At 62.8% G+C, this 45,602-nt stretch carries 35 protein-coding genes and 3 tRNA genes; 18 read left to right on the top strand and 20 right to left on the bottom strand.

Annotated features, from left to right (window positions below):
- Positions 1 to 581 (bottom strand): U32 family peptidase (locus tag J0L98_RS10055; RefSeq protein WP_296411624.1); only part of this gene is annotated, 581 nt, incomplete at its 3' end.
- A 57-nt stretch (positions 582 to 638) separates the two neighbouring features.
- Positions 639 to 1,631 (bottom strand): DnaJ C-terminal domain-containing protein, encoded by a 993-nt coding sequence (locus J0L98_RS10050; protein WP_296411622.1) that lies wholly within the window; start codon positions 1,629 to 1,631, stop codon positions 639 to 641.
- Positions 1,632 to 1,723: 92 nt separating this feature from the next.
- Between J0L98_RS10050 and J0L98_RS10045 the strand changes: the two genes are divergently transcribed.
- Positions 1,724 to 2,893, top strand: coding sequence for a hypothetical protein (locus tag J0L98_RS10045; protein ID WP_296411620.1), 1,170 nt, complete (start codon positions 1,724 to 1,726; stop codon positions 2,891 to 2,893).
- Here J0L98_RS10045 and J0L98_RS10040 read toward each other — a convergent pair whose 3' ends face one another.
- The 3 genes from J0L98_RS10040 to J0L98_RS10030 form a co-directional block, all read right to left on the bottom strand.
- Complete coding sequence (locus tag J0L98_RS10040) at positions 2,894 to 4,429, bottom strand: SpoVR family protein (protein WP_296411619.1); 1,536 nt, start codon at positions 4,427 to 4,429, stop codon at positions 2,894 to 2,896.
- The gene (locus J0L98_RS10035) at positions 4,426 to 5,694 is read right to left on the bottom strand and encodes a YeaH/YhbH family protein (RefSeq protein ID WP_296411617.1); all 1,269 of its coding nucleotides are present in this window, start codon (positions 5,692 to 5,694) and stop codon (positions 4,426 to 4,428) included. Before J0L98_RS10035 ends, J0L98_RS10040 begins: the two co-directional genes overlap by 4 nt.
- 61 nt (positions 5,695 to 5,755) lie before the next feature.
- A complete protein-coding gene (locus J0L98_RS10030) occupies positions 5,756 to 7,678 on the bottom strand; it encodes a PrkA family serine protein kinase (protein WP_296411614.1) in 1,923 nt (640 codons plus the stop codon).
- A gap of 380 nt (positions 7,679 to 8,058) precedes the next feature.
- On the opposite strand from J0L98_RS10030, the gene tig reads away from it, so the two are divergent.
- The 9 genes from tig to J0L98_RS09985 all read left to right on the top strand — a co-directional run bounded on the left by tig (position 8,059) and on the right by J0L98_RS09985 (position 16,993).
- Positions 8,059 to 9,360 (top strand): trigger factor, encoded by a 1,302-nt coding sequence (gene tig / locus J0L98_RS10025; protein WP_296411612.1) that lies wholly within the window; start codon positions 8,059 to 8,061, stop codon positions 9,358 to 9,360.
- A 21-nt stretch (positions 9,361 to 9,381) separates the two neighbouring features.
- Positions 9,382 to 10,026 carry an ATP-dependent Clp endopeptidase proteolytic subunit ClpP gene (gene clpP, locus J0L98_RS10020; protein ID WP_296411611.1) on the top strand — a complete coding sequence of 215 codons (645 nt, stop codon included), beginning with the start codon at positions 9,382 to 9,384 and terminating at the stop codon, positions 10,024 to 10,026.
- A 38-nt stretch (positions 10,027 to 10,064) separates the two neighbouring features.
- Positions 10,065 to 11,336 carry an ATP-dependent Clp protease ATP-binding subunit ClpX gene (clpX, locus tag J0L98_RS10015; protein WP_296402964.1) on the top strand — a complete coding sequence of 424 codons (1,272 nt, stop codon included), beginning with the start codon at positions 10,065 to 10,067 and terminating at the stop codon, positions 11,334 to 11,336.
- An 86-nt stretch (positions 11,337 to 11,422) separates the two neighbouring features.
- On the top strand, positions 11,423 to 13,840 hold the full coding sequence (gene lon, locus J0L98_RS10010) for an endopeptidase La (RefSeq protein ID WP_296411608.1): 2,418 nt from the start codon (positions 11,423 to 11,425) through the stop codon (positions 13,838 to 13,840).
- Positions 13,841 to 13,946: 106 nt separating this feature from the next.
- Positions 13,947 to 14,021: transfer RNA gene (locus J0L98_RS10005), tRNA-Arg, on the top strand.
- 246 nt (positions 14,022 to 14,267) lie between these two features.
- Positions 14,268 to 14,540, top strand: coding sequence for an HU family DNA-binding protein (locus tag J0L98_RS10000; protein ID WP_296402966.1), 273 nt, complete (start codon positions 14,268 to 14,270; stop codon positions 14,538 to 14,540).
- Between the two features lie 40 nt (positions 14,541 to 14,580).
- Positions 14,581 to 14,656: transfer RNA gene (locus J0L98_RS09995), tRNA-Val, on the top strand.
- Between the two features lie 26 nt (positions 14,657 to 14,682).
- A tRNA-Asp gene (locus tag J0L98_RS09990) sits at positions 14,683 to 14,759 on the top strand.
- Positions 14,760 to 15,085: 326 nt separating this feature from the next.
- Positions 15,086 to 16,993: a SurA N-terminal domain-containing protein gene (locus tag J0L98_RS09985; RefSeq protein WP_296411606.1), complete on the top strand. Its 1,908-nt coding sequence runs from the start codon at positions 15,086 to 15,088 to the stop codon at positions 16,991 to 16,993.
- A gap of 97 nt (positions 16,994 to 17,090) precedes the next feature.
- On the opposite strand, the gene fabI is transcribed toward J0L98_RS09985, so the two are convergent.
- Positions 17,091 to 17,885, bottom strand: a complete 795-nt coding sequence (gene fabI, locus J0L98_RS09980) for an enoyl-ACP reductase FabI (RefSeq protein ID WP_296411603.1) — start codon at positions 17,883 to 17,885, stop codon at positions 17,091 to 17,093.
- Between the two features lie 104 nt (positions 17,886 to 17,989).
- On the opposite strand from fabI, the gene J0L98_RS09975 reads away from it, so the two are divergent.
- Positions 17,990 to 20,143 (top strand): ABC transporter substrate-binding protein, encoded by a 2,154-nt coding sequence (locus J0L98_RS09975; RefSeq protein WP_296411601.1) that lies wholly within the window; start codon positions 17,990 to 17,992, stop codon positions 20,141 to 20,143.
- Positions 20,144 to 20,186: 43 nt separating this feature from the next.
- Here the strand turns inward: J0L98_RS09975 and J0L98_RS09970 are convergent, their stop codons facing one another.
- The 5 genes from J0L98_RS09970 to J0L98_RS09950 all read right to left on the bottom strand — a co-directional run bounded on the left by J0L98_RS09970 (position 20,187) and on the right by J0L98_RS09950 (position 26,623).
- Positions 20,187 to 20,813, bottom strand: coding sequence for a hypothetical protein (locus J0L98_RS09970; RefSeq protein WP_296411599.1), 627 nt, complete (start codon positions 20,811 to 20,813; stop codon positions 20,187 to 20,189).
- Between the two features lie 60 nt (positions 20,814 to 20,873).
- Positions 20,874 to 24,017 carry an error-prone DNA polymerase gene (locus J0L98_RS09965; protein WP_296411598.1) on the bottom strand — a complete coding sequence of 1,048 codons (3,144 nt, stop codon included), beginning with the start codon at positions 24,015 to 24,017 and terminating at the stop codon, positions 20,874 to 20,876.
- Positions 24,018 to 24,101: 84 nt separating this feature from the next.
- The gene (locus J0L98_RS09960; protein WP_296411596.1) at positions 24,102 to 25,946 is read right to left on the bottom strand and encodes a S8 family peptidase; all 1,845 of its coding nucleotides are present in this window, start codon (positions 25,944 to 25,946) and stop codon (positions 24,102 to 24,104) included.
- On the bottom strand, positions 25,943 to 26,245 hold the full coding sequence (locus J0L98_RS09955; RefSeq protein WP_296411594.1) for a hypothetical protein: 303 nt from the start codon (positions 26,243 to 26,245) through the stop codon (positions 25,943 to 25,945). Before J0L98_RS09955 ends, J0L98_RS09960 begins: the two co-directional genes overlap by 4 nt.
- A 126-nt stretch (positions 26,246 to 26,371) precedes the next feature.
- Positions 26,372 to 26,623, bottom strand: a complete 252-nt coding sequence (locus tag J0L98_RS09950; protein ID WP_365954568.1) for a hypothetical protein — start codon at positions 26,621 to 26,623, stop codon at positions 26,372 to 26,374.
- Between the two features lie 116 nt (positions 26,624 to 26,739).
- Here J0L98_RS09950 and J0L98_RS09945 point away from each other — a divergent pair, with 116 nt between their 5' ends.
- Positions 26,740 to 27,540 carry an MOSC domain-containing protein gene (locus tag J0L98_RS09945; protein WP_296411592.1) on the top strand — a complete coding sequence of 267 codons (801 nt, stop codon included), beginning with the start codon at positions 26,740 to 26,742 and terminating at the stop codon, positions 27,538 to 27,540.
- 233 nt (positions 27,541 to 27,773) lie between these two features.
- Here J0L98_RS09945 and J0L98_RS09940 read toward each other — a convergent pair whose 3' ends face one another.
- Positions 27,774 to 28,475 carry a VIT family protein gene (locus J0L98_RS09940; protein ID WP_296411591.1) on the bottom strand — a complete coding sequence of 234 codons (702 nt, stop codon included), beginning with the start codon at positions 28,473 to 28,475 and terminating at the stop codon, positions 27,774 to 27,776.
- Between the two features lie 403 nt (positions 28,476 to 28,878).
- On the opposite strand from J0L98_RS09940, the gene J0L98_RS09935 reads away from it, so the two are divergent.
- On the top strand, positions 28,879 to 29,316 hold the full coding sequence (locus J0L98_RS09935; RefSeq protein WP_296411590.1) for a CBS domain-containing protein: 438 nt from the start codon (positions 28,879 to 28,881) through the stop codon (positions 29,314 to 29,316).
- Positions 29,317 to 29,550: 234 nt separating this feature from the next.
- Here the strand turns inward: J0L98_RS09935 and J0L98_RS09930 are convergent, their stop codons facing one another.
- The 4 genes from J0L98_RS09930 to J0L98_RS09915 all read right to left on the bottom strand — a co-directional run bounded on the left by J0L98_RS09930 (position 29,551) and on the right by J0L98_RS09915 (position 35,635).
- Positions 29,551 to 32,433 carry an adenosylcobalamin-dependent ribonucleoside-diphosphate reductase gene (locus J0L98_RS09930; RefSeq protein ID WP_296411588.1) on the bottom strand — a complete coding sequence of 961 codons (2,883 nt, stop codon included), beginning with the start codon at positions 32,431 to 32,433 and terminating at the stop codon, positions 29,551 to 29,553.
- 341 nt (positions 32,434 to 32,774) lie between these two features.
- Positions 32,775 to 33,671 carry an AlkA N-terminal domain-containing protein gene (locus J0L98_RS09925; RefSeq protein ID WP_296411587.1) on the bottom strand — a complete coding sequence of 299 codons (897 nt, stop codon included), beginning with the start codon at positions 33,669 to 33,671 and terminating at the stop codon, positions 32,775 to 32,777.
- Positions 33,668 to 34,759, bottom strand: coding sequence for a bifunctional DNA-binding transcriptional regulator/O6-methylguanine-DNA methyltransferase Ada (ada, locus tag J0L98_RS09920; RefSeq protein WP_296411586.1), 1,092 nt, complete (start codon positions 34,757 to 34,759; stop codon positions 33,668 to 33,670). The genes J0L98_RS09925 and ada overlap by 4 nt, the downstream gene beginning before the upstream one ends.
- Before the next feature lie 102 nt (positions 34,760 to 34,861).
- A complete protein-coding gene (locus J0L98_RS09915) occupies positions 34,862 to 35,635 on the bottom strand; it encodes a hypothetical protein (RefSeq protein WP_296411585.1) in 774 nt (257 codons plus the stop codon).
- Between the two features lie 445 nt (positions 35,636 to 36,080).
- On the opposite strand from J0L98_RS09915, the gene J0L98_RS09910 reads away from it, so the two are divergent.
- Positions 36,081 to 38,069, top strand: a complete 1,989-nt coding sequence (locus tag J0L98_RS09910; protein WP_296411584.1) for an alginate lyase family protein — start codon at positions 36,081 to 36,083, stop codon at positions 38,067 to 38,069.
- 20 nt (positions 38,070 to 38,089) lie between these two features.
- Here J0L98_RS09910 and J0L98_RS09905 read toward each other — a convergent pair whose 3' ends face one another.
- Positions 38,090 to 38,947 (bottom strand): HDOD domain-containing protein, encoded by an 858-nt coding sequence (locus J0L98_RS09905; RefSeq protein WP_296411583.1) that lies wholly within the window; start codon positions 38,945 to 38,947, stop codon positions 38,090 to 38,092.
- Positions 38,948 to 39,207: 260 nt separating this feature from the next.
- Between J0L98_RS09905 and J0L98_RS09900 the strand changes: the two genes are divergently transcribed.
- Entirely contained in the window at positions 39,208 to 40,068 is an 861-nt protein-coding gene (locus J0L98_RS09900) for an endonuclease/exonuclease/phosphatase family protein (protein ID WP_296411582.1), read from the top strand.
- Between the two features lie 64 nt (positions 40,069 to 40,132).
- On the opposite strand, the gene J0L98_RS09895 is transcribed toward J0L98_RS09900, so the two are convergent.
- Positions 40,133 to 40,654 (bottom strand): gamma carbonic anhydrase family protein, encoded by a 522-nt coding sequence (locus tag J0L98_RS09895; RefSeq protein WP_296411581.1) that lies wholly within the window; start codon positions 40,652 to 40,654, stop codon positions 40,133 to 40,135.
- 202 nt (positions 40,655 to 40,856) lie between these two features.
- On the opposite strand from J0L98_RS09895, the gene J0L98_RS09890 reads away from it, so the two are divergent.
- The 3 genes from J0L98_RS09890 to rlmJ all read left to right on the top strand — a co-directional run bounded on the left by J0L98_RS09890 (position 40,857) and on the right by rlmJ (position 42,937).
- Positions 40,857 to 41,648 (top strand): crotonase/enoyl-CoA hydratase family protein, encoded by a 792-nt coding sequence (locus J0L98_RS09890; protein ID WP_296411580.1) that lies wholly within the window; start codon positions 40,857 to 40,859, stop codon positions 41,646 to 41,648.
- Positions 41,649 to 41,651: 3 nt separating this feature from the next.
- Complete coding sequence (locus J0L98_RS09885; protein WP_296403020.1) at positions 41,652 to 42,011, top strand: nucleotide pyrophosphohydrolase; 360 nt, start codon at positions 41,652 to 41,654, stop codon at positions 42,009 to 42,011.
- Positions 42,012 to 42,091: 80 nt separating this feature from the next.
- Entirely contained in the window at positions 42,092 to 42,937 is an 846-nt protein-coding gene (rlmJ, locus tag J0L98_RS09880; RefSeq protein WP_296411578.1) for a 23S rRNA (adenine(2030)-N(6))-methyltransferase RlmJ, read from the top strand.
- A 101-nt stretch (positions 42,938 to 43,038) separates the two neighbouring features.
- Here the strand turns inward: rlmJ and J0L98_RS09875 are convergent, their stop codons facing one another.
- A complete protein-coding gene (locus tag J0L98_RS09875; RefSeq protein WP_296411577.1) occupies positions 43,039 to 44,334 on the bottom strand; it encodes an acetyl-CoA hydrolase/transferase C-terminal domain-containing protein in 1,296 nt (431 codons plus the stop codon).
- Positions 44,335 to 44,469: 135 nt separating this feature from the next.
- Positions 44,470 to 45,602: DUF1615 domain-containing protein (locus tag J0L98_RS09870; protein ID WP_296411576.1), on the bottom strand; the 1,133-nt coding region annotated here is incomplete at its 5' end.

Below are 45,602 nucleotides of genomic sequence, written 5' to 3'. Positions count from 1 at the left end.
CCCTGGTTGGGGTCCCGGTGGTTGAAGTAGCCGGAAAGCAGGCAGCGGCCCGAGTAGGCAATGCACAGGGCTCCGTGGATGAAGACTTCCAGTTCGGTATCGGGGCAGTCCTGGCGGATGCTGGCAATTTCATCGAGGGATAGCTCCCGGGACAGGATCACTCGGGAGATGCCGGCGGACTTCCAGAAACGCACCGCTGCAGCATTCACCGTGTTGGCCTGTACCGAGAGGTGGATGGGCATCTCCGGGAAGTTCTCGCGGACCATCAGGATGAGCCCTGGATCGGACATGATCAGGGCGTCGGGCTTGAGGGCGATGACCGGGGCGATATCCTTGATGAAGGTTTTGATCTTGGCGCCGTGGGGATAGATGTTGGCAACCACGTAGAAGTGTTTGCCCAGCGCCCGGGCCCGGTTGATGCCGTCGGCGAGGACCGGCAGGTCGCCGAAGTCGTTGTTGCGGACGCGCAGGGAATAGCGCGGCTGACCGGCATAGATGGCCGTTGCGCCGAAAGCGAAAGCGGTGTCGAGCATGGCCAGGGATCCGGCCGGTGCGAGGAGTTCTGGGGTCTTGAGGGGCATGAATCGGATGCTGATGGGGGTGAAGGGGCTGGCAAAACTTGTCGGCTGATCGCAATGTCAGCGATTCTGTTTGAGCGTGTCGCGCCAGCGGGCCAGGGCGGGGCTTTGGTCATCCAGTTGTTGATGGAGAACCTGGTCGGCCATGTCGAGCAGGGCTTTTTGTTCCTTGCTCAGGAAACGGGGGTAGTGCACCTGGAGGTGAGCAACAAGATCTCCGGCGTGGCGGCGGCCGCGGGCAGGGAAGCCCGCACCGGGCAGCCGGATCTCACCGGCGGTGGAGGATTCCGGCAGCAGGGCTTCCTGGACACCGCTCAGGGTGGGAACATCCACCACGCCACCGGCAAGCACCCGGAAGATGCTGACCGGCAAGTCCACGTGGATGTCCCGACCTTCGAGGCGAAAGAGAGGATGGGGCCGGGTGTGCAGGACGAGGTAGAGGTCGCCCGGCTCCCCGTCTTCGGGCGCGGGGCCACCCTGACCGGCAACACGGAGTTCCTCGCCAGGCATCATCGCGGGAGGAATGCTGACCGCGAGTTGCCGGTCCTGTGGATTCCAGCCACGGCCTTCACAGTCGGGGCAACGGTTGTCGGTGAAGTACCCCTTGCCCATGCAGGACGGACAGGATACGAGGCCACCTTCGCTGCGGACGCGTCCGCTGCCGTGGCAGGCACCGCACATGGTCGTCCGGCCGTAGCTGCGTCGTCCACTACCCTCGCAGGTCGTACAAGTCGCGCGCCCCTCCAGGGTAACCGTTACGATGCCACCAAACGCGGCTTCCTTGAGATCCAGTTCCACATCAAGGCGGTGGTCATCGCCCTTCGGACGCCGAGCCGGGGGCTTATCCTCAGCGTCCGCCGGGGGATCGGTTTCCCGCAGCCCGGTGAGATGCTCGAAGGCCTCCCGTGCAAGGCGGAATTGCTCGTGGGCCTGGGGATCGGCGTTGCGGTCAGGGTGCCAGCGCATGGCCAGCCGCTTGAAGGCGCGCTTGATCTCGGCCGCGCTGGCACTGGGGGGGATCCCCAGAATCTGGTGGAAATCGGGTTGGGACATTTCAGTATTCTAATCGGCACGGGCCGATTGATGGCCGAAACGGGGGATGCATGGGTGAACGTTGGCGTTTTCCGGGATGTTTGGGGCTGGTCTTGATCGGGCTCCTTCCCCTCGGGGTGGCGGCCGACACCTGGCGGGTCGGGCCAGACGAAGCGCTGCGGTCGGTTGCCGAGGCGGCTGCGCTGGCCCGGGATGGTGACAGCGTGGAGATCGTCGCAGCGACCTACGTGGACGACGTGGCTGTGTGGCCTCAGAAGCGCTTGACCATCCGTGGTGTGGGCGGTCGGCCGCGCCTTGTGGCGGCAGGACGTGTCGCGGAGGGGAAGGGAATCTGGGTGATGCGCGGCGATGAAGTGGTGGTGGAAAACATCGCTTTCGAGGGCGCGCGGGGGCCCAATCGCAATGGTTCGGGGATTCGCCATGAGGAGGGCGCACTGACGGTGCGCAACTGCGTGTTTCGCGACAATGAGATGGGCATCCTGAGTGCGAACAAGCTCTCGCTGAGCCTGGTGGTGGAAGACTCCGAGTTTTCCCACGGCGTCCTGGTGACGCCACGGATCAGCCATCTGCTCTACGCGGGACGGATGAGCCGGTTGGAGGTGCGAGGCAGCTACTTCCACCATGGCCGGGTCGGACATCTGCTGAAGAGCCGGGCCCGGGTGAATCTGATCGAATACAACCGCCTCACCGACGAGGCTGAAGGGCAGGCCAGCTACGAGATGGACTTTCCCGATGGCGGACAGGTCTTCCTGATCGGCAACCTGGTCAGACAGTCAGTGGGTACCGAAAACCGGCGCATGATCTCCTTCGGCGCGGAGGGTTTGCAGCATGACGACAATGTGCTGGTCCTCGCCAGCAATACGCTGGTGGATGACGTGCCGGACGGCGGTGAGTTTGTGGCCGTGTGGTCGCCCGAGCGGGTGAAGGTGGTGGCGGTGAACAACCTGCTGGTGGGGGGCTGTTTCGGCAGCTTCTGCCCGGATGCGGTGTTCCGGCGTAGCCTGCCTGATACCTCGGGCGAGACGGCCGCGGTGGAGGGCGAGGGAAATCTGCAGGTGGTTGGAGTGGGCACGCGGGCGGAGCTTGAGGCACGAGGTTTTCGCCCGGTGGCGGGGAAGCCCTGGAGGGTGAAGCCTGCAGGGCCTGAAGGGTTTCGTGGGTGGACGCTTGTTCCATCTCGGGAATACACCCCGCGCGTCGGAACCCGGACGCTGCCCGGCACTGGGAGGCGGATCACGGTGCCGGGCGCTTTTCAGCCTTAGTCAGTTCTTGTCTGTCTTGCGCCTGTCCTGGTGGCGTTCATACAGGACTTCGATACGTCCATCCTCGTGGGCGACTTCCATCTTTACGGCAAAACCCCACAGGCGTGCGACGTGCTTGATGACCTCGTCGGCGGCGTCGCTCAGGGGGCGGCGCAGGTAGGCCTGGTGACGCAGGGTGAGGGAGCGGTCGCCACGCAGGTCCACGTTCCAGACCTGCAGGTTGGGTTCGCGGCTGCCAAGGTTGTAGTTGTCGGAGAGGATCTCGCGCACCTTGCGGTAGCCCGCTTCGTCGTGGATGGCCGAGACCTTGAGTTTGCCTTCATGGTCGTCATCCAGAATTGCGAACAGGCGGAAATCACGCATGACCTTCGGTGACAGGAACTGGGCGATGAAGCTCTCATCCTTGAAGTTGCGCATGGCGAAATCGAAGGTTTCTCGCCAGTTGCTGCCGGCGATGTCCGGGAACCAGTAGCGGTCTTCGTCGGTGGGGTGCTCGCAGATGCGCTGGATGTCCTGCCACATGGCAAAACCGAGGGCGTAGGGGTTGAGGCCCCGATACCAGGGCTCGTTGTAGGCCGGCTGATAGACGACATTGGTATGGGAGTGGAGAAACTCCATCATGAAGCTGTCGGTGAGCAGGCCTTCGTCAAAAAGGGTGTTGATGAGCGTGTAGTGCCAGTAGGTGGCCCAGCCTTCGTTCATCACCTGGGTCTGCCGCTGCGGAAAGAAGTACTGGCCGATCTTGCGCACGATGCGCACGACTTCCCGTTGCCAGGGCTCGAGGAGCGGCGCGTTCTTCTCGATGAAGTAGAGCAGGTTCTCCTGGGGCTCGGGTGGAAAGCGCCGGGTTTCGACGGCCTGGGTCTTGATCTGCTGGGTGGGCAGGGTGCGCCACAAGTCGTTGACCTGGCTCTGAAGGTATTCGGCCCTTTCGCGCTGCCGGGTGAGCTCCTTGGTCAGGGACAGCTTGGCAGGGCGCTTGTAGCGATCGACCCCCACATTCATCAGGGCATGACAGGAGTCGAGGAGGAGTTCCACTTCTTCCTCGCCGTAGCGCTCCTCACACTCGCTGAGGTAATTGCGGGCGAAGAGCAGGTAGTCAACGATGGCGTCGGCGTTGGTCCATTGCCGGAAAAGGTAGTTGCCCTTGAAGAAGCTGTTGTGACCGTAGGCGGCATGGGCAATCACCAGGGCCTGCATCGTCATGGTGTTTTCTTCCATGAGGTAGGCGATGCAGGGGTTGGAGTTGATGACGATCTCGTAGGCCAGGCCCATCTGCCCGCGCCGGTAGCCTTTTTCGGTCTGCAGGAAGCTCTTGCCGAAGGACCAGTGGTGGTAATTCACCGGCATGCCCACGGACGAGTACGCGTCCATCATCTGCTCGGACGTGATCAGCTCGATCTGGTTGGGATAGGTGTCCAGCCCGTAGTCGCGCGCCACCCGGTCGATCTCGGCGTGGTAGGCCTCGATGAGTTCGAAGGTCCATTCGCCCGGAGCCGGAAGGGGCTGCTTGCGCTTCTGTCTTTTGGCGCTCATGCGAGTTTCTTTTTGAAGAGTTCGCGGAATACCGGGTAGATGTCCGGCAGGCCTTCAATGTGCTGCATGGCGAAGTTGGCGTGGGCGCCCACCAGCTTTTCGTATTCGCGCCAAAGGTTCTGGGGCTCGCCCGGGGTGATCTCGATATAGGCGAAATACTGGAGGAAGGGCAGGATTGCGGTGGAAAGCAGTTCGCGGCAGTGGGGTGAATCGTTCTCCCAGTTGTCGCCGTCGGAGGCCTGGGCGCCGTAGACGTTCCAGGCGCCATTGAGGTAACGCTGGTGCAGGATCTCCTTCATCAGCTCAATGGCGCTGGAAACGACGGTGCCGCCGGACTCCCGGGAGTGGAAGAAATCTTCCTCGTTCACTTCCTTGGCGACGGTGTGATGGCGGATGAAGACCACCTCGATGTGTTCGTAGGTACGGGTGAGGAAAAGATACAGAAGCATGAAGAAGCGTTTGGCGGTGGCCTTCTTGCCCTCATCCATGGAGCCAGACACGTCCATGATGCAGAACATCACTGCCTGGGTCGTCGGCTTGGGGATCTTGATCCGGTTGTTGTAGCGCAGGTCGAAGCTGTCAATGAAGGGGATGGCTTCGATCTTGGCCCGCAGGATGCCGATCTCATCCTTGAGACGGATGATCTCCGGGTCGTCTTCCGGGTGGGTTTCGAGCAGTTCGGCGATCTGCTTTTGCAGCTCCCGCAGGCGCCCCTGATAGGGGGAGGCAAGGGCCAGACGACGCCCCAGCGCGCCGCGCAGGGAGCGCACCACGTTGATGTTTGCTGGCGTGCCGTCGTTGGTGAAGCCGGCACGCTGGTTCTTGTATTCCTGAATGCGGGCAAGCTGGGTCTTGACCAGATTGGGGAGCGCCAGATCGTCGAAGAATACGTCCAGGAACTCCTCGCGGGAGAGGTTGAAGACAAAATCGTCTTCCCCCTCGCCGTCCTTGCTGGCCTTGCCCTTGCCGGATCCGCCACCCCCGCCGCCTTGCGGGCGGTTGATCTGGTCGCCGGAGGAAAACTGGTCATTGCCGGTGAACACGGTTTCCCAGATGCCGCCCCGGCCGTGATGGAACTGGGGTTCGGACAAGTCCTTCGAGGGAATGGAGACACTTTCGCCATTGTCCAGATCCTTGATGGAGCGACCGGCAATGGCGTCTGCCACGGCCTCGCGGATCTGGCCCTTGAAGCGGCGCATGAATCGCTGCCGGTTCACAGCACTCTTGTTCTTGCTGTCGAACCGGCGGTCGATGATACGTACCATTCGAGCCTCCCGAATCAGCTACGTAGGCAGCCCGCCAACGGGCGGGCGAGCCGGTGGGGCTTCACGATGACTTGCGGACGCGCAAGTACCATTCGCACAGCAGGCGGACCTGCTTCTCGGTGTAGCCCTTCTCGATCATGCGGTTGACGAAGTTCTGGTGCTTCTTCTGGTCGTCGCCGCTGGCCTTGGCATTGAAGCTGATGACCGGCAGCAGATCTTCGGTGTTGGAGAACATCTTTTTCTCGATCACCGCACGCAGCTTTTCGTAACTCGTCCAGCTCGGGTTCTTGCCCGCATTCTTGGCGCGGGCGCGCAGCACGAAGTTGACCACCTCGTTGCGGAAATCCTTGGGATTGCTGATTCCGGCCGGCTTCTCGATCTTTTCGAGTTCGTCGTTGAGGGCATTGCGGTCGAGGATCTCGCCGGTGTTCTGATCCCGGTATTCCTGGTCCTGGATCCAGAAGTCCGCATAGGTGACGTAGCGGTCGAAGATGTTCTGCCCGTACTCGCTGTAACTCTCCAGGTAGGCCGTCTGGATCTCCTTGCCGATGAACTCGGCGTAGCGGGGGGCGAGGAACTCCTTGATGAAGGCGAGGTACTTGGCTTCGTGCTCGGGCGGGTACTGCTCCTGGGCGATCTGTTGTTCCAGCACATACATCAGGTGCACGGGGTTGGCGGCCACTTCTCGGTGGTCGAAGTTGAAGACCTTGGATAGCACCTTGAAGGCAAAGCGGGTGGACAGACCGGTCATGCCTTCATCGACGCCGGCGTAATCGCGGTACTCCTGATAGCTCTTGGCCTTGGGGTCGGTGTCCTTCAGGTTCTCGCCGTCATAGACACGCATCTTGGAGAAGAGACTCGAGTTCTCAGGCTCCTTGACCCGGGACAGCACGGCAAACTGGGCCGTCATGCGCAGGGTGTCGGGGGCGCAGGGTGCCTGGGACAGGGAGCTGTGGGCGAGGAGCTTGTCGTAGATGCGGATCTCGTCGGAAACGCGCAGGCAGTAGGGCACCTTGACGGTGTAGATCCGGTCGAGGAAGGCCTCGTTGTTGCGGTTGTTGCGGAAGGCCACCCATTCGGACTCATTGGAGTGGGCCATCACGATGCCATCAAACGGAATTGCACCGAAACCTTCCGTGCCCTTGTAGTTGCCTTCCTGGGTGGCGGTAAGGAGGGGGTGCAAGACCTTGATGGGCGCCTTGAACATCTCGACGAATTCGAGCAGCCCCCGGTTGGCCAGGCACAGGCCGCCGGAGTAGGAGTAGGCGTCCGGGTCATCCTGGGAGAATTGCTCGAGCATCCGGATGTCGATCTTGCCGACCAGGGAAGAGATGTCCTGATTGTTTTCGTCGCCCGGTTCGGTCTTGGCCACGGCGATCTGGCGCAGTACCGAGGGGCGCAGCTTGACCACCCGGAAACGGGTCACATCGCCGTTGAATTCATGCAGGCGTTTGACCGCCCACGGGCTCATGATGGTGTTGAGGTAACGCCGGGGGATTCCGTAGTCGTCCTCGAGAATGGCGCCATCCTCTTCAGGGCTGAACAAGCCGAGAGGTGACTCGTGCACCGGGGATCCCTTGATTGCGTAGAAGGGGATCTTTTCGACCAGCGTCTTGAGCTTTTCTGCAAGAGAGCTCTTGCCGCCGCCGACCGGACCCAGGAGGTAGAGGATTTGTTTCTTTTCCTCCAGACCCTGCGCTGCATGTCGGAAATACGACACGATGTGCTCGATTGACTCCTCCATTCCGTAGAAGTCACGGAAGGCGGGATAGATCTTGATCATCTTGTTGGAGAAGATGCGCGACAGACGCGGATCCAGTCGGGTGTCGACCAGTTCCGGTTCGCCGATGGCCTGCAGCATGCGCTCTGCTGACGTTGCGTAGGCCATGGGATCGGTCTTGCAGAGTTCCAGGTATTCCTGGACCGACATTTCCTCTTCCCGGGCAGACTCGAAACGGGCCTGGAAGCTGGTGAAGATACTCATCTCATGTCTCCTGGGGCACATGCCCGGGCCAGGCGCCGGGCTCGCCATCGCTCTTCCGTGTAGAAAACGGCTCAATCCCTGAATGCTTTAGAACTCCCTTTTCAGGTGCAGCTATCAGATGAAACGGGAGCACCCTCATTTCAACCCATCTGATATCCAAAACGCGAGGGGAGTTCCACCTCCGCACAAGCAGTTTTTCACACCTCGGGGCTGGAAGCCAAGCGCCGGCGCGGGGGCTGCGAGCGGATTCAGGGGCTGTGTTAGACTAAAGGTTTTTCCGACGACCTCACGAAGGGATTTTTCCGGGAGGCACACGTTTTGCTACGTGTCTCCTGTCCTGTTCGTAAGGCGTTTTTGTTAAGACCGATCAGGGAATTTTCATGAGCAATCAGGTTACCGTGAGCGCGCTGGAGCGCCGTATCGACATGTCCGTGCCGTTGGCCGAAATCGACAAGGATGTGGAAGCCCGTCTGAAGAAGATGGCCCGCACCGTCAAGATGCCGGGGTTCCGCCCGGGCAAGGTCCCCTATCGCATGGTCGCCCAGTCCTACGGCCCGCAAGCCCGTTCCGAAGCCATTGGTGCCGCGGTTGAGAAGGCGCTGGGCGAGCAGATCCGTGCGCAAAGTCTGCGTGTGGCGGGGTACCCCAATATCGAGCCGAAGGATGCTTCCGGTACCGATGCCCTCGAATTCACCGCCGTGTTCGAGGTCTACCCGGAAATCGTGATTGCCGATGTGAGCGCCCAGGAAGTGGAGCGTCCCCAGTTGTCCGTGACTGACGCCGAGGTGGACAAGACGCTTGATGTCCTGCGCAAGCAACGCACCACTTTTGTGCCTGTCGAGCGTGCCGCCCAGGACGCTGACCGTGTCGTGGTGGATTTCACCGGCCGCAAGGACGGTGAAGAGTTCGAAGGTGGCAAGGCCGTGGATTTCGCCTTTGTCATCGGCGGTGGACAGATGCTCAAGGATTTCGAAACCGCGGTGCTGGGCCTCGTCGCGGGCGAAAGCAAGACCTTCGACATGACCTTCCCGGCGGATTACCACGCTACTCATCTGGCCGGCCAGACCGTTCAGTTTGAAGTGGTCCTGAAGAAGGTCGAAGAGCCCAAGCTCCCCGAAGTCGATGCCGAGTTCGCCAAGTCCCTGGGCATCGTCGATGGTGACGTGGCCAAGATGCGTGAAGAAGTGAAGGCCAATCTGGAGCGTGAAGTGAAGCGTCGCATCCAGGCCAAGGTCAAGGAGCGCGTTATGAACGTGCTGATCGAGACCCACCCGATTGAAGTGCCGAAGGCGCTGGTCGAGCAGGAGTCCGCCCAGCTCGCCGAGAACGCCAAGAAGGATTTCGAAGCGCGTGGCATGAAGACCAAGGATCTGCCGATCGAGCCCGCCTGGTTTGCCGAACAGGCCGTGCGTCGCGTCAAGCTGGGCCTGATCATGTCCGAGCTGGTCAAGTCGAAGGAACTGCACGCCAAGCCCGAACAGATCCGCGCGATCATCGAAGATTTTGCGGCCAGTTACGAAGACCCGAGCGAGGTCGTGAGCTGGTATTACTCTCAACCCCAGCGCCTGGCCCAGGCCGAAGCGCTGGTGATTGAGGACAATGTGGTGCAGTGGGTCGTCAGCAACACCAAGACGACCGATGTCACTGCATCTTTTGACGACTTGATGGGTAATGCGGCTTAATCCCGCAGAAAGCGACGGCAAATGAATCCCCTGACACCCCCGAATTCTCGTAGTGACTGGGATCCGGTCGGCCTCGGCCTGATTCCGATGGTTGTCGAACAGAGCGGTCGCGGTGAACGCTCCTACGACATCTATTCGCGCCTGCTCAAGGAGCGGGTGGTGTTCCTGGTGGGGCCGGTCAATGACGTGACGGCCAACCTGATCGTCGCCCAGTTGCTGTTCCTTGAATCGGAAAATCCGGACAAGGACATCTACTTCTACATCAACTCTCCGGGTGGTTCCGTTACGGCGGGCATGGCGATCTACGACACCATGCAGTTCATCAAGCCGAACGTCAGCACCCTGTGCATCGGGCAGGCGGCCAGCATGGGCGCCTTCCTGCTCGCGGCTGGTGAGAAGGGCAAGCGCTTCTCCCTGCCCAACTCCCGCATCATGATCCATCAGCCCCTTGGCGGGTTCCAGGGCCAGGCTTCGGATATCGAAATCCACGCCCGTGAAATCCTGTCTCTGCGTGCCAAGCTCAATGCCATGCTGGCAAAACACACAGGCCAGCCCGTGGAGAGCATCGAAAGGGATACCGACCGTGACAATTTCATGTCCGCGGAAGAGGCTGTGCGCTATGGTCTGGTGGACAAGGTTCTGACCAGCCGCAGTGAAGTGGCTTGATCATCCCCTAGCTTCAGATACAGAGAGAAAGGTCAGTAATGGCGGACAAGAAAACGAGCGGAGAGAAGCTGTTGTATTGCTCGTTCTGCGGCAAGAGCCAACACGAGGTCCGCAAGCTGATCGCGGGTCCGTCCGTGTTCATCTGTGATGAGTGCATCGAGCTGTGCAACGACATCATCCGCGATGAAATCAGTGCAGATACCGGCGGCGCCAAGGGCGTGAAGGGCGAGCTTCCGTCACCCAAGGAAATCAGCGCGATACTCGACCAGTACGTAATCGGTCAGGCGTCGGCCAAGCGGATTCTTTCGGTGGCGGTGTACAACCATTACAAGCGGCTGCGTCATCTCTCCAAGACGCATGACGAGGTCGAGCTGTCCAAGAGCAACATCCTGCTGGTCGGTCCCACCGGATCGGGCAAGACGCTGCTTGCCCAGACGCTTGCCCGCCTGCTCAATGTGCCCTTCGTGATGGCAGATGCAACGACGCTCACTGAGGCCGGCTACGTGGGTGAAGATGTCGAAAACATCATCCAGAAGCTGCTGCAGAAATGCGACTACGAGGTGGATAAGGCGCAGCAGGGCATCGTCTATATCGACGAGATCGACAAGATCTCCCGCAAGTCGGACAACCCGTCCATCACCCGTGATGTCTCGGGTGAAGGTGTGCAGCAGGCTCTCCTCAAACTCATTGAAGGCACCATCGCCTCGGTGCCGCCGCAAGGGGGGCGCAAGCATCCGAACCAGGATTTCGTGCAGGTGGATACCACCAACATCCTGTTCGTATGTGGTGGTGCGTTCGACGGTCTCGACAAGGTGATCCGCAATCGGACCGAGAAGTTCGGTATCGGCTTCGGCGCAGAAGTGAAGAGTCGCGAGAACAAGAATGTGTCCGAGGCGCTGCTTGAAGTCGAGCCCGGCGATCTGATCAAGTTCGGTCTGATCCCCGAGCTGATTGGTCGTCTTCCCGTGGTGGCGACCCTGCAGGAGCTGGATGAAGAAGCCCTCATCCAGATTCTTGTCGAGCCCAAGAACGCGCTGATCAAGCAGTATCAGAAACTGTTTTCAATGGAAGGCGTCGAACTCGAAGTGCGCCCGGCGGCCCTGCAGGCGATTGCCCGCAAGGCACTGAAGCGCAAGACGGGTGCCCGTGGCCTGCGTTCGATTCTCGAAGGCACGCTGCTGGATACGATGTACGAACTGCCCTCCATGGAAAACGTTTCCAAGGTAGTGATCGACGAAGGCATGATCGATGGTGGCACCAAGCCGATCCTGATCTACGCTGATCAACCCAAGGTCTCCGGCTCCAACTGACATCGAGCAGAAGTTTTTGGCTGGACTGCTTGAATTGATGTCACTAGGGCCCCATATGGGGCCTTAGTGCCTTTAAAGGAAAAATCATGTCGAGCACGCTTGACCTCCCCGAAGAACTGATCGAACTCCCGCTACTGCCGCTGCGCGACGTGGTGGTGTTCCCGCACATGGTGATCCCGCTGTTCGTGGGTCGCCCCAAGTCCATCAAGGCGCTCGAGAATGCGATGGAAGCCGGCAAGAGCATTCTGCTGGTGGCCCAGAAGTCCGCAGCCAAGGATGAGCCGTCCGCCGAAGATCTGTACGATCTTGGCTGCATCGCCAATATCCTCCAGATGCTCAAGCTGCCGGACGGCACTGTGAAGGTGCTTGTCGAAGGTGTGCAGCGTGCCCGCGTGGTGTCTGTTGAAGATTTGCGCACGTTGTTTGTTGCCAAGGCCAGCCCCATGCCGGCCGCTGAGGCACCGAACAACGAAGTTGAGGCCATGCGCCGGGCGATCATCAGCCAGTTCGATCAGTACGTTAAGCTCAACAAGAAGATTCCTCCCGAGATCCTCAGCTCATTGTCGGGCATTGAGGAGCCGGGCCGGCTGGCGGACACCATCGCAGCCCACCTGCCTTTGAAGCTCGAGCAGAAGCAGGAAATCCTCGAGATGCTGGATGCGGGCGAGCGCCTCGAGCGCCTGCTCAACCAGCTCGAGACGGAGCTGGACATCCTCCAGGTCGAAAAGCGCATCCGTGGCCGCGTCAAGCGCCAGATGGAAAAGAGTCAGCGCGAGTACTACCTGAACGAACAGGTCAAGGCCATCCAGAAGGAACTCGGCGAAGGCGAAGACGGCGCCGATCTGGAGGAGATGGACAAGAAGATCAAGTCTGCCGGCATGACCAAGGAGGCCATGGCCAAGGCCCAGGCCGAGCTTAAGAAGCTGCGTCTGATGTCGCCCATGTCGGCCGAAGCCACCGTGGTGCGGAACTACATCGAGACCCTGGTCGGCCTGCCGTGGAAGAAGAAATCCCGCATCAGCAAGGATCTGGCCGAGGCTGAAAAAGTGCTGGATACCGAGCACTACGGCCTCGAGAAGGTCAAGGAGCGCATCCTTGAGTATCTCGCTGTGCAACAGCGTGTGGACAAGCTCAAGGCCCCGATCCTGTGCTTGGTCGGCCCCCCGGGTGTCGGCAAGACCTCCCTCGGTCAGTCGGTGGCCCGCGCCACCAACCGCAAGTTTGTGCGCATGAGCCTGGGCGGTGTGCGTGACGAAGCCGAGATCCGTGGCCACCGTCGCACCTACATCGGCTCGATGCCCGGCAAGATCCTGCAGAACATGTCCAAGGTTGCCGTGCGCAATCCGCTTTTCCTGCTGGATGAGGTGGACAAAATGGGGCAGGACTTCCGCGGCGATCCGTCCTCGGCTCTGCTTGAGGTGCTGGACCCCGAGCAGAACTCGACCTTTGTCGATCATTACATCGAGGTCGAGTACGACCTGTCCGACGTGATGTTCGTGGCAACGGCCAACACCCTCAACATCCCTGCGCCGCTGCTGGATCGTATGGAGCTGATTCGTTTGTCCGGCTACACGGAAGACGAAAAGGTCAACATCGCCCAACGCTATCTTGTTCCGAAGCAAATGAAGAACAACGGGATCAAGCGTGAGGAGCTGTCGGTCACCGAAGACGCGATCCGCGACATTGTCCGTTTCTACACCCGTGAGGCGGGGGTTCGGGGGCTCGAGCGCGAGATCTCGAAGGTCTGCCGCAAGGTCGTGAAGGCCTTGGTGCTGGGCAAACGCAAAGCCAAGGTGGTGGTCAATTCCAAGAACATCGACAAGTACCTGGGTGTGCACAAGTACAGCTTTGGCGTGGCCGAGAAGGAGAACCAGATCGGTCAGGTGACCGGGCTGGCGTGGACCGAAGTGGGTGGTGAACTGCTGACTGTCGAAGCCGTGGCCCTGCCGGGCAAGGGCAAGATCATGACGACCGGCAAGCTGGGCGAGGTGATGCAGGAGTCCATCCAGGCCGCACTTTCCGTGGTGCGTCGTCGCTCAAAGTCGCTGGGGATCCAGGAGGATTTCTACCAGAAGTCGGATATTCACATCCATCTGCCCGAGGGTGCCATTCCCAAGGACGGTCCGTCCGCAGGTATCGCCATCTGTACGGGTCTGGTTTCGGTTCTGACCGGTATCCCTGTCCGTTGCGATGTTGCAATGACGGGTGAAATCACCTTGCGTGGTGAAGTGCTGCCCATCGGCGGTCTCAAGGAGAAGCTGCTTGCTGCCGTACGCGGCGGCATCCGCATCGCGCTGATTCCGCAGGAGAACGTCAAGGATCTCACCGAGATTCCTGACAACGTCAAGAACGGTCTTGAGATCATCCCCGTGAAGTGGATTGATCAGGTGCTGGAGCACGCACTGGCGCGCATGCCGGAAGCGTTGCCCGATGTGCCTGTGGGTGACGCGGCAGTGGCATCGCCGACGGAGCCGCTGGTGAATGGTGAGTTCGTCAAGCACTGAAACCCGTTGTTGATCCGAAAAGCCGGCAGATCTGCCGGCTTTTCGCTGTGCATGGGTACGTGATCATGGCATTCTGTTTGTTGCGCAGTTAGAATGCCGCGCTTCGCTCTCCGTAGTTCAATGGATAGAACGAGCGCCTCCTAAGCGCTAGATACAGGTTCGATTCCTGTCGGGGGGACCAGTCGGTTTCCTGTTTCCCTGCTGCGATGACTGAAAGCCCGCGTATGCGGGCTTTTTTCAGGGCTTTCTCATCGCGGGAGTGCTTCTTTTCGCCCATTCGGTGCGACTCGGTTCCTTGACATCCCGTTTTTTAGCGCGTTATATAAAGACCATCAGTGGCCTTTGCGTGTCTTGAAAGACGTTCGGTTTTTTTGGCGGTTGATGTCGGAGTGTCCTGTTTGTCAATTTCCATAACGAGGGGGCGAGTATGAATAAATCCGAGTTGATTGATCAGATTGCGGCAGAAGCCGAGATTTCCAAGGCAGCAGCAGGGCGAGCACTTGATGCGGCGGTGGCGGCGGTGAAGCAGACCCTGAAGAAGGGGGGAACCGTGACCTTGGTAGGGTTCGGAACGTTTCATGTGGGCAAGCGCGCTGCGCGTGCGGGGCGCAATCCGCGTACCGGCGCAACAATCAAGATCAAGTCAGCAAAAATTCCTAAATTCAGACCTGGCAAAGCGCTTAAAGATGCGCTAAACTAATTGGCTGTTGATTTCGCTGGTTCTCTCCAGCGAAATGATCGGGTGCTTAGCTCAGTTGGTAGAGCGTCGCCCTTACAAGGCGAATGTCGGCGGTTCGACCCCGTCAGCACCCACCACCTTGATTCAGGTGGCTGGTCAGTTTGGAGTGGTAGTTCAGTTGGTTAGAATACCGGCCTGTCACGCCGGGGGTCGCGGGTTCGAGTCCCGTCCACTCCGCCAATTCAAGTGTTTGATGTCAAAAAAAGAGGCCGCAGATGTGGCCTTTTTTTGTTGTCGCCCATGGCGTTGAATGTCGTGGTTTATCTTGATGTGTTCCGGACTTGGCTGCAGGACTTGTTCGTCAATCCGGCAGCAGGTAGACTTCCGTCGCTTTGATCGTGCGGCTTTGGATCGGGAAGCCGGCTGCGATCAGGGTGCGTGAATTGACCTGGCAGCAGAGCGGCGCTTGAATAGCTGTCGCACTTCATTAGGCGAACGCAAGTTCGCCTTTTTTGCATTTGTCGTTCAATAGTTCATCCGCCGTATGCAGCAACCGAGGATCCAGCATGTTTGACGCCGTACGCAACAACAAGAGGATTGTTCAGATCTTCCTGCTTCTCATCACGCTTCCTTTCGCTTTCTGGGGTGTTGATTCCTACGTCAAGAATGCGGGCAGTGGTGGCGAGTTGGCTTCGGTTGGTGGCACTCCCGTTTCCCAGCTGGACTTCCAGCAGGCCATGCGCGAGCAGCAGGAGCGACTGCGCACCGCGATGGGCGAGAACTTCAATCCGGCGATACTGGAGACGGTCGAGGCGCGCAAGGCTGTTCTGGACAATCTGATCAACCAGCGTCTGCTCGCTCTGGATGCCGCTCAACGGCGTCTGAGCGTTTCTGATCAGCAGATGCGGGAGACGATTGCGGGCATTCCTGCATTTCAGGAGAACGGTCAGTTCTCCCTGCCGCGTTATGAGGCAGTTCTCAAGGCTCAGGGCATGGGCCAGCCGACGTTTGAGACCCGTCTTCGCAACGATCTTGCGCTGAAGCAGGTTGTTGCTGCGGTTGCCGAGGGGACGATTGTTTCAGGGGCCTCCGCTGAACGCGTTTTCGCTGTTCAGTTCGAGGAGCGTCAGGTCAGCGAAGTCCGCCTTGGTGCCCAGCAATATGCTGCTTCCGTCAAACTGGCCGATGGGGCGGCTCAGAAGTTCTACGACACCAACCGTAGTCGGTTCGAGATTCCCGCCCAGGTTCGTGTTGAGTATCTGGTGCTCAGCCAGGAGGCACTTGCCGGGCAATTGAGTTTGAGCGACGCGGATTTGCGCAAGGAGTACGACGCCCATCCGGAGCGCTTCCGGCAAGGCGAGGAGCGGCGTGTCAGCCATATTCTGATTCAGGCCCGCAAGGATGCTGGTGAGGCCGAACTCAAGGCCGCCCGGGAGAAGATTGAAGGTCTGCTCGTGAAGGTGAAGGCCAGCCCGGCTGATTTTGCCAAGCTTGCCAAGGAGAACTCGCAGGATCCGGGTTCTGCCGAGAGAGGCGGTGACCTGGGCTTCTTCGGACGTGGCGCAATGGTCAAGCCATTCGAGGAGGCGGCTTTCGGTCTGGCCAAAGAGGGAGACGTGTCGGGGGTGGTGCAGTCGGATTTTGGATTCCACATCATCAAGCTTGCTGGGGTAAAGGCGGAGCAGGTCCGGCCTTTCGAGGATGTCCGCAACGAGCTCGCGGCCGAGCTCAAAAAGGTCGAGGCCGGCCGCAAGTTTGCGGAGTTGGCGGAAGGCTTCACCAACATGGTGTATGAGCAGGCGGACAGCCTCAAGCCCGCTGCGGAGAAGTACAAGCTTGCGGTTCAGACCAGTGGTTGGTTTGCGCGAAATGGCAAGGCGCCTGCGCCCTTCGACAACGAAAAGCTTGTCGCGGCTGTGTTTTCCGATGACTCACTGAAGAACAAACGTAATACCGATGCTGTTGATGTGGGCAAGGGCGTTCTCGTTGCGGCCAGAGTCCTTGAGTCCAAGCCTGCCGCCTTGCGCCCGTTTGACGAGGTCCGTGCCGATATCGAGAAGATGCTTGTCCAGGAAGAGGCCGCCGTGCTTGCCGAAAAGGATGGCGAGAAGAAGCTGGCTCAGCTCGCCAAGGGGGACGCAGTGCCTCTCGAGTGGGGGGCTTCCCGTCCGGTCAAGCGGATGGAGCAGGGTTTCCCGCCCGAGATCCTGCGGACGATCTTCCGGGCTCCTGCTGACAAGTTGCCAAGCTACGCGGGCGCAAAGCTTCCCGGCATGGGTTACGTGGTCTTTCGTGTCGAGAAGATTACCCGCCCGACCGCGGCGGGGGCCGACGATCCCCGTCTTCAGGCCATCAAGCAGCAATATGCACGCCTGCAGGCCGAGCAGGACTTTGCGGCCTATCTGTCGGTACTGCGCAAGCGCCATGGCGTGACGGTCAACGCGGCCATGCTGGAGAGCACCAAGGACAAGTGATTGGCATGGCATCAAAAAAAGGCCCCGGTTGATCCGGGGCCATTTTTTTGACTTGTGCGCCTAGCGCAGGCGCATTTCGGAAGTCACGGAATCCCGCTCAGCTACCTTGGTCGGGGTTGCCGAGTGCCGTGATGTTGAAGCCGCCATCCACGTACATGATTTCGCCGGTAATGCCACTGGCGAGGCTGGAGCACAGGAAAGCCGCGGCATTACCGACTTCCTCGATGGTGACATTGCGGCGCAGTGGTGCATTGCGCTCGTTGAAGGCCAGCAATTTGCCAAAGCTGCCAATGCCGGAGGCTGCGAGGGTCTTGATCGGGCCGGCAGATACGGCATTGACGCGCGTGCCTTCGGGGCCGAGGCTGACGGCCATGTAGCGCACAGCTGCTTCGAGGCTGGCTTTTGCAAGGCCCATGATGTTGTAGTTGGGCATGGTGCGTTCAGCACCGAGGTAGGACATGGTCAGCATGCAGCCATTGCGACCCTTCATCATCGGGCGGGCTGCCTTGGCAAGGGCGGGAAAACTGTAGGCGCTGACCTCATGGGCAATGCGAAAGGCTTCGCGGCTTGCGCTGTCGAGGAAGTCGCCTTCCAGCGCCTCACTCGGAGCGAAGGCGATCGAATGAACAAGCGCATCGAGACCATCCCATTGCTGGCCGAGCCGATCGAAGAGACTGGCAATTTCGTCGTCGCTCTGCACGTCGCAGGGATAAACCTGCGTACTGCCGAATTCGGCAGCCATTTTGGTGACACGTTCCTGAAAGCGTTCGTTCTGGTAGGTGAAGGCGAGTTCGGCACCTTCCCGGTGCATGGCTTTTGCGATCCCGTAGGAGATCGAGCGGTTTGACAGCAATCCGGTGATCAGAATGCGTTTGCCGGCGAGAAAGCCCATGTAAGGTGTCTCCAGTGAATAACCCTTTAATTATAACGGATGCTTTCTCGGGCGCGTGTTGTCGCGGATTTCAGCACATCCGGTAGACTGAGGACATGCGCGCGATGACTCGATACCTTGCAAGCTTCCTCCTGGCTACCATGGCGACAGGCTGTGGCCAGGTCTGGAATGATCCCTATCCGGCAGCCGAGCGGGGCGAGAATATTCTTTATTCCGCCTTCACCCAGCGTCCCAAGCATCTCGACCCGGTGCAGTCCTACAGTGAGGATGAGGCGACTTTCCTCTATCAGATCTACGAGCCGCCGCTGCAGTATCACTACCTCAAGCGACCGTTCCAGCTCGGCACTGCGACGGCCCGGGCGATGCCGGTCGTACGTCAATACGATGAGACCGGCCATCTGCTGCCTGCAGATGTCGACCCGGCGAAGGTGGCCCGCAGCGAGTACGAGATTCAGATCCAGCCGGGTATCCGTTACCAGCCTCATCCTGCCTTTGCCACCGACAGTTCCGGAAAGCCGGTCTATCTCGATCTTGGCCCGGACGCTCTGGCCGGAAAGCGCAACCTTGGCGACTTCCCGCTGACGGGTACGCGAGAGCTGACTGCCGAGGACTACGTCTATCAGATCAAGCGTCTGGCCCATCCGAGACTGCATTCACCGGTGCTTGAGCTGATGGGGGACTACATCATCGGCTTGAAGGATCTCCATGCGCTGCTTGTGGCCGGCGAGAAGGCCAGCAAGGAGAAGCCGGGCTGGATCGATCTGCGCAGTTATCCGATGAGCGGTGTGGAGGTGGTGGATCGCTACACTTACAGGGTCCGGATCAAGGGCGCTTATCCCCAGTTTCCCTACTGGTTGGCCATGCCTTTCTTTGCGCCGGTCCCCTTTGAAGTGGACCGCTTTTTCTCACAGCCCGGCATGGCCGAGCGCAATCTGACCCTTGACTGGTGGCCGGTCGGTACCGGCCCCTACATGCTGCAGGAAAACAATCCCAACGCCCGCATGGTGTTGGTGAGAAACCCCAATTACCACGGCGAGACTTATCCCTGCGAGGGGGAGGAAGACGACAAGGCGGCCGAACTGTTGAGGGATTGCGGAGAGCCGCTTCCCTTCATCGACAAGGTGGTGTTTACGCGGGAGAAGGAGAGCATTCCCTACTGGAACAAGTTCCTGCAGGGTTATTACGACGCCTCGGGGGTGTCATCGGATAACTTTGACCAGGCGGTCCAGATGGGGGGGCAGGGTGACGTCACGCTCAGCGACGAGATGGTCGCCAAGGGAATCAGGCTCAACACGTCCGTGGCGCCGACCGTGATGTACATGGGTTTCAACATGCTTGACCCGGTGGTGGGAGGCAACAGTGAGCGTGCACGCAAGCTGCGCCTTGCCATCTCGATTGCGATCGACCAAGAGGAGTTCATTGCTGTTTTCCAGAATGGTCGGGGCGTTCCCGCGATGCATCCGATTCCGCCGGGGATCTTCGGTTACCGCGCCGACAAGGCGGGGATCAACCCCCACGTTTATGACTGGGTCGATGGTCGGCCGCAGCGCAAGTCCGTTGAGGAGGCCCGACGCCTGCTGGCCGAGGCGGGCTATCCTGCCGGGCGGGATGCCAGGACAGGTGAGCCACTTGTGGTCAATCTGGACACAACGGGCGGTGGCATGGGCGACAAGTCCACCGTAGATTGGCTTTCCAAGCAATTCCGCAAGCTGGATGTTCAACTCGTGGTTCGTGCGACGGATTACAACCGCTTCCAGGACAAGATCCGCAAGGGCAATGCACAACTGTTTTACTGGGGGTGGAATGCCGACTATCCGGACCCTGAGAACTTCCTGTTCCTGCTTTATGGCGCCCAGGGCAAGGTCAAGAGTCAGGGTGAGAATGCGGCCAACTACGAGAACGCCGAGTACGACCGCTTGTTCGAACGCATGAAAGCCATGCCCGACGGCCCCGAGCGGCAGGCGATCATCGAGCGCATGCTGGGCATTTTGCAGCATGACGCGCCGTGGGTTTGGGGGCTCTACGAGAAGGCCTACACCTTGCAGCATGGCTGGCTGCTCAATCGCAAGCCGGGCAAGATCATCCGTAACAGTCTCAAGTATCAGCGCATCGATGTGGCCGAGCGTCAGCGCCTGCGGGCGGAGTGGAACCGGCCGGTGGTCTGGCCGTTGATTCTGGTTGGCTTGCTGGGGGGGGCGGTGGTGGCACCGGCGGTGATCCACTATCGGCGGAGGGAGCGGGCCGGGGCTGGTGGCTGAGCGTGGCGCTGCCCCCAGGTGCGGTAGTTCGGTACCCGATTGCTCAGCGGGACGGGAGCAGGCCTTCCGACTTCAGTTTCCCCCCCACCAGGGTGATGAGTTCCTCCACTACCTGGGCGGATGATCTTGGATTCAGGGTTTCACTGACTGCTGTCCATACCGGCTTGCCTTCCGGCAGGCGGTACAGCAGGGTTTCGACGACCACCGTGGTGTTATCTACGGTATAGGCCGGCGTGGTGTAGACGTAGGGGTAGAAACTGTAGAAGGAACCAAAGCGGGGGCCGAAACGCCGGAACATCGGATCGTAGGCGTATTGGGTCTGAGCGGGCACGACGGTCTGGGACTTGTCTACAGACACCAGTCGGGAGAGCAGGGCAGCATCAAAGCCCTGTTCTTTCAGGCGGGCCCGGACTTCCTCGGTTTCAAGCTTCGGGTCAAGGTTGAGGGTGTGGCCAGCCGTGGCGCTGGTGCCCGGGGGGATCGACTGCAGCACCCGGTTCTCTGCCATTCGGCGCAGGTTGTCGTCTTTTACCGAAACAAAAACCACCAGCTTGCGTGGAGTGGTACCCAAGTCGGTCCCGTCGCGCCAAGTGGATCTGAGGGTTGAACTGGCGCATCCGGTGAGCAGGATTCCTGTAACAAGCAGGGCGATGATGCGTTGAAGTGTCATGGCGGTCTCCGGTGCCGGATGTTCTGTGCATCGCGTCAGACCGCAAGATTAGCCCAGGATTCAATGAAAATCGTGGCTTCGTGGCGCGAGCCGGCCTAGCTGGCTTGAGCGGTCGACGACCCGCTTGGCATGGAGATGCACCACGCTGCCCTGGCGGGTGATCTGCCCATAGACACCCAGCAGGCGCGCACCCAGCAGGATCTGCCGCTCGGCCTCGAGGAGCTCCGGCCGGACGATCACATTGACCCAGCCGGTTTCGTCTTCCAGGGTGACGAACAGGGTGCCCTTGGCCGTGCCCGGGCGTTGGCGACAGGTGACGATGCCGGCGGCCCGGGCCAGCTTGCGATCAGGGCAGATGGCGATCTCGGCCGCACTCAGGAAGCGTTCCGCATGCAGCAGGCCACGAAGAAAACTGAGGGGGTGGCGTCCCAGGCTGAAGCCCAGCCGTGCGTAATCGGCGACCACTTCCTGGGTCTCGTCAGGGGCCGGCAAGGGTGGCAGGGTCTCGGGAACGGGGATTCCCCAGAGCAGTTCCGGAGCGGTCTGGCAGCCGGCAGCGGCCCAACACGCCTGATGACGGTGGCCCGCCAGCGTCTGCAGGGCCCCCGCGTTTGCCAGTGCCCTGAGTTCCGTGGCCGACAGAGCGGCACGTCGGGCCAGATCCTCGACATCCTGGAAAGGGTGCATGCGTCTGGCTTTGGCAATGCGTTCGGCCGCTTCGCGGTTGAATCCCTTGACCAGACATAAACCAAGGCGGGCGGCCGGATGCGCGGGGTCGGAGGAGGAGGGTGCCTGGGTACACTCCCAGTCACTCCAGGCCGCATCTGCCGGCAACACCTCTACGTGATGGCGACGGGCATCCTGAATCAGTTGGGACGGCCCATAGAAACCCATGGGCTGGCTGTTGAGCAGCCCGCACAGGAAGGCGGCCGGTTCGAAGCACTTGATCCAGGCTGATACGTACACCAGCAGGGCGAAGCTCGCAGCGTGGGATTCCGGAAAGCCATAGCTCCCGAAGCCCTGGATCTGGCGTCCCAGGGCTTCAGCAAAGTCGGCGCTGTAACCCCGGGCCAGCATGCCAGCAGCGAGCTTGTCCTGATAGCGGGTCAGTTCTCCCTTGCGACCCCAGGCGCCCATGGCCCGGCGTAGCTGGTCGGCCTCGCCGGCCGTGAAACCGGCTGCGACCATGGCCAGTTGCATCACCTGCTCCTGGAAGATCGGCACGCCATGGGTCCGGCGCAGCACCGGCTCGATTTCGGGCCGAGGGTAGATGATCGGCTCTCCCCGGGCCAGTGTGTCCCGGGCCGTGAGGTAAGGGTGAACCATGCCGCCCTGGATCGGGCCTGGCCGCACGATGGCGACCTCCACCACCAGATCGTAATAGCAGCGTGGGCGCAGGCGCGGCAACATGCTCATCTGGGCCCGGGACTCAACCTGGAAGACGCCCATGGCGTCAGCCTCGCAGAGCATGTCGTAGACCTCCGCCTCGTTCCGGGGGATGTCACTCATTTTGAAGGTGCACTGCCGCCATTTCCCGATCAGCGCCAAACTGCGGCGGATCGCGGACAGCATGCCGAGGGCGAGTACGTCCACCTTCAGCAGTCCCAGTGTTTCCAGGTCATCCTTGTCCCACTGGATGACGGTGCGGCCTTCCATGGCTGCATTTTCCACGGGCACCAGCTCGGACAGGGGCCCCCGGGAGATCACGAAGCCGCCCACGTGCTGGGACAGATGCCGGGGAAAGCCGATGAGCCCATTGGCCACGTCGAGCAACTGCTTGATCTGTGGATTGTCGGGGTCGAGGCCTGCTTCGCGAATTCGTTCGGGGGCGATCCGGAGGCCATCCCACCAGGCCAGACGGCGGACGATCAGGTCCAGCTGGCCGCTATCTAACCCCAGTGCGCGGCCCGCATCACGCAGGGCGCTGCGCGGACGGTAGCGGATCACGGTGGCGGCCAGGGCGGCCCGATCGCGGCCATACTTGGCGTAGATGTACTGGATGACTTCTTCGCGCCGGTCGTGTTCGAAATCCACATCGATGTCGGGTGGCTCATTGCGCTCCCGGGAGATGAAACGCTCGAACAGCAGGCTGGCTTCAGCCGGTGCCACTTCGGTGATTCCCAGGGCGTAGCAGACGACGGAATTGGCTGCCGATCCCCGCCCCTGACACAGGATGTCCTGGCTGCGGGCAAAGCGCACGATGTCTTCGACCGTGAGGAAAAAGGCCTCGTAACGCAGCTCGGCAATCAGGGCCAGCTCCTTGTCCACCTGCTGGCGGATACCCTCCGGCAGAGGGGCGTTGCCGGAGGCCCAGGCCGGGTAGCGATGACCCAGCCCCTGTTCCACCAGGGCCCGTAGATGGCTTGCAGCCGTAGCCCCGGGAGGGACGATTTCTTCCGGGTACTCGTAGCGCAGCATGTCCAGGTTGAAATGGCAGCGTGCCGCGATCCGCAGGGATTCGGCCAGCCATGCCTCCGGATGGCGCAGACCCAGCACTTCACGGGGCAGTAGATGCGCCTCGCCATTGGGGGCCAGACGATAGCCGGCTTCGTCCAGACTGCAACGGTGACGCAATGCCCCCAGCACATCGGCCAGAGGCTTGCGTTCCGGGCTGTGCATCAGAGGCGCACAGGTGCTCACCACGGGGATGTCAGCCCTGCTGGCGGCATCGCTAATCCAGCGGCAGCGCCAGGCGTCGTCAGGCCCCAGGGTCAGGGAGGCCGCCAGCCAGCTTGAACCCGGAAAGCACCCGGCCAGCCAGCGGGCATCGGCGGCCAATGCATCGATTCCGCCATCGGCCGAATCAGGGGGGAGCAGCAGGGCCAGGCAACCGGGCACACCGCCTGCCAGATCGCTGCGTTGCAGGTGATAAGCACCCTTTGCGGCGGCGCGTCGCCCCGTGCTGATCAGTTTGGACAGGCCACCGTAAGCTGCCCGGTCGGTGGCGATTAATACCAGCCGGGGGCCATCCGCGAGCTGTAGTGACGTGCCGATCAGGAGTTGCAGGGTATCCGGCTGCCGCCGCCATTGGGCGTGGGCCCGGACCACGCCGGCCAGGGAGCATTCGTCGGTGATCGCCAGGGCAGAGTAGCCCAAGGCGGTGGCCTGGGCGACCAGCTCCTCCGGATGCGAGGCGCCGGTCAGAAAGCTGAAGTTGCTGCGGCAGTAGAGCTCGGCAAAAGCCGGAAGGGAAGATGATTTCATGGAGTGACTGTATAAATAAACAGTCATCCAATCAAGTCTTCCCTTCCTGTCCCGGTGAGGGTCGGAGATCGTGCCCGTCCGGGGTCAGTCCTTCAGGTGTCGTCCTGCAGCCAGGGCAGCCAAAGCAAGAAAGGTCATCAGGCTGGCGGGATCAAGGGCACCGCCACCGCCGCCGGAGGACTTGACCGCCACGGACTGCACCTCGAAAGTCGCCTGCCCGGTGCCCTGGCGCCCGCTGTCATCGGTAACGGTCAGACCCACCACGTAGGTGCCTGCCACAGGGGCCGTGAAGGAGGGGGCGGCGACGCTGTCGGAACTGAAACTCCCGCTACCGGGCCCGCTGATCTGGATCCACTTCCAGGTGACCAGGCGGGCTCCACCCGTGGCTGCGCTGCCGCCGCCGTCAAGGCTGAAGGCCGTGCCCACCACCCGGGAGGCGGCGACGCCGATGCTGACGGAAGGGTTGGCTGCCGCGACAGCCGCCGTCACCGCCGAGCCCGTGTTGAGCATGCCCGCTCCGCAGGTGGTGGTGGTGCAGTTGCACTGGCCATCGGTGGAGGTGAGGGGGCAGGTGGGCAGTGTGCTGTCCAGCGGGAAGGGGGTGGCGCTGCTCTTGATCAGCGCGCCCACATCGGCTTCCGTCAGTGCCGGGTTGGCCGCCAGCATCAGCGCCGCGGTACCGGCCACCAGCGGTGTGGCGAAACTGGTGCCCACGGTGCTATCCCCCGTCCCGGTATAGGTGTTTGCCGTGGGGCTCGTGCTGCCCTGGTTGGTTGGGTTGATAAAGGGGAACAGGCAGGGTTGCCCTACCTGGACATTCACGCAGTTGCCGGCCGGAGCGCTGATCCCCACCTCCACACCGTGGCTTGAGTAACCCACTTTGGTGCCCACATGGCGGATACCGGCTACGGCAAGCACCCCGGGGCAGTTGGCAGGCTCGTTGACGGCGCCCGATTCGTTGCCGGCCGCCGCGACGATGAGCGTGCCGGCGGCCCTGATCTCGGCAATGGCCGAGCGATAGGCGGCGCTACAGGTGCCGGCTCCGGCGAGACTCAGGTTGATGACCCGGGCCGGCGTAGGATTGCTGGGCACCCCGGGTACGCTCAAGCCAGCCGCCCAGCGCATGCCCGCGATGATGTCCGAGTCGAAGCCACCGCACTTGCCGAGTACGCGGACGGGCAGTACACGGGTGGCGCCCCCTATGCCGGCAACACCCCGGGAGTTGTTGGTTTCGGCCGCCAGAATGCCGGCCACCTGGGTGCCGTGCCAACTGCTGCCTTGCACGCTCAGGGTGCCGCACAGGGCGGTCAGGGCGGCATTGTTGCGGTCGGCCGCCGAGACGTAGTCCCCCGGGTCGGAAGCATCGGCATCCCGGCCGCTCTGGCCATCGTTGGCATTGAGATCATCGGTGATGAAGTCGTAGCCCGCCACCAGGCGGGGGGCCAGATCCTCGTGATCGAAGCGCACGCCAGAGTCGACTACGGCCACCACCACCTTGCTGCTGCCACTGGTCATGTCCCAGGCGGCCTGGGCATTGGTGGCCGCGAGGCGGGTGGTATCGGGCGCCTGCAGGTACCACTGGAATCCGTACAGGGGGTCGTTGGGCAGGGCGCTGATCTTCTTGATACGGTCAGGCACCGCGTATTCCACGTCGGCATCTCCGGCCAGTCTTGCGGCCAGCGCCTCCGATGTCAGGCCGCTGGCGCGCATGACGTGCAGATCCCGACCGGGCTGGCTGACCATGTGCGCCCTCAATCCCATCCGCGTGCCGAGGGTTTCGACGCGACCCGCGGCCTGGATCTGCTTGAGCATGGAGCTGGCCTTGAGTTTGACGATCACCCGGGCTTCGAGGCTGTCGGCGGCCTGGGTGAATGACGGTACGGCAACCAGGGCGCACAGGGCCAGGCCGATTCTCGAGAGCATGGTCATTGCGAATCCTTTCCTCTGTCGATGCTGACGTAGTCGATTCCGGGCTGGCCTCGCAGCGCGTCCAGCACCTGGCCGCAGGCCGGATCGACCTGGGGGCACGTCAACCGGTAGCTGTGGCTGCGGGACGAGAGACTGCTGACAAAGCGGGCATCGGTTGCACCCGCCTTCTTCAGTCTCTCCAGGGCTTCGGGAGCATCGCCGGGTGTGGCGAGGGTGAAGCCGACGATCACGGACCGGGTTGAACCGCCGCTCAGGGGGGCTGCGGCGCAGGCTGTGATGGCAAGCAGAAAGGGCAGCAACAGCCCGCTTCGGCAGAGGTGCGATGTCAAAATGGTTTCCCCGGAAGGTGACAAATGCCCAGTCTGGGAGAGGGCCACGCCGCACTAGGCGAAGCGGCGTTCATCCTTGCCGGGCCTGCCCGCCCCTCAGCGGCGCCGACGCCCCGGGGTGGGCCCCCCCGTCGGTGTGGCGGGGGCCGGTTTTCCGTACTCCTTGAACACCCGTTTTGCGTCCTGCTCGGCGCGTAACTGGGTGCACAGGCTGGGATCATCATCGTGCTCACTAAAATAACCTGCCGCCTGAGCCTTCATCACGAGCTGGATCGCTGCGTGCTCGCTGAGGCCGAAGCGTTCGAAAATGAGGGTGGTGACTTCATCCAGATGCTCTTCGTAGGTCATGATGGGGATAATGGCGTGACAGGCCCCGTATTGTAACGGCAGGTGGGCCCCTGTCCTTGCCCGCCTGCCCAGGCCCCGAGGATAATCGTATCCGCCCTCCAGCCCATGAGTCCGCCATGACCGATACCCGGCCTGTCCTCTCCGCCCTTTACTGCCATCCCGTCAAGTCCATGCGCAGCCAGCGTCTGGATGCCAGCCCGGTCAGTGCCGCGGGCCTGCCCTTTGACCGCATGTGGATGGTGGGGGATGCCAATGGCAGATTTGTGACGGGACGCGAGTATCCGGAGCTGGTTCTGATCGATGCTCGAGCGTCGGCACTGGGCGTCACGCTCTCGGCGTCCGGGCGGGCGCCGCTCTTCGTGCCCAACAGTGCCTTTGACGATCCCGCCCCGGTGACTGTCTGGGGCGACCGCTTTTCCGCCTGGCAGGGTGCAGTCGAGGCAGATGAGTGGATTTCCGCCTTCATCGGCACGCGGCTGAAGCTCCTGTGGACCGGGGCAGAGACCGCAAGGCGGGTGAAGGCGGACCCGAAGGTGCCCTTGTCCTTTGCCGACGGTTTCCCGCTGCTGATCATCGGCCAGGCGTCCCTTGACGACCTGTCCGCGCGGGTTGGCCGCCCGTTGGCCATGGAGCGTTTCCGGCCCAATCTCGTGGTGTTGGGCGCCCCGGCCTTTGCCGAGGATGGATGGAAGCGCATCCGCATCGGCACATGCACTTTCCGCATCGTCAAGCCCTGCGAGCGCTGCGTCTTCACCACCGTCGACCCGGACACCGGTCGCAAGGGGCTCGACCAGGAACCCTTGCGAACCTTGGCCAAATACCGCAAGACCCCGGATGGCGTGATCTTCGGGCAAAACGTGATTGCCGAAGGTGATGGCGAATTGCGCTGCGGAATGGACGTGGAAATTCTCGAATGAGACGTGCGTGAAGTCCTGATGGCAAAGGTTGGCGGTTGCCGGTCTGCGCGTGCCCTCTTCCAGAAAAAAACCCGAGGGCCGTGAGGCGCTCGGGTTGAAATCCACACCAAAGGAGGAGGGTGGAGGAGACAACTGAATGATAGATCAAATTTTGGTGCGGTGCACAATTATTTGTTGAATCGACGTGTGCACCACCAACTTTGTCACGGATTCAGTGCCGATCCGAAGCAAGCTCAAAGCACCGTACCGAATGCCCGCCCGATGGCTGTCGTGAGTGCCATGGCAAGGGCGCTCCAAAAGGCCACCCTGCCCGCACCGATCCACGGCCTCGCGCCTCCCGCCCGGGCGGCCAGTGCGCCGAGCATGGCAAGAAAGAGCAGGCTGGTGGCCGAGAGGGTGGGAATCAAGCGCTCACCGGAGACCAGCAATGCCACCCCAAGGGGCAGCGCTGCACCCGCTGCAAAACTTGCAGCCGAGGCAAGGGCCGCCTGGATCGGACGTGCTTCGAGCACGTCGGATAGGCCCAGTTCATCACGGGCATGGGCGCCGAGGGCATCGTGCTGAGTGAGCTGCCGGGCGACCTGCTGCGCCAGCGCGGGGTCAAGCCCTCTCCCTATGTAGATCGCCGCCAACTCCAGAAGCTCCGCATCGGGTGCGTTCGCCAGTTCGAGTTTCTCCCGCGACAGATCGGCCTTCTCGACATCCGCCTGGGAGTGTACCGAGACGTACTCGCCTGCCGCCATCGACATTGCCCCGGCAACCAGTCCCGCAACCCCCGTGAGCACCACCGTGCCGTGATTCGCATTCGCCGCAGCGACCCCCAAGAGCAGGCTTGCGGTGGACACGATGCCATCGTTGGCACCCAATACTGCCGCCCGCAACCAGCCTATGCGGTCGCTGCGGTGGCGTTCGTCGTGGCGATGTCCAAGGGGCATGGAAAGGGGCTCGTGGAACAAGGGTGGGCAGGCCGGGGTATCAGGTCCGCGTTCATTGCCAGACTACAGCTCTTCAAGGTGATCATCCCTGATCTCCATCGTCTGATGAGTCGATACGTGAAGAGCCCGGCATCCAAAAAAAGCGGCCGACCCTCTTCGGGCCGGCCAGACTCACGAGGAGATCAAGGTGACGGCGGAGCGGTGGGAAAAGCTTGGAGAGCGCGCCGCCGCACGTCATGAGTTTATTTTGTTATAGACAAAAATCAAGTTTCGGAATTTATGCCTTTGCTTTTTTAAATTAAATTATTGAAATTAAAAAATAATTTATATAAATTATTTTCAGCGTTGAAACTTTGTTTGTGAGTGCTATATTTGTCTTGGACAAACACGCAAGGAGACAGACATGCCCACTCGTAAAGTTTCCAAAGTCCTTGGCAACCGGGACTTCCTGGCCGTCACACCTGCAACCCCCGCCCGCGATGTGGCGGTCATGATGCGTGCTGCCGGCCAGGGTGCGGCGGTTGTCGTGGACCGCGCAGGCCGTCTGCTGGGAATCTGCACGGAGCGCGATCTGGTTTTCCGGGTTATGGCCGAGGGGCGGGATCCTGGTGCAACCCCCGTGCGGACTGTCATGTCGTCAGACCCGCAAACGGTACGGGCCGATATGCTGTTTGGCCATGCACTGCATCTGATGTACGAAGCGGGGGTCCGGCACATGCCCGTCGTGGACGGTTTCGGCCGTCCCCTCGGCATCGTCTCTTCAAGGGATGCACTGAGTCTCGAGATCGCTCACCTTGGCAGGGAGCTGGAGCAAAGGGAGTGCATTGCGGCAATCCTCTGATGCTTGAGTCAGGAAACGGAGTCGATCGCGCTATCGAGGCCCATTCACAGGTGCCCGGGCTGGCAGCCGGCGCAATCTCAATCTGAATCTGAATCGCGCCGGCCTGGTTTGTTCGCTTAAACACGGAAAAGGCCCGCCTCCGGGGAGGTGGGCCTTTTCCGTGTTAGCTTGCCCCTGTGGCTTGAAAGAGGCCTCGAACCCCCCTAGAGGGGATTGCCAAGGCCTCGGTCCGTGTCAGCCGCAGGTGCCCACCGCGCCACAGGCGGTGCAGAAATCGCAGCCGTCCTTGCGGATCACCGAGTGGTTGCCGCATTCGCCGCACAGGGCGCCCTGCATCAGCCGGGGTTCGTTTTCGTCGCGGGGGGCTTCGAGAATGCCCATCTCGCGAGTCGGGTAGCCGGCTTCGTCAAGCACGCCGAGCATGGCGTAGCGATGGATGATCAGCGCGGCCAGGTAGGCGACGGTAGAGGGCCAGTTCTGCTGACGGCGGGTGCCGGGTACGAAGGCCATGAAGTCGCCCAGAGGCTCCGGGTAGTCGATGAGCTTGCGCAGTTTCATGCCGATCCAGGCCGGGTCCATGACGCGCATGTCCAGGGACAGGATGCGTGACAGGCCATCCAGGGCGCGCGGGTAGTTGCCCGACAGCCACATGGAGTAGGGGCGGGTGACGCCGTCCGGCAGGGTGATCTCCTTGAGGCCGAGCACGAAGTCTTCGCCGGTGGCCGGGTTCTGGATATCCACAGTCCAGGACAGGGTGCCGTCGGTGCCGGTCTTGGGCTCCTGCAGGCTGAACACGCTGTCGAGCACCGGGGTCGGCAGGTCGCCGTCGAGGGCATTGAGCTTCTCGCAGCGGTAGCGCACCACCTGGGCAAAGGCGGCCACCACGCCGGGCATCAACTTCTGCTCACCGTGCGGCGGGAAGCGCAGTTCGAAGGGCTTCTCGCCGATGGTCTTGGACAGGGCTTCGAGCTTGAGCTTCAGCCAGCCACGGTCGTTGGCGCGCATGTCCATGGACAGGGTCTTGGCCACTGCACCCAGGCCGCGGGGCTGGTCGGCACCGTTCACCCACACTTCGAAGGGGAAGGCGCCCTTGGCGGGGCTGTCCTCGACCGGATCCATATGGCCGACGAAGAGGGCGAAGTTACCCTGGGGCGTGTTGAGCATGTAAGTCCAGGCGGCGTTGCCGTCCGGCAGGTCCGGGCGGCCGGGCCAGCGCAGGGAGGACAGCACCGGTGCAGGCAGGCTCTTGATGGAGAGGCGACGGTTGGTGTCGTCGGACATCTCCACGTCCTGGGGCTGCTTCTGCTCACTGCTCGGGGTGACCGACAGCACGGAGCCCAGCACGCTGTTGGGACGGTAGGTGGCCAGCCCCTTGAGGCCGGACTTCCAGGCGTCGAGGTAGAGGTTCTCGAACTCGGTGTAGGGGTAGTCGGCGGGGACGTTCACCGTCTTGGAGATGGACGTGTCCACATAGGGCGCCACGGCGGCAACCATGTCCTTGTGGGCCTTGGCGGAGATCTCCAGGGCGGTCACGAAGTAATCGGGCAGCTTGGTGACATCACCCCCCAGATGCTTGTACAGGCGCCAGGCGTAATCCTCGACCGCATGCTCCTTGAAGGTGCCGTCGGCCATGCGCTTCTTGCGGGTGTAGGTATAGGAGAACGGGGGCTCGATGCCGTTGGAGGCGTTGTCGGCGAAGGCCAGGCTGATCGTGCCGGTGGGGGCGATGGACAGCAGGTGGGAGTTGCGCAGGCCGTGCTTACGGATCTTGTCCTTCACCTCGGCCGGCAGGCGGGAGGCGAAATTGCCGCCGGAGAGGTAGAGATCGGCATTGAACAGGGGGAAGGCGCCGCGCTCCCGGGCCAGTTCGACGGAGGCCAGGTAGGCCTGGTCGCGCATGAATTCGGAGATCCGGGTGGCCATGGCGCGGGCTTCGTCGGTGTCGTAGCGCAGGCGCAGCATGGCCAGGGCGTTACCCAGGCCGGTAAAGCCAAGGCCGACACGGCGCTTGGACTGGGCTTCGGCATGCTGCTGCTCAAGAGGCCAGTGGGTGGCTTCGAGCACGTTGTCGAGCATGCGGATGGAGGTCTCAACGGTCTTGCCGAAGGCGGCGAAGTCGAAGGTGGCCTTGTCGCTGAAGGCGTCCTTGACGTAGAGGGTCAGGTTGATGGAACCCAGGCAGCAGCAGCCGTAGGAGGGCAGGGGCTGCTCGGCACAGGGGTTGGTGGCCTCGATGGTTTCGCAGTAGTAAAGGTTGTTGTCCTTGTTCATGCGATCAAGGAACAGGATGCCCGGCTCGGCATGGTCGTAGGTGGAGCGCATGACCTGGTCCCACAGGTCACGGGCCGGCACCTTGCGGTAGACCCAATGGCCATCCTCGCGCTGGTAGCCGCCGGCCGCCTTGATGTCGGCGGAGGGCTCGGCCTTGTGGGCCAGTTCCACGTCGCCACCCGCCTCAACCGCCTGCATGAACTGGTCGGTCACGGCGATGGAGACGTTGAAGTTGGTCAGATCGCCGTGATCCTTGGCGTGGATGAAGTCTTCGATGTCCGGGTGGTCGCAGCGCAGCACACCCATTTGGGCGCCACGGCGGGAGCCGGCGGACTCGACGGTCTCGCAGGAGCGGTCGAACACACGCATGTAGGACACTGGGCCCGAGGCGTTGGACTGGGTGCCCCGCACCATCGCACCCTTGGGGCGAATGGAAGAGAAGTCGTAGCCGACACCGCCACCCCGGCGCATGGTTTCAGCAGATTGGGCCAGCGCGGTGTAGATGCCGCAGCGGCCGTCCACGGACTCGGTGATGGAGTCGCCCACCGGCTGTACAAAGCAGTTGATCAGCGTGGCAGCCAGATTGGTGCCGGCGGCCGAGTTGATGCGGCCGGCGGGTACGAAACCGCGCTCCTGGGCTTCGAGAAAGCGTGCCTCCCAGAAGGCGCGCTTGTCTTCCGCTTCCATCGCGGCCAGGGCGCGGGCGACGCGCAGACGGACATCGGCAACATTCTGCTCGTTGCCTTTGGCGTATTTCTCGAGCAGAACCTCGCCGGAGATCTCCTGCGGTTCGAGGTTGGCGGCAGAGGCGGGCTGGACTTTGGCGGGTTTCGTCGTGGCGGTCATGGCTTTTTTCTGGCTGATCGGGAGGTGTGTGGGACGGCGCATAGCTTACCTCGAAGCTTTAAATTTGCACAAATTTTTTAGTTGTTTAAAATCAATAACTTGAAAAAATCAATAGTGTGCTTAAAAGTTTTTTTCTACTACATTTAGTAGGCAATCCAGGTGCAAAAATCAAGGCTGGCCGCCTTGGGGATACGCCAGAGCCTTGATTCTCATGGGGAATGGGCCGGCGCGTGCTTATCAATCTGACGTCCCCCGCTGGGGGCGCCGCCAGTGTTGCCTCCACCTGTTGAACATCCCCTGCCACGACTGCCCGAGATGACGCGGAGATGGGGGCTATGTCGTCACCCCAGGCGCCAAAGATGGGCGGCCACCAGGGTGCGCCAGGGCGAGAAGGTTTCCAGCCACGCGGCCGTGTCGGCGGCGGAGGGTTTCTCCGCGAGCCGGAGCAGGGTCTGCAGGCCGCGTCGCACGGCCACGTCCCCATGGAGGGAGGCATCCGGATGGCCAAAGCCGCGCAGCAGGGTGTAGTCAGTCGTCCATGGGCCAATGCCGTGGATGGCCAGCAGCCGTTCCCGGATCATCCCGGGCGGCGCCGGGTGGTTCCACCAGTCATCCAGTGGCAGGCTGCCGTCACGGACACCCTCGGCCACCGCCAGGATCGCGCTGGCCTTGCTGCGGGAAAGGCCTGCGTCGGTGAGTCGGGCGGCTGATACGGCGAGCACCGCGTCGGCATCCGGGAAGCAGGCCAGCTCGCTCCGGCGACGACCACACGCCGTGATGAAGCGGCTGCGCAGGGTGATGGCCGCGGCCAGGCTGATCTGTTGCCCGATGATGGCCCAGGCCAGGGCCTCGAAGGGTGTGGCGGCCTGGGGGATGCGCAGGTCGGGGCAGGCGCGGATCAAGGGGCCGAGCAGGGGGTGCGCGGACAGGGCCGCTTCGAAGACCGCGACCGGCTGGTCCAGGCCCAGGAGGCGGCTCGCCCAGGCACGGAAATCCGCTTTGGTCTCCATGGCCGGGCCGTCCACATGGAGCTGCAGTCGGGCAGCGCCTTCCTGGAAGCGCAGGCTGAGCCGCGCGGGCCGGCCCTGCCACATCAGCCCCTTGTCCATTCCATCGGCGTAGACGCGCTCGGCCAGGCCGTGCGGGTCGCGGGCGTGGAAGGCCAGCAGATCGGCGCGGCGGTAGGTGGCGGGCAGAGGCAGGGTGCATTCCGCCACCGCTTGGCCGGGAAGGGTCAATGCCCGGCCTCCCTGTCCAGCAGGGCGCGCTTGCGCTCAATGCCCCAGCGGTAGCCGGCCAGGGCGCCGTCGTTGCGCACCACCCGGTGGCAGGGAATGACCACCGCCAGCAGGTTGGCGGCACAGGCCCCGGCGACCGCACGCACGGCGTGGGGCGCCCCGATCCGTTGGGCGAGTTCGGTGTAGCTGAGGGTGCTGCCCGGGGGGATGGCCTGAAGCGCCTGCCAGACGCGCTGCTGAAAGGCTGTGCCACGGATGTCCAGGGGCAGGGCGGCTGCGCTCGCCGGGTCCTCCACCCGTTCGATGACCCGGGCGAGCAGTGACGCGAAGGCCGGGTCGCCCCCCGTCAGGCGCGCCTGGGGGAAGCGGGCGTGGAGCCCTTCGACCAGTGCCTCCGGCCCATCGCCCAGGCTGATGGCGCAGATGCCGGCAGGGCTGGCGGCAACCAGCACACAGCCCAGGCTGCTGTGCCCGATGGCGTAGCGGATGTGGGCCTCGGCGCCGCCGGCCCGATAGCGGCCCGGCGCCATGCCGAGCAGCGCGGCGGAATGGGCATAGAAGCCCGACGCCGAGCCGAAGCCGGCCCCGTGCAGCGCTTCGGTCACGCTCTCGCCCTGGGTCAGGCGGGCTTGCACCCGGTGGGTGCGCAGGGCGGCCGCGTACTGACGGGGGGTGAGCCCCGTGGCGGCCTTGAAGATCCGGTGCATATGCCAGGGGCTGAAGCCGGCCTCGTGGGCCAGCATTGCCAGGGAGGGTGGGGTTTCGGCCTGCTCCAGATGGCGGCACAGGGTGGTGACCAGCGCCGCGTGGCGTTCGGCCAGGGGCGGCTGGTCCGGCTGGCAGCGCCGGCACGGGCGAAAGCCCGCGGCGGCAGCGTCAGCCGCGGTGGCGAAGAAGGCGACGTTCTCGGGCCGCGGCTGACGGGCTCCGCAGGAGGGGCGGCAGTACACCCCGGTGGTGCTCACCGCATAGAAGAAGTGGCCATCGGCCTTGCCATCCCGGGCAAGAACGGCCGCCCAACGCGGGTCGGCGACGACCTGGGTGGCGCGGGCGGTTCGGGCGGTCTTGGAGGGTGTTGGGCCCGGCATGGGAGCCTGCCTTTCCGGAAGGGGGTCGAGGGTCTTCAATCTAGCTCGCCCGGCCGGCCCGCGCATCCGCTTCCTTGCGCTTGAATTCGCCCTTTCGTCTGCTCAGAGGGGAAGCTCGGCAATGAAGTCCTGGGCCTCCACGCCCAGCTTGCGCTGCACCGCCTCGCGCAGGGTGGCGTACTGGGTGGTGTTGAGGGTCAGGCGCTGGGCGGCGGTCCAGAATTCCAGTTGCTGGGCGCCCCACTTGAAGAACAGGAAACGCCGGCGCGCATCGTGGCTCTTGAAGTAGAACGCGCCCAGGGCCAGGGACAGGGCGCCGTTGCTGGCGGCCTGCACGGCACCGATCTGGAAGTTGCCGCTGGCCTGGGTCGAGGTGTGGAAGTCGAAAAGGCGCAGGGTCTTGTCGTCCTCGGCCAGGGTCTCCAGCGCCTGGATCGCCTCGTTGAGCACCGCCAGCTGGTTCTGGGTGGCAATGGCCGCGATCAGGGCGAGGGCGGCCTGATCCATGCGCAGCTCGCCGTCCTGCTGGTCGTGGCGGGCAAAGGCAAACTGCTCCGATGTCCAGCCCAGCCGCTCAAGGATCTCGGTGTACTTCCTGTACCAGGCTTCGGTCTGCGCAAAGCGGTCGAAGGCCCCGCTGGCGCCCCGCAGGGCCAGTTGAACCGAGAACAGCACGTCGTCCCGTTGCTGGGGCGTGATGCCATCCACGAAGGACAGCAGGGCATTGCCGTCCACTGCCGCGGCCGGAGCGTCCGGCGGGGTGTCGGCACTTCGGCTGACGGCCCGCCGCGGTGCCGACAGGGAGGCATCAAGGCCCGTATCCAGGCGCGGCACGGGGGCGAGGGTCAGGGCGTCGATGTAGCGGAGGCTGGACATGGGGGGCTCCTTGGGGTGAGAGGGCGGCCAATGAAGTCTATCCGAAACGCCTATGCGGGGGGATTGCCCGGGCGCTGGGGCGGCGGGTGATGGTGGAGCTCCGTGCCCAGTTCGCCGCGTGGATCGGGGCTTGAGACGGGGTTTGCCCGGGTGATGGCGCCAGTGGGTCTTGTAAATTGATACAAACTGCAAAAACAAAGTATTTGACCAAAACGCAGGAGGTGATAACTTTGCTGGCAGATTTGGGATTTATGTTGGCGTTGTGACAGGGAAGTTGATGTTTGTGCCGGTGTGGGGGTCGATTTTGCGACACCCATCAGGGGAGTAACCGGGTGTTCCCGATGCTGGCGCGTCTTCGTGCTCTGCCGCAGCTGCCGCTGCGGGGATGATTTTGACAAATTCGAGTGTGGCCCATGGGCTGGCCCTGCGTGGAGTGAACAACCGTATGTCGAGCTTGACCCAGGTGGGGTGGTATTGGAACCGGCTGCGCTGCATGTCTGTTGCAGAGATCGTCGAGCGCGCCGGTTCATCGGCAAGCCGGGCCGTGGTGCGGCGGCGCCCGGCCAGGTTGGCCGCGGTGCCTGCGGCACGCCTGGAGAAGGCGGGGGCGGTCTGGTTGCCGAAGCTGGAGCCGGCCTTCCACGGGCTTGCCCTCAAACGTGCCGACGAGGTGCTTTCCGGGCAATGGCGGGTGTTCTCGCGCCTGCTGGGGCTGGGTTTTCCGCCCGAGTGGAACCGCAACCCGGACAAGGAGGTGCTGCTTCCCCTGGGGGACGGCAGGCGGATGGACGTGCACGATGCGGCGGCGTTTGGTGACATCAAATACTTGCGCGAACTCAATCGCCATCGGGAGCTGGTGGTGCTGGCCCAGGCCTGGCAGCTCACCGGGCGGGAGCGCTACCTGGACGGGATCGCGCTGCTCCTGGAGAGCTGGTTTGTCCAGTGCCCCCATCCGCGGGGGGCCAACTGGTCGAGCGCCCTTGAGGCGGCCATCCGTCTGATCAACTGGGCCACCGTGTGGCAACTGATCGGCGGCATGCAGTCACCGCTCTTCGAGCGTCCGGTGGGCAAGGTGCTGCGCATCGACTGGCTCAGCAGTGTGTGGCGGCATGCGGAGTTCATCCGCGGCTTCCGTTCCCGCGAGTCGAACGGCGGTCACGCCTTGATCGGCGAGCTGGCGGGGCTATACGTGGCGGGGGCAACGTGGCCCTTGTGGCCTGAAGCCCGTTTGTGGCGGCGGGCGGGCCGGGAAGGGCTGGAGCGGGAGGTGCTGCGCCAGTGCACGGTGGATGGTGTGCATAAGGAGCAGTCCACCGGCTACCAGCAGTTCGTGTGGGACTTCCTGCTGCTCGCCGGTCTGGCTGCGCGGGGGTCGGGCAAGCCCTTTTCCACCGACTACTGGCAGCGCATGGAGGCCATGCTCGAGTACGTGGCGGGCATCATGGATGCGGGTGGCAACGTCCCTTCTTTTGGCGATGCGGACGATGGCGTGGTGTCGGGTTTGTCATTGGGTGCAGGGGGTTGCCCTTTCCATTCCCAACTGGCCACCGGCGCCCTGTTGTTTGGCAATCCGTCCCTGGCGCGCAAGGCCGGGGTGCTGGACACGCGCACGGTGTGGCTGCTGGGGGCGGATGCCTGCTCACGCTTCGACACCTTGTTGCTGAAGGGGGCGCCGGCGACCCGCCGCACGGATTTCCCGGAAGGGGGTGTGTTTGTGCTGGGGAGCCGGCTGGACACGCCTGACGAGTTCCGGGTGGTGGCGGATGCGGGGCCGCTGGGCCTCGGGGGCGTTGCAGCCCATGGCCACGCGGATGCCCTGTCCTTCACCCTGTCCGTGGCGGGGCGGCAGTTTCTGATTGATCCGGGGACGGGAACCTACCACGGGCCGGCGAAGTGGCGGCACGGCTTTCGGGGGACCGCCATGCACAATACGCTGGTGCTGGGGAGGGACGACCAGGCCGTGTCCGGGGGGCGTTTCGTGTGGCTGCGGCGCTTTCGCACGACACTGCTTGAGCGGGCCGGTGTTGCCGCCAGCGGCGCGGATCGTCTGGTGGCCGAGCACGATGGCTATCGCCGCCTGCCGGGCAAGCCGGTGCACCGCCGCAGTTGGCAGATGGATAGTCGCGGTACCTGCCTCACCGTGCAGGATCAGGTCCTGGGCAGCGCGTCGCAGAGCGTCAGCCTGTACTGGCATTTCAGCGAGGACTGCAACGTCACCTGCACTCCCGACGGCCTGATCGTGTCCAACGGACCGATCCGGCTCGGCATGTCGCTCCCGGAAGGGGGGGACGTGAGCGTGTTGCACGGTTCGGAGGTGCCCATGGCCGGATGGGTGTCGCGGGCCTACGACGTGATCGAGCCGAGCACCACGGTGGCGTGGCGGGGCAGCGTGATGGCCGGGGAGCCCCTGGAGACGGTCTTCCGCCGGCTCTGAACAGGCTCCGGGGTGGCCAATCAGCCCTGACCGGGAAAGAACAGGGCGATGACGGCAGCGCTTTCCTCCCGGGCGGCGGCGCGGATGGCCGCCAGCCGGTTGACCTCGATCTCGAAGCGGGCAAGGGTCATGGGGTCGATCAGCGCGAGGGCGGCTTCATCGGGGTCGGTGCCGGCATCTTCCTCGGTGGCGAGGATCTGGTTGGCCACGTTGAGAAGGGCCGCCTCGGTGGCATGGGGGCCACCCATTGCCGGGTTGAGCTGGGCGCCGATGGCGGTCGCGAAGCCGGAGGGCAGGTGCCAGGCGGTGGCCAGGGCTGCGCCCACTTCGGCGAAATTGCAGCCGACGATGTCGTCCTCGATCTGGTGAATGGGCGCCTGACTGCGGCGGGATTCGGTCAGGGCGGCATCGGCGGCCTCCGGTACGGCCTGGAACATCACCAGGTGGCCGATGTCGGCAAGCAGCCCTTCCACAAACATGCGTTCCGGATCGCCGATGCCCAGTTCGCGGGCGGCTGCCCGGGCCGCCAGCCCGCGGAACACGCAGTCCTTCCAGAAGCGGATCATGTGCATGCGTGCGGGGCGGATGCCGGAGAAGGCGCCGATCACCGAGGTGCTGAGGACCAGATCATGGACCTGTTGCATGCCCATCAGGTTGACCGCCCGTGCGACGGTCTCGATCTTGCCCGGAAAGCCATACAGGACGCTGTTGACGGCCCGCAGCACGCGGGCGGTGATGCCTGCATCACTGGATACCGCATTGGCGAGATCCTGCACGGAGCTGTCGGGATCGTCGAGAAGGGCGCGGATGCGGTGATAGACGGCGGGGAGGCTGGCGAGCCTTTCGACGCAGGCGACGAGTTCTTGGGGTGTGCTCATGGGGGTGGCCGTTGGCGGGTGACATGCGGGTTTACGGCAGGGCAGTGACCGTCTTGAGCGTGCCGGGGCGTTCCTGGGCGGCCTGTCAGCGTGACAAAAATCCCGGATTTTTCATGCACCTGCAGGGCTTTCGGCAATTGAGCACGGCAGTGCGCGGATAGGGGAGGAGGCGGACGCGCGGCCTTGTTATGCTCGATTCCAACGATCCCGTTACGGCTTGGCCGGCGTGGATCGATGACCATGGAGAACGGGTTTTTTCAATGAAGCTATTGAGCTGGAACATTCAGTGGGGCCGCGGCGCAGATGGCGTTGTGGATCTGCAGCGCACGGTTGCCGCCATCCGCACGCTGGGCGAGTTCGACGTACTGTGCCTGCAGGAGGTGTCCATCGGCTTTGCCGGCCTCCACGATGGTGGCCAGCCCCTTGATGAAGTGGCGCTGCTGGCTGCCGCCTTTCCGGGCTACAGCGCCCACTTCGCGGCCGGGGTGGATGTGCCCGATGGCGCCGGCGGCAGGAGCCGCTTCGGTAACCTGACCCTGTCTCGTCTGCCGGTGGGTCAGGTATTTCGCCATAGTCTGCCGCGCCCGCCGGAAGAGGGGGTGCCGAGCATGCCGCGGGTTTGCCTGGAGGTGGTGGTGGATACGCCTGCCGGTGCCCTGCGGGTGCTCAACACCCATCTGGAGTATTACTCGCGGATCCAGCGCATGACCCAGATTGTGGCCCTGCATACCCTGCAGTGCGACGCAGTGCGCCTCGCCAGCATGGGCGGCCAGGCAGGGCGGGACTGTGCGCCCGATTCGCCGTTTGCGGTGTGGCCGCGCCCGGCATCGGCCCTGGTGTGCGGGGATTTCAACTGCGAGCCGGGCAGCCCGGAGTTCTACCGCATGACCGCGCCCATCAGCGCCGACGTGTCAGGCTGGGAGGACGCCTGGCGCGCCTGCTATGGCGATATCCCGCATCTCAATACGGTGGGGCTCAACGGGGCCGAGTGGCCCGACCACGCCTATTGCTGCGACTATTTCTTTGTCAGCGCCGATCTGGTGGACCGGGTGGAAGCCGTGTCGGTGGACCAGGCCACGGCGGCCTCGGATCATCAACCGGTGATTCTCACGCTGCAGTGAATGCAACAGGGCCGGGTGTCCGCGGACATCCAGCCCTGTGTCGTCCTTGCCGGGCGTGCAGCGCTTACAGCTTGACCAGCTCTTCCTGGTAGCGCAGGGCATTCTCCACGTAGCCGTCGGCGCTGGCCTTGAGACGGCTGATCTCGTGGTCGGTGAGTTCGCGGATGATGCGGCCCGGCGAGCCGCATACCAGCGAGCGCTCGGGAATCACCTTGCCTTCGGGAATCAGTGAATTCGCACCGATCAGGCAGTTCTTGCCAATCACCGCCCGGTTGAGGACCACGGCATTGATGCCGATCAGGGAGCCTTCGCCAATGGTGCAGCCGTGCAGCATGACCTTGTGGCCGATGGTGACGTTGGCACCGATGTCCAGGGGCACGCCGTCATCCGTATGCAGCACGGAGCCATCCTGCACGTTGGTGTTTTCGCCGATGGTGATCGGGTCGTTGTCTCCCCGGAGAATCGCACCGAACCATACGTTGACATTCTTGCCGAGGCGAACGTCACCAATGACGGTCGCGTTGTCGGCAATCCATACACCCTCCTGCATCTCCGGGGCGCGTTCTCCGAGGCGATAAATCGGCATGTTATTTTCCTGTTATGGTGGTTTCAGCCGTGCCGCCGAATGGCCGACTGAAGAGCGCGCCATAATAACAGGGTAACGTTCGAGTGCAAGGGGAGCCGGACTCATTGTGGGTCAGATTCGGCAAGGGAAAGAAGGGCTTAGACCCATACGGCGGGCCTCTCAGGACGATGGGCGCTGCCGGCAAAGCGAGGAGGCGTGCAATATGGAAACAAGCGATTTTGTGGTTTTTGAACAACAGGACGGTATCGTCACCCTGACCCTGAATGCCCCCGGGGAGCGCAACGCGCTGTCCAGCCAGATCCAGTGGGATGCGGTGGTGGAGGCGTGCGAGCGGGTTCAGCGGGATGCATCGGTGAAGGTGGTCATCCTGACGGGGGCGGGCAGTGCCTTCTGTGCGGGCGGCAACGTCAAGGATTTCCGCGACAAGCGGGGTCTGGCTGCGGGGGGCGGCATGGAGGTACGGGAGAACTACCGTAACGGTATCCAGCGCATCCCGCTGGCTTTCTACCGTCTCGATGTGCCGACGATTGCCGCGGTGAATGGGCCGGCCATCGGCGCAGGGTGTGACCTGGCCTGCATGGCCGATATCCGCATTGCGTCAGAGAAGGCCAGCTTTGCCGAGAGCTTCGTCAAACTCGGGCTGATCCCGGGCGATGGTGGTGCATGGTTGTTGCAGCGGGTGGTGGGGTATGCCCGGGCGGCGGAAATGAGCTTTACGGGTGATCTGCTGGATGCCCGGCAGGCGCTGGAGATCGGGCTGGTGTCCCGCGTGGTGCCGGCGGAGCGGCTGCTTGACGAGGCCCGGGCCTTGGCCACGCGCATCGCCGCCAATCCGGGCCAGGCCCTGCGCATGACCAAGCGCCTGATGCGCGAGGCCCAGACCACGCGTCTTGATTCGATTCTGGAGCTGTCGGCGGCCTACCAGGCCCTGACCCACACGTCCCAAGAGCACGATCTCGCGGTGGCCGCGTTTCTCGACAGCAGGAAGACCTGAGCCGTGGCCGCCGATCTGGACGCACTGACCCAAAAGGTTGCAGCCTTCCGGGATGCGCGGGACTGGGCCCAGTTCCATTCCTTGCGCAACCTGATCGTGTCCCTCAACCTGGAGGCCGGTGAGCTGCTCGAGCTGACCCAGTGGAAGAGCGATGCGGAGGTGGCGGATCTGCCGAACGAGCTGCATGCCCGGGAGGCCCTGGAGGACGAGTGTGCTGACGTGTTGCTCTATCTCCTCCTGATCGCCGACCGGGCCGGCATTGATCTGGAGGCCGCCACGCTGGCCAAGCTTGCCAAGAACGAGGCCAAGTATCCCGTGGACCGGTTCAAGGGCTCCCGGCGCAAGTACGATGCCGCCGAGTGACGGGCAGGGAGGCGGTGGTGTGGGGGAGGTGGTAGCATCGCGCCCCTGATCTTTCGTTCCCGTGTCCGGGTGCATCCGCCATGCTGAGTTATCGCCATGCCTTTCACGCCGGCAACCATGCCGACGTGCTCAAGCACTTTGTCCTCGTCCAGTTGCTTGAGTATTTCAATCAGAAGGACAAGCCTTACTGGTACATCGATACCCATGCAGGTGCGGGGTGCTATTCCCTCGATGAGGCCTTTGCCCGCAAGAACGCCGAGTTCGAGGACGGCGTGGGCCGACTGCTCGGGCGCAAGGATGTGCCCAAGGAGCTGAAGAGCTATCTGAAGCTCGTGCGCGATCTCAACGAGAGCGGCAAGCTGCGCCTCTACCCGGGTTCGCCGTGCTGTGCGGCACCCCTGCTACGGGAAGAGGACCGCATGCGCCTGTTTGAGCTGCACCCGGCCGACCGGCGCCTGCTGCAGAAAACCTTCGATGAGGCGGGCAGCAAGGCCATTGTGCTGGAGCAGGACGGCTTTACCGGGATCAATGCCTTTTTACCCCCGCCGACCCGTCGGGCCCTGGTGCTGATCGATCCGCCCTACGAAATCAAGACCGACTACCGCACTGTGCTGGCGGCGCTCAAGGAGTGCCTGCGCCGCTTCGCGACCGGGACCTACATGGTGTGGTACCCCAAACTGCACTCCATGCAGTCCCGGGAGCTGCCGGACAAGCTCAAGCGTCTGCCGATCACCAGCTGGTTGCATGTGAGCCTGGATGTGCGCAAGCCGTCGGACGACGGTTTTGGCATGCATGGCAGTGGTCTCTTCATCATCAACCCGCCCTGGACGCTGCCGGCCACGCTGAAGAGGGTGATGCCCTACCTGGTGTCCGTGCTGGGGCTGGACGATGGTGCCACCTTCACCCTCGAAGCCGAAATGCCCTGAAGGGCATTCCCCGCCGGGTGGATTCGCCCATCCCGCGATCTGCTGGGTAAAACGACAACGCCCCGGAAAAACCGGGGCGTTGTCGTTGGTGCGATGCCGGATTACAGCAGGTGCATCTTCTTGGCGGACTCAGTCAGTTCGGCACGGAAGTCCGGGTGGGCGATGGCGATCAGGGCCTGGCAGCGCTGCTTGGCCGTCTTGCCACGCAGTTGCGCCACGCCGTATTCGGTCACCACGTAGTTGATGTCGTTCTTGCTGGTGGACACGTGGGTGCCCGGCGTCAGGGTCGGAACGATTCGCGAGATGGCGCCGTCCTTGGCCGTGGAGGGCAGGACGATGAAGGCCTTGCCGCCCTTGGAACGGTTGGCGGCACGGACGAAGTCGGCCTGGCCACCGGTGCCCGAGTAGGGGATGGGGCCCAGGCTCTCGGAGCCGCACTGGCCAAGGAAGTCGATTTCCAGGGTGGCGTTGATGGCGATCAGATTGTCGTTCTGGCCGGCCAGATAGGGGTCATTGGTGAAATCCACCGGATGCATTTCGAACATCGGGTTGCGATCAACCCAGTCGTAGAGCTTCTTGGAGCCGAGTGCAAAGGTGGCCACCATCTTGCCCGGCAGGTAGTTCTTGCGCCGATTGGTGACCGCGCCGGATTCCACGAGGGTCAGGATGCCGTCGCCGATCATCTCGGTGTGGATGCCCAGATCCTTCTTGTGGGTGAGCTGCATCACCACTGCGTCCGGAATGCCGCCGTAGCCGATCTGGAGCGTGGAACCATCGTCGATCAGGTCGGCGACGTATTTGCCGATGGCTTCCTGGACGGGGCCGATGGTGGGAAGACCGACTTCGAGAACAGGCTCGTTGTTTTCGACCAGGGCGGTGACCTGGGAGATGTGAAGGTGGCAGTTGCCAAAGGCAAAGGGCACGTTTTCGTTGACTTCGACGATCACGGCACGGGCCTTGCGGATGGCTGCCATGGTGTAGTCGGCCGCGATGCCCAGGGAGAAGTAACCGTGCTGATCCATCGGCGAGACCTGGGTGAACACCACCTCGGCAGGCATCAGGCCGCGTTCGATCAGCTGGGGCATCTCGGAAAAATAGCTCGGCGTGAAGTCGACCACGCCCTCACGGAAGCCCGGACGGGTGGCGCCACTGAAGAAGTAGGCGACGTGGCGGACGTGCTCGGCGGTCGTGGGATCCAGATAGCCGAACTTGCGAACGGCCAGGATCTGGGACACCTTCACATCGCGGAAATCACGGCGGTGCTCGGACAGTGCGGTAAGAAGGGCAGGCGGTTCGGCAACGGCGGTCGGCACCACGATGGTGTCGCCGTTATGCACGTTGCGGACGGCCTCGGCCGGCGTGACGCGTTTTGCTGCGTACTGCTCCTGATAGTTCATGTGCTTATCTCCCACGGTCGTTGTTTTGGCGCAAATTAAACCACGCCTGAAGGGCGTGGCATGTACTCGATTGTAAAACCCGCCTTAGCCCTACGCCCACGGTCTGGATCAAGGATTGAGCCCGCCGGCTTGTGCTCAGGGGGCGGCTGATCGGTTACGTCCGAGACAGGTGCGATGGCGTGCATCCACCCGGTCGGCAAACCAGGCGGTGGTCAGCTTGCGCTGAATCTTGGGGCTCTTCAGATCGATCCGGGGCATCATCTCGCGGGGCAGGCGGGTTCCGGCGCGGGCGTCGGCCAAGGCAAACACGCGGGCGTAAAGAGGTGTGCCGGCAAAGCGGGCCATCTTCTCAAGGCGCAGGTCGCGCTGAATTTCCGACCGGGACAGGCCTAGCTGGCCGGTCAGGCCCTGCAGCGCCGACAGCGTCGCACTGGGTTCGGCAGCGGGGGCGCCATCGGTGTAGCGCAGCAAGTCGCCGTCCAGGGCCAGGGCTCGGTTGGCGAGCTTCGACACGGCATCCTGGAAGGCCGCATTGCGGCTGCTGTAGCGGCCCGCATTGAAGTCCGCAAAGCGGTACAGGGGCTGGGTATAGGGCGCCGGGTAATCGAGCAGGATCGCGATGCCGAAGTAGAGCCCGCCGCGACGGGTGAACACTTCGTCACGCACGCTGCCGTGCCGCGGATAGGGATAGCCCTTCTCCTTCACGTGCTCTTCGGCAAAGGCCACGCTGACCTGCATCGGGCCACCGGTCCGGACCGGGTTGTATCCTCCCAGCAGGGCCTTGCCCGCCGGCAGCTCCGAGATCATGTCGTCGAACAGCGCGTTCATCTGCTTCTCGGTGCGCAGGCTGTCGATACGTGCCTTGTAGCTGCGACCGTCCGGCGAAGTCTTGAGCAGGGCTGCATCCACCAGGAGCTTCGGCAGATGCAGACGCTCCCGCCGGCTGTCGATCTCCTTCCAGACGATGCGCGACAAACCGGCGACTTCGGGATCCGCCTGGAAGGTGGATTCCTGTTCGATCACTGCAATGGCCGCGCAGATGTTGTCGGGCGTCGGGGGCAGGCGCAGCGCGGCGAAGGCCGCAAAGATGTCGGCCGCCCATCCATCCCTGTCCTTCAGGGGCATGGGCAGGTAGCTGGTGACGAGGGCCCGCCCTTCACGCTCGTCCGGATAGCTCGAAGCCGCCGGGCGAGGTGGTGGTGATGGTGTCGGTACGGGGATGGCCGGTGGCGGCTGGACCTGCACGGGCCGTGGCGGCTCCACGCTGA

This window comes from Zoogloea sp. (assembly GCF_017302315.1).
Classification (GTDB): domain Bacteria; phylum Pseudomonadota; class Gammaproteobacteria; order Burkholderiales; family Rhodocyclaceae; genus Zoogloea.
Note: the sequence above shows the minus strand (reverse complement) of the source record. Positions and strands in the feature narration are given on the sequence as shown.

Coding starts and splice junctions, on each gene's coding strand:
- J0L98_RS10050 (WP_296411622.1), bottom strand. CDS start 1,631: ATGTCCCAACCCGATTTCCACCAGATTCTGGGGATCCCCCCCAGTGCC.
- J0L98_RS10040 (WP_296411619.1), bottom strand. CDS start 4,429: ATGAGCGCCAAAAGACAGAAGCGCAAGCAGCCCCTTCCGGCTCCGGGC.
- J0L98_RS10035 (WP_296411617.1), bottom strand. CDS start 5,694: ATGGTACGTATCATCGACCGCCGGTTCGACAGCAAGAACAAGAGTGCT.
- J0L98_RS10030 (WP_296411614.1), bottom strand. CDS start 7,678: ATGAGTATCTTCACCAGCTTCCAGGCCCGTTTCGAGTCTGCCCGGGAA.
- tig (WP_296411612.1), top strand. CDS start 8,059: ATGAGCAATCAGGTTACCGTGAGCGCGCTGGAGCGCCGTATCGACATG.
- clpP (WP_296411611.1), top strand. CDS start 9,382: ATGAATCCCCTGACACCCCCGAATTCTCGTAGTGACTGGGATCCGGTC.
- clpX (WP_296402964.1), top strand. CDS start 10,065: ATGGCGGACAAGAAAACGAGCGGAGAGAAGCTGTTGTATTGCTCGTTC.
- lon (WP_296411608.1), top strand. CDS start 11,423: ATGTCGAGCACGCTTGACCTCCCCGAAGAACTGATCGAACTCCCGCTA.
- J0L98_RS10000 (WP_296402966.1), top strand. CDS start 14,268: ATGAATAAATCCGAGTTGATTGATCAGATTGCGGCAGAAGCCGAGATT.
- J0L98_RS09985 (WP_296411606.1), top strand. CDS start 15,086: ATGTTTGACGCCGTACGCAACAACAAGAGGATTGTTCAGATCTTCCTG.
- fabI (WP_296411603.1), bottom strand. CDS start 17,885: ATGGGCTTTCTCGCCGGCAAACGCATTCTGATCACCGGATTGCTGTCA.
- J0L98_RS09975 (WP_296411601.1), top strand. CDS start 17,990: ATGACTCGATACCTTGCAAGCTTCCTCCTGGCTACCATGGCGACAGGC.
- J0L98_RS09970 (WP_296411599.1), bottom strand. CDS start 20,813: ATGACACTTCAACGCATCATCGCCCTGCTTGTTACAGGAATCCTGCTC.
- J0L98_RS09965 (WP_296411598.1), bottom strand. CDS start 24,017: ATGAAATCATCTTCCCTTCCGGCTTTTGCCGAGCTCTACTGCCGCAGC.
- J0L98_RS09960 (WP_296411596.1), bottom strand. CDS start 25,946: ATGACCATGCTCTCGAGAATCGGCCTGGCCCTGTGCGCCCTGGTTGCC.
- J0L98_RS09950 (WP_365954568.1), bottom strand. CDS start 26,623: ATGACCTACGAAGAGCATCTGGATGAAGTCACCACCCTCATTTTCGAA.
- J0L98_RS09945 (WP_296411592.1), top strand. CDS start 26,740: ATGACCGATACCCGGCCTGTCCTCTCCGCCCTTTACTGCCATCCCGTC.
- J0L98_RS09940 (WP_296411591.1), bottom strand. CDS start 28,475: ATGCCCCTTGGACATCGCCACGACGAACGCCACCGCAGCGACCGCATA.
- J0L98_RS09935 (WP_296411590.1), top strand. CDS start 28,879: ATGCCCACTCGTAAAGTTTCCAAAGTCCTTGGCAACCGGGACTTCCTG.
- J0L98_RS09930 (WP_296411588.1), bottom strand. CDS start 32,433: ATGACCGCCACGACGAAACCCGCCAAAGTCCAGCCCGCCTCTGCCGCC.
- ada (WP_296411586.1), bottom strand. CDS start 34,759: ATGCCGGGCCCAACACCCTCCAAGACCGCCCGAACCGCCCGCGCCACC.
- J0L98_RS09915 (WP_296411585.1), bottom strand. CDS start 35,635: ATGTCCAGCCTCCGCTACATCGACGCCCTGACCCTCGCCCCCGTGCCG.
- J0L98_RS09910 (WP_296411584.1), top strand. CDS start 36,081: ATGTCGAGCTTGACCCAGGTGGGGTGGTATTGGAACCGGCTGCGCTGC.
- J0L98_RS09905 (WP_296411583.1), bottom strand. CDS start 38,947: ATGAGCACACCCCAAGAACTCGTCGCCTGCGTCGAAAGGCTCGCCAGC.
- J0L98_RS09900 (WP_296411582.1), top strand. CDS start 39,208: ATGAAGCTATTGAGCTGGAACATTCAGTGGGGCCGCGGCGCAGATGGC.
- J0L98_RS09895 (WP_296411581.1), bottom strand. CDS start 40,654: ATGCCGATTTATCGCCTCGGAGAACGCGCCCCGGAGATGCAGGAGGGT.
- J0L98_RS09890 (WP_296411580.1), top strand. CDS start 40,857: ATGGAAACAAGCGATTTTGTGGTTTTTGAACAACAGGACGGTATCGTC.
- rlmJ (WP_296411578.1), top strand. CDS start 42,092: ATGCTGAGTTATCGCCATGCCTTTCACGCCGGCAACCATGCCGACGTG.
- J0L98_RS09875 (WP_296411577.1), bottom strand. CDS start 44,334: ATGAACTATCAGGAGCAGTACGCAGCAAAACGCGTCACGCCGGCCGAG.